44 protein-coding genes (2 of these 44 only partly in view) are annotated in these 57671 nt (G+C 64.0%); 14 read left to right on the top strand and 30 right to left on the bottom strand.

Going from position 1 to position 57671, the window contains the following annotated elements; all coding sequences use genetic code 11:
* From BM349_RS16965 to BM349_RS16945, 5 genes are all read left to right on the top strand, one after another.
* Positions 1-1671, top strand: partial view of a glycoside hydrolase family 30 protein gene (locus BM349_RS16965; RefSeq protein ID WP_254773969.1) — the 3' portion only. Its footprint begins 285 nt before the window's first position; only the last 1671 of its 1956 coding nucleotides appear in the window; the start codon falls outside the window, past its left edge; it ends in the stop codon at positions 1669-1671.
* Positions 1671-2615, top strand: coding sequence for an aldo/keto reductase (locus BM349_RS16960; RefSeq protein ID WP_091708608.1), 945 nt, complete (start codon positions 1671-1673; stop codon positions 2613-2615). Before BM349_RS16965 ends, BM349_RS16960 begins: the two co-directional genes overlap by 1 nt.
* A 331-nt stretch (positions 2616-2946) precedes the next feature.
* Complete coding sequence (locus tag BM349_RS16955; RefSeq protein ID WP_175525346.1) at positions 2947-4179, top strand: MFS transporter; 1233 nt, start codon at positions 2947-2949, stop codon at positions 4177-4179.
* Positions 4176-5087: a LysR family transcriptional regulator gene (locus tag BM349_RS18820; RefSeq protein ID WP_175525345.1), complete on the top strand. Its 912-nt coding sequence runs from the start codon at positions 4176-4178 to the stop codon at positions 5085-5087. The genes BM349_RS16955 and BM349_RS18820 overlap by 4 nt, the downstream gene beginning before the upstream one ends.
* 336 nt (positions 5088-5423) lie before the next feature.
* Positions 5424-6443 carry an asparaginase gene (locus BM349_RS16945; RefSeq protein ID WP_175525344.1) on the top strand — a complete coding sequence of 340 codons (1020 nt, stop codon included), beginning with the start codon at positions 5424-5426 and terminating at the stop codon, positions 6441-6443.
* A gap of 550 nt (positions 6444-6993) precedes the next feature.
* On the opposite strand, the gene BM349_RS16940 is transcribed toward BM349_RS16945, so the two are convergent.
* Entirely contained in the window at positions 6994-7380 is a 387-nt protein-coding gene (locus tag BM349_RS16940) for a G5 domain-containing protein (RefSeq protein ID WP_254774014.1), read from the bottom strand.
* 342 nt (positions 7381-7722) lie between these two features.
* Between BM349_RS16940 and BM349_RS18610 the strand changes: the two genes are divergently transcribed.
* A complete protein-coding gene (locus tag BM349_RS18610) occupies positions 7723-8112 on the top strand; it encodes a hypothetical protein (protein WP_139230959.1) in 390 nt (129 codons plus the stop codon).
* Between the two features lie 104 nt (positions 8113-8216).
* Here the strand turns inward: BM349_RS18610 and BM349_RS19115 are convergent, their stop codons facing one another.
* The 5 genes from BM349_RS19115 to BM349_RS16915 all read right to left on the bottom strand — a co-directional run bounded on the left by BM349_RS19115 (position 8217) and on the right by BM349_RS16915 (position 16090).
* Positions 8217-8570, bottom strand: a complete 354-nt coding sequence (locus BM349_RS19115) for a nuclear transport factor 2 family protein (protein WP_368086690.1) — start codon at positions 8568-8570, stop codon at positions 8217-8219.
* A 90-nt stretch (positions 8571-8660) separates the two neighbouring features.
* Positions 8661-9341 (bottom strand): GDSL-type esterase/lipase family protein, encoded by a 681-nt coding sequence (locus tag BM349_RS16930; protein ID WP_091708598.1) that lies wholly within the window; start codon positions 9339-9341, stop codon positions 8661-8663.
* A 22-nt stretch (positions 9342-9363) separates the two neighbouring features.
* Positions 9364-11787 carry a family 78 glycoside hydrolase catalytic domain gene (locus BM349_RS16925; protein ID WP_217645688.1) on the bottom strand — a complete coding sequence of 808 codons (2424 nt, stop codon included), beginning with the start codon at positions 11785-11787 and terminating at the stop codon, positions 9364-9366.
* 268 nt (positions 11788-12055) lie between these two features.
* The gene (locus tag BM349_RS16920) at positions 12056-14593 is read right to left on the bottom strand and encodes a glycoside hydrolase family 2 TIM barrel-domain containing protein (RefSeq protein ID WP_091708593.1); all 2538 of its coding nucleotides are present in this window, start codon (positions 14591-14593) and stop codon (positions 12056-12058) included.
* Between the two features lie 150 nt (positions 14594-14743).
* Positions 14744-16090 carry an MFS transporter gene (locus tag BM349_RS16915; protein ID WP_091708591.1) on the bottom strand — a complete coding sequence of 449 codons (1347 nt, stop codon included), beginning with the start codon at positions 16088-16090 and terminating at the stop codon, positions 14744-14746.
* Positions 16091-16175: 85 nt separating this feature from the next.
* Between BM349_RS16915 and BM349_RS16910 the strand changes: the two genes are divergently transcribed.
* Together BM349_RS16910 and BM349_RS19065 are read left to right on the top strand one after the other, a co-directional pair.
* Positions 16176-17186 carry a LacI family DNA-binding transcriptional regulator gene (locus BM349_RS16910; RefSeq protein WP_139230958.1) on the top strand — a complete coding sequence of 337 codons (1011 nt, stop codon included), beginning with the start codon at positions 16176-16178 and terminating at the stop codon, positions 17184-17186.
* Positions 17187-17652: 466 nt separating this feature from the next.
* The gene (locus BM349_RS19065) at positions 17653-18171 is read left to right on the top strand and encodes a helix-turn-helix domain-containing protein (RefSeq protein WP_091708587.1); all 519 of its coding nucleotides are present in this window, start codon (positions 17653-17655) and stop codon (positions 18169-18171) included.
* Between the two features lie 852 nt (positions 18172-19023).
* Here BM349_RS19065 and BM349_RS16900 read toward each other — a convergent pair.
* The 15 genes from BM349_RS16900 to BM349_RS16835 all read right to left on the bottom strand — a co-directional run bounded on the left by BM349_RS16900 (position 19024) and on the right by BM349_RS16835 (position 39931).
* A complete protein-coding gene (locus tag BM349_RS16900; protein ID WP_254773966.1) occupies positions 19024-21210 on the bottom strand; it encodes an alpha-L-rhamnosidase in 2187 nt (728 codons plus the stop codon).
* 501 nt (positions 21211-21711) lie between these two features.
* Positions 21712-22860 (bottom strand): serine hydrolase domain-containing protein, encoded by a 1149-nt coding sequence (locus BM349_RS19110; protein ID WP_091708583.1) that lies wholly within the window; start codon positions 22858-22860, stop codon positions 21712-21714.
* Positions 22861-22932: 72 nt separating this feature from the next.
* Positions 22933-24213, bottom strand: coding sequence for an ABC transporter substrate-binding protein (locus BM349_RS16890; RefSeq protein ID WP_175525343.1), 1281 nt, complete (start codon positions 24211-24213; stop codon positions 22933-22935).
* Between the two features lie 92 nt (positions 24214-24305).
* Complete coding sequence (locus BM349_RS16885; RefSeq protein WP_217645687.1) at positions 24306-25127, bottom strand: carbohydrate ABC transporter permease; 822 nt, start codon at positions 25125-25127, stop codon at positions 24306-24308.
* Positions 25124-26044: a carbohydrate ABC transporter permease gene (locus tag BM349_RS16880; RefSeq protein WP_091708577.1), complete on the bottom strand. Its 921-nt coding sequence runs from the start codon at positions 26042-26044 to the stop codon at positions 25124-25126. Before BM349_RS16880 ends, BM349_RS16885 begins: the two co-directional genes overlap by 4 nt.
* A gap of 109 nt (positions 26045-26153) precedes the next feature.
* Positions 26154-27185: a LacI family DNA-binding transcriptional regulator gene (locus BM349_RS16875; RefSeq protein ID WP_175525342.1), complete on the bottom strand. Its 1032-nt coding sequence runs from the start codon at positions 27183-27185 to the stop codon at positions 26154-26156.
* 689 nt (positions 27186-27874) lie between these two features.
* Positions 27875-29680: a family 78 glycoside hydrolase catalytic domain gene (locus BM349_RS16870; protein ID WP_254774013.1), complete on the bottom strand. Its 1806-nt coding sequence runs from the start codon at positions 29678-29680 to the stop codon at positions 27875-27877.
* Entirely contained in the window at positions 29656-30657 is a 1002-nt protein-coding gene (locus tag BM349_RS18990; RefSeq protein ID WP_254773965.1) for an alpha-L-rhamnosidase N-terminal domain-containing protein, read from the bottom strand. Before BM349_RS18990 ends, BM349_RS16870 begins: the two co-directional genes overlap by 25 nt.
* 55 nt (positions 30658-30712) lie before the next feature.
* Entirely contained in the window at positions 30713-33196 is a 2484-nt protein-coding gene (locus BM349_RS16865) for a beta-glucosidase family protein (protein ID WP_091708572.1), read from the bottom strand.
* 43 nt (positions 33197-33239) lie between these two features.
* Entirely contained in the window at positions 33240-34100 is an 861-nt protein-coding gene (locus BM349_RS16860; protein WP_091708570.1) for an ATP-binding cassette domain-containing protein, read from the bottom strand.
* Positions 34097-35947, bottom strand: a complete 1851-nt coding sequence (locus BM349_RS16855; protein WP_091708568.1) for a dipeptide/oligopeptide/nickel ABC transporter permease/ATP-binding protein — start codon at positions 35945-35947, stop codon at positions 34097-34099. The genes BM349_RS16860 and BM349_RS16855 overlap by 4 nt, the downstream gene beginning before the upstream one ends.
* Entirely contained in the window at positions 35944-36885 is a 942-nt protein-coding gene (locus BM349_RS16850; protein WP_091708566.1) for an ABC transporter permease, read from the bottom strand. Before BM349_RS16850 ends, BM349_RS16855 begins: the two co-directional genes overlap by 4 nt.
* A gap of 70 nt (positions 36886-36955) precedes the next feature.
* Complete coding sequence (locus BM349_RS16845) at positions 36956-38485, bottom strand: ABC transporter substrate-binding protein (protein ID WP_091708564.1); 1530 nt, start codon at positions 38483-38485, stop codon at positions 36956-36958.
* An 82-nt stretch (positions 38486-38567) separates the two neighbouring features.
* The gene (locus BM349_RS16840; RefSeq protein ID WP_091708561.1) at positions 38568-39464 is read right to left on the bottom strand and encodes a TolB family protein; all 897 of its coding nucleotides are present in this window, start codon (positions 39462-39464) and stop codon (positions 38568-38570) included.
* On the bottom strand, positions 39464-39931 hold the full coding sequence (locus BM349_RS16835; protein ID WP_091708558.1) for a heme-degrading domain-containing protein: 468 nt from the start codon (positions 39929-39931) through the stop codon (positions 39464-39466). Before BM349_RS16835 ends, BM349_RS16840 begins: the two co-directional genes overlap by 1 nt.
* 112 nt (positions 39932-40043) lie before the next feature.
* Here BM349_RS16835 and BM349_RS16830 point away from each other — a divergent pair, with 112 nt between their 5' ends.
* Positions 40044-41081: a Gfo/Idh/MocA family protein gene (locus BM349_RS16830; protein WP_091708556.1), complete on the top strand. Its 1038-nt coding sequence runs from the start codon at positions 40044-40046 to the stop codon at positions 41079-41081.
* Here BM349_RS16830 and BM349_RS16825 read toward each other — a convergent pair.
* Positions 41078-41671 (bottom strand): TetR/AcrR family transcriptional regulator, encoded by a 594-nt coding sequence (locus BM349_RS16825; protein ID WP_091708554.1) that lies wholly within the window; start codon positions 41669-41671, stop codon positions 41078-41080. The two genes, BM349_RS16830 and BM349_RS16825, sit on opposite strands and share 4 nt — an antisense overlap.
* Positions 41672-41812: 141 nt before the next feature.
* On the opposite strand from BM349_RS16825, the gene BM349_RS16820 reads away from it, so the two are divergent.
* Positions 41813-42445, top strand: a complete 633-nt coding sequence (locus tag BM349_RS16820; RefSeq protein WP_091708551.1) for a TetR/AcrR family transcriptional regulator — start codon at positions 41813-41815, stop codon at positions 42443-42445.
* A 59-nt stretch (positions 42446-42504) separates the two neighbouring features.
* Here the strand turns inward: BM349_RS16820 and BM349_RS16815 are convergent, their stop codons facing one another.
* Complete coding sequence (locus tag BM349_RS16815) at positions 42505-43137, bottom strand: TetR family transcriptional regulator (RefSeq protein ID WP_254773963.1); 633 nt, start codon at positions 43135-43137, stop codon at positions 42505-42507.
* A 198-nt stretch (positions 43138-43335) separates the two neighbouring features.
* On the opposite strand from BM349_RS16815, the gene BM349_RS16810 reads away from it, so the two are divergent.
* Positions 43336-44145: an SDR family NAD(P)-dependent oxidoreductase gene (locus BM349_RS16810; protein WP_254773962.1), complete on the top strand. Its 810-nt coding sequence runs from the start codon at positions 43336-43338 to the stop codon at positions 44143-44145.
* A gap of 1169 nt (positions 44146-45314) precedes the next feature.
* Here the strand turns inward: BM349_RS16810 and BM349_RS16805 are convergent.
* A complete protein-coding gene (locus BM349_RS16805; RefSeq protein WP_091708545.1) occupies positions 45315-45947 on the bottom strand; it encodes a TetR/AcrR family transcriptional regulator in 633 nt (210 codons plus the stop codon).
* Between the two features lie 140 nt (positions 45948-46087).
* On the opposite strand from BM349_RS16805, the gene BM349_RS16800 reads away from it, so the two are divergent.
* Positions 46088-47614 (top strand): ABC transporter substrate-binding protein, encoded by a 1527-nt coding sequence (locus BM349_RS16800; protein ID WP_091708542.1) that lies wholly within the window; start codon positions 46088-46090, stop codon positions 47612-47614.
* A gap of 117 nt (positions 47615-47731) precedes the next feature.
* Positions 47732-48664: an alpha/beta hydrolase fold domain-containing protein gene (locus tag BM349_RS16795; RefSeq protein WP_091708540.1), complete on the top strand. Its 933-nt coding sequence runs from the start codon at positions 47732-47734 to the stop codon at positions 48662-48664.
* A 598-nt stretch (positions 48665-49262) separates the two neighbouring features.
* Here BM349_RS16795 and BM349_RS16790 read toward each other — a convergent pair.
* The 6 genes from BM349_RS16790 to BM349_RS16765 form a co-directional block, all read right to left on the bottom strand.
* Positions 49263-50042 carry an IclR family transcriptional regulator gene (locus BM349_RS16790; RefSeq protein ID WP_091708537.1) on the bottom strand — a complete coding sequence of 260 codons (780 nt, stop codon included), beginning with the start codon at positions 50040-50042 and terminating at the stop codon, positions 49263-49265.
* Between the two features lie 28 nt (positions 50043-50070).
* Positions 50071-50820 (bottom strand): enoyl-CoA hydratase/isomerase family protein, encoded by a 750-nt coding sequence (locus BM349_RS16785; protein ID WP_091708535.1) that lies wholly within the window; start codon positions 50818-50820, stop codon positions 50071-50073.
* Positions 50817-52424, bottom strand: a complete 1608-nt coding sequence (locus BM349_RS16780; protein WP_091708533.1) for a class I adenylate-forming enzyme family protein — start codon at positions 52422-52424, stop codon at positions 50817-50819. Before BM349_RS16780 ends, BM349_RS16785 begins: the two co-directional genes overlap by 4 nt.
* Entirely contained in the window at positions 52421-53593 is a 1173-nt protein-coding gene (locus BM349_RS16775; protein ID WP_091708530.1) for an FAS1-like dehydratase domain-containing protein, read from the bottom strand. The genes BM349_RS16780 and BM349_RS16775 overlap by 4 nt, the downstream gene beginning before the upstream one ends.
* Positions 53594-53662: 69 nt before the next feature.
* Positions 53663-55147, bottom strand: a complete 1485-nt coding sequence (locus BM349_RS16770) for an aldehyde dehydrogenase family protein (RefSeq protein ID WP_091708528.1) — start codon at positions 55145-55147, stop codon at positions 53663-53665.
* Between the two features lie 136 nt (positions 55148-55283).
* Entirely contained in the window at positions 55284-56453 is a 1170-nt protein-coding gene (locus BM349_RS16765) for an iron-containing alcohol dehydrogenase family protein (RefSeq protein WP_091708526.1), read from the bottom strand.
* 140 nt (positions 56454-56593) lie between these two features.
* On the opposite strand from BM349_RS16765, the gene BM349_RS16760 reads away from it, so the two are divergent.
* Positions 56594-57671 carry the 5' portion of a thiolase family protein gene (locus BM349_RS16760; protein WP_091708524.1) on the top strand. Its footprint extends 125 nt past the window's final position, so the window shows 1078 of its 1203 coding nt (coding positions 1-1078); its start codon is at positions 56594-56596; its stop codon lies off the right edge, out of view.

Below are 57671 nucleotides of genomic sequence, written 5' to 3'. Positions count from 1 at the left end.
GAACTCCAGCAGTACGCGACAGACGATGCGAAAGTCGCTGACCTGGTCGCCAGCGCACAACAGCACGCCGCCGACGAACTCCGGCACGAGCTCACCCGCAAACTGGCCGGGCAGGTCGTTGAACCGGACGTGGGCTACGACACAGCCCGCCCCAAACGACTGCGCAAACTCATCAAATCTGACCTGAAACATCTCCGCCGACAGCACCGCACCCACGCAAGGACCCTCATGGCACCCTTACCCGCCTCGGACAATCGATCAGACCTGCCCGACACCCAGCCCGACACGAGCGCCAGCGCGCGATGGATCGCCACCACCCCGGACGCCCCCTGGCAGGAGCAGGAACGCATCGCTGTCACCGGAACGGTGGCGATGCCCGATGTGATCGGCAAGATCGATGACCCGAAACAGACCGTCGAAGGATTCGGGGCCAGCTTCAATGAACTCGGATGGACATCCCTCAGCATCCTCACCGATGCGCAGCGAGACGAGATCTTCCGCGAAGTGTTCGCGCCCGGGGTGGGCGCCGCGCTCAACCTGTGCCGCATGCCGATCGGTGCCAACGACTTCTCCCGCGACTGGTACTCCTACGACGAGACCGCCGATGACTTCTCGCTCGAGCACTTCGACATCAGCAACGACCTGGACACCCTCGTCCCGTTCATCCACGCCGCGCAGAAGCACCAACCTGACCTGCAGGTGTGGGCATCACCGTGGAGCCCGCCCACCTGGATGAAAACCAACCAGCATTATGCCGGCGCCCAACCCCACCCGTTCATGAGCGCCGCCACGAACGGGCTGCGCGAGGACCAGATCGGCCACGAAGGAACCGACATGTTCCGGGTCGAAGAGCCCTACCTGCGCGTCTACGCGGACTACTTCGGCCGGTTCATCGACGCCTACCGGCAACAGAACATCCCCATCTCCATGGTGATGCCGCAGAACGAGTTCAACTCCCCGCAAGTGTTCCCCAGCTGCACCTGGACACCCGGCGGTCTCGCACAGTTCCTGCACCACCTGGCACCGGTCATGCAAAACCGAGGCGTCGACATCTTCCTCGGAACCCTGGAACGCGGCGACGACCACCTCGTCCGCGACGTCCTCAACGACCCCGCCGCGGCTGCCGCCGTCACCGGGCTCGGCGTGCAATGGGAAGGCAAACGCGCCGCCGCCGCCCTACACGCCCTCTACCCGGCGCTACGGATTTACCAAACCGAGCAAGAATGCGGCGACGGCGCCAACGACTCGCGGCAAGCCCGCCACGCCTGGTCACTGATGAAACACTTCTTCGACAACGGCGCCAACGCGTACATGTACTGGAACATCTCCCTGCTGGAGGGAGGCCTGAGCCGGTGGGGATGGACACAGAACTCGCTCGTAACCGTCGACGCCGACAACGCCGCATACCGGTTCACGCCCGACTACTACGCCCTCAAACACGTCAGCGCGTTCGTCCAACCCGGTGCACGAGTCATCCACACCTGGAGCCTCGCCGGCTACGACAACCAACTCGTCTTCCTCAACCCTGACGGCAGCAGCATCATCGTCATCGAAAACGACACCACCGAAGTCCTGCCCGTCCACATCAGCATGGGTGACACGATGATCAGCCCCACCCTCAGCCCCCAGTCCCTCAACACCTTCATCCTGGGTGCAAGCGAAGGAAACTGATGAGCACCGAAGATCGCCTCCGCCACCGAACCCTCGGTCCGCATGGTCCCGCCGTCACCCCGGTCGCGCTGGGAACCAGCCCGCTCGGAGGCATGCCGCACATCTATGGGTACGACGTCGACGAGACAACCGCGATCGACACAGTCACAGCGTTTCTGGAATCCAGCCTCAATTTCATCGACACCTCAAACGACTACGGAGCCGGGGAAAGCGAACGACGGATCGGCGTTGCGCTGCGAGAAGCAATCACTCCACGCGACGATCTTGTCATCGCCACCAAGGCAGACCCCGCGCCGGGCAGCCGGGACTTCTCCGCCGAGCGCATCCGGACGTCCTTCAAAGAAAGCACCGCCCGACTAGGCGTCAACTACATCGACGTGTTCTACCTGCACGACCCGGAAAGATTCGCGTTCGAAAGCGTCACAGCGCCAGGCGGCGCGTTGGACGCTGCGATCGCGTTACGGGAATCAGGGCACGTCGGCATGATTGGTGTAGCCGGGGGCGACATCGATCAGATGCGCCGCTATATCGACACCGGCAAACTGGACGTCCTGCTCAACCACAGCCAGTTCAACCTGATCGACCGGACAGCGAGCAGCCTCATCGACCATGCCGTCGCGGCCGGGATTCCATTCATCAACGCCGCACCCTACGCCAGCGGCATCCTCGCAAAAGGCGCCGCAACCCAAGCTCGATACCGCTACCGACCGGCCGGTGCTGCCGTCACACGCGCAGTCGCCCACCTCGAGGACGCGGCCCGAAACCATGGTGTGCCGCTGGCCGCACTGGCGCTGCAGTTCTCAACCCGAGACCCGCGAATCGCATCCACCGTCGTCGGCGCCTCTTCGCCGTCGCGCGTAGCAGCCCTCATCAGCAACCAGCAGCTCGCCATCCCCGACGAACTCTGGAACGAAGTGATCGAACTTTCACTGGACGAGCAATGAGCCGCTCCTGAGCGAGTTGAACGTCGAGGTTGAGCCTGACCGGTGGCCAATTTGGGCTGAGCGGCTCGACCTCGAGTTCGTCGGGCCAGTCGGCCCGGCCGAGATCCAGTTGCCGACGATGTCGTGGCCTCGACCGTAGCTTGAGCATCGGACATCGACTAGACCATCCGATCGCAGACCCGAGGCAGTTGGGACGGTCGTCAATCTGCAACGCAGGCGAAAGTCCGCTGTAACACACGACTGCGAGGATGGTGCCGTGCCACCCCACGCCGCATCGACGTCAACCATTGCAACGCCACCCACACCGCGCTCTCCCCCATCTCCTCTCCGGGTGGCGCTCTCCGGTCACGTCATCGAATGGTTCGAGTTCGGCATTTACGGGGTCCTCGCCGCATACATAGCCCGTGCCATTTTCCCCTCCGATGATCCAGTCGTGGGACTCGCGCTGGCCTGGAGTGCGTACGCGGTGGCGTTCATCGTTCGGCCACTCGGCGGCATCTTGCTCGCTCGCGTCGGAGACACCTACGGTCGCGCGAGGTCACTGTTTGCAGGTGTGCTGCTGATGAGCATCGCGACGTTCTCCATGGGGGTCATCCCCGGCTGGGAGGCTGTCGGGATCGTCGCACCTATCGCGTTCACTGCCTTGCGCGGGCTGCAGGGGTTCGCCGTCGGCGGCGAGATGGCCAGCGCTGTGTCGTTTCTCCTGGAGAACTCAAGCCGGGATCGACTCGTTCGGAGCACTGGCATTCTCGCGGCTGGAACCTTCACCGCTACGCTCGTAGGCTCGGTGTTGGCCGCGGGTCTTTCACTTATCTTAGACGAGGACGCCATGTCGTCGTGGGGATGGCGCCTGCTGTTCCTGCTCTCGCTCCCTCTAGCAAACGTCGCCCTGCGCATACGTGGGGCGGCGATGAGCTCCGAGCCAGAAGTCGCAACGGCGCCCTCCACGCTGTCGTCGTCTCTGCGGACATCGCGTGGCGCCTTGGCCGGCGTATTCAGTATTGGACTCCTTTACAACGGCGGGCTAGCAGTCGCGCTCGGCGGATATCTCAATCACCTGCTGCTCTCGGGGTACAGCCGGCCCGAGGCCATAGCCGTCAACAGCGCGACCTACGCGTCGCTCGTCGGGGCGATCCTGGCCTGTCACCGCACGAGCACTCGGCTCGGGGTACGGCGCACGATCATCCTGTCGGTCGCGCTAATGCCAGTCGCGTTGACCTTCGCGATGTGGGCCGCACAGCTCGGACCCGGCGGAGCCTTCGCCGGCGGTGCCGTGCTCGCCGTCCCGCTGGGGCTGCTCGCGACGCCCGTGTACCTTCTTCTAGGCGAAGGATTTCCGCGTGCCGCCCGCCTTTCAAGCGGCGGGCTGGCCTTCAATCTGTCGACCGCGTTCGCTGGCACGATCCCCGCCGTCGTCCTTATGGCACATATGGCCGGGCTGTCGGGCGGGCTGCCGGTTGCGCTGGTGGTGATCACCGCCATCGCAGTGGTCGCCCTCGCGCTCTCACCCCGATGGCTGTCGCCCTCGCTGTCGGCGCACCGCTATGTTCGGGTGCCGTCGTGAGCATCTCGCGCCTGCAGTACTTCGTCGCTGTCGCGCAGGAGCGAAGCTTCGCCCGTGCGGCGGCCCGACTCCACATCAGCCGCCCTGCTCTCAGCCAGCAGATCCGGCGGCTCGAAGAGGAACTCGGGCAACAGCTGGTGGCCCGCACCTCTCACCGCGTTATGCTCACCGCCGCGGGGCGCGCCCTATTCCCGGAGGCCAGGGAGATAGTCGACGGCTACCGCCGACTCGGCGGCATCGTCGATGAAGCGGCTCGGGGCACGGCGACGCTCCTTCGCATTGGGGCGAACGCCTCGTCCATCATCGGCGTAATGCCGCAGCTGATCGCCGCGTTCCGGGGCGTCGAGGCGCACACCGCGGTCGTGATCGAGCAGCTGTGGGACGAGCAGCAGGTCGAAATGATCCGCGCCGGAGAACTCGATCTGGCGGTGTTCCGCAGCCGCGAGGCACCGGAGGACCTGGAGTGCTTCGCTTTTCCGCCCGATCGCCTGCACGTATGTCTCCCGTTAGCCCATCGCCTCGCAGGTCGCGAGGTCGTCGAGTGGTCGGAGCTCGCCGGCGAGCATCTGCTTGTACCTGATCGGGCGCGGGCGCGCATTGAGGTCGACACCGTGCTCAGCGCTTTCACCGTCAACGGGGTGCACCTGGACTACACCGTGATCAGCCACCAGGGCTACCACGGAGCCTCGTGGGTGCAGGCCGGATACGGCATCCTCGTGGTGCCGGGCTACGCGACCGCACTGCGCCAGGATGGGACGGTCTTCCGCCCATTGGCTCCTGCGCAACCCGCGATGCAGCTATGGATCGCCCGACGCCCGGAAGTCGCGAACCCCTCCGTGGACGCGTTCATTGAAATCGCGCGCTCGATCGAACCCGCACACGCGGCCACCAGCGAAGGCTCCGCTTAACCTCAAGTGTCGCAGGAGCATCGGACAGTTAATGTCGAACGCTTCTGAGGTAACACGACCGCAATCGGACGGGCAGACAGTGGATCTGGCCCAGGCACCCAGCCCGCGGAAATCCGTCGCCGCGGGCGGTCCCGCGTCCTCAGAGGAAGTTCCTGAATGCACCACTCTAGATTCACCAAACCGTCTCTCGCGTTCGCTATTGCCGTGACCGGCATAAGCGCGATCGCCCTCACCGGATGCTCCGGAGCCCCCGCCGCGGGCGCGCCGGAGCCAACAGCCACGGCCTCCGCCCCCACACCCGCGGGGACACCCTCCGCAGGCCTGCCCAACATCGTCGTGGTCGATGCGGGCGGAACGCTCACCTCCACCGCCGAGGACCGGATCAGCTACCAGCATTACTCGGACGACATCGAAGGAGGAGTCCTCACGATAGTCGAAGACCTCTACCCCGAACTGGCGGCCATCGCGAACGTAAGTGTCGTGCCGACGGCGTCGCTCGGCTGGTCGGCCGCCGTCACCGACGAGACGCTATACACCGTCTCCCGGGTGATCGACGAGCAACTTACCAACCCTGACGTCGACGGCGTCGTGGTCACCGGCGGCACAAACGTGCTGGAGGAAGACGCCTACTTCTTCGACCTCACGGTACAGTCCGACAAGCCCGTGGTCGTCACGGGGGCAATGCATCAATATGGCACTTTCACGTACGACGGTTACACGAACGTGTTCAGCTCGATCCGGCTCGCGGCTAGCGGCAAGACCACCTGCTATGGCACCGTTGTGCTGCTCAACGACCAATTCTTCGCGGCCCGCGATGTCACTAAGACCGACGGGTACCGGATGGACACGTTCGTGGGCGGTGCCTACGGCGCGCTCGGCGTCGTGAACGAATCGGTCATTCGAACGATGCGGGCCCCGGCGCGAGTAATTGACTGCGGTACCGAGAGGTGGGCGACGCCCTTCGACCTCTCCCACATCACGGCAGCCGACCTCGCATCCGTGGAGATCGTCGGCAGCTACGTCGACGCATCCAGCGCCACGATTAGCGGTTCCGCGGAGGGCGCCGACGGCCTTGTGACCGCCGGGCACGGCCCGGGGAGCGTTTCGTTGGCGCAATCGGAAGCGCTCGAGGCGATCGCCGACGATGTAGTGGTTGTGTCCGCAACCCGCACCTCAGGCGAAGGCACCTACAACACACCAGATGCCGACACGATCGGCGCGGGCGACCTGCTCCCGCAGAAGGCGCGCCTGCTCCTCCAGCTCGCGCTGACATTCACCGACGATCGTACACAGATCAAGGACTGGTTCACCTCGATCGGTGAGCGCCAGTTCGACTTTTCGAGCTCCGCAGGTTGAGTCGACCGCCGGGCGACATGCCGGCACTTTGCCAGCCGGCGGCCCGGTACGTCGGCGGATGTGCTCCAGACGGTCTCGAACATCTGTGATGTTTCCCGTCGGAGTGAGCGCGACTGCGCCCCGCACGCGAGAGACCGCGGCAATCCGAATGGACTGCCGCGGTCTTTCGCTTGTCAAGACGAGTTCATCAAGACTCGTGAAGCGGCAATTCGATTCATCGCCGGTCGGGGCACGCCACCCAAGAGGAGTGGCTCGGACGTCACTGATCCCCTTTGATGTTTGCCTGATCAGGTGCAGAGCTGATCATCGCGCCAAATCGGATCGCCGGCTGGTCGGCCGTCGGATGTAGATCAGGGCTGAATTGCGAGCTGGACGCTGAGGATGCGATCGTCACGCTCGCGGGCACCGGATCCGTAGCCGTCGGTGTTGCTGGTGAGGAACCAGCGGGTGCCGTCGAGAGGTTCGGTGACCAGGGTCGGGATCAGAGACTGCCGTTAGTCACGACGGCAATTCGGCTCGGTCACCGAGGTAGTCATCTATCGCCGAACTCTTAGGGGAACGGGCAGGGTGCGCCTAGTTGGGTTCGCAGGCGTATCCGTCGCCGTCTCGGTCCAGTTCGTAGATGTCGCTGCCCACCACTCGTGCGATCCCGTCGAAGTAGGCAGGTCCGTTCCCGCTTCCGCTGGCGCAGTCGACGTCGCTGGGGATCGGGACACAGGCGTCGGAGTAGTTCGAATCGCACCCCGGTGGTGCCGCTGGGGTGTTGGGGTTCGACGTAGGTTCCGACGCTGGCGATTTCGGTGACGGGTGCGATGATGACAGCATCGGTGACCAGTTCTCGGCTTGTCTCTTTCCCGTCCACCGTGGTCACCCGGTAGGTGAGTGTCCGTTGCCCGGGTTGTCCGACGGTCGTGATTTGGCTCTGTCCGGCAGGCATGGCGGCGTCATCGACGGTGGCCGGTGTGCTGGTGGGATGTGCGCCAGGCCCGATGACAGCTGCGTCACCGTCGGCGACTCCGCCTGTGGATTCGCCGGTCACGTTCGTGTCGGTGGTCGACGGTGACACGACCGAGACCAGCGCCGGCACGGTACGCATCATCGGTATCGACGCGCCAGAGACCGGCGAGTGCGGGTACGCCGAAAGCATCAGCGCTCGTCTCATCCCTCCTCGGCCCCGGCGACCCCAACGACTCTGACTCTTCCTGATGGCGAGACGGACGCGGACCAGTACGGCAGGATCCTGCGGTACGTCGACACCACGCAGGGTGTCGACGTCGCCTTGTCTCTGCTGACGGCAGGGCTTACCGTCGCCCGATACGACTCCACAGACGGTTACCCCGCGCACCCCCGCGAGTCGGGCTATCACGCCGCGCAGATCGCGACCCTCACCGCCAATGGAGCAGTGACCACAGTGGCCTGCCAAGTGACAGCCGACGCGACCGAGCAATATGGCCGAGCAGGAAGCAATGGAGGCTCCGGCCCCCCGCCCGCGGTGGACGAGTGGTGGAAGCAGTTCACGTCCCGCACCAACCCCAAGAACAACGCCAACGGACACCCAAGAATTCCGTTCTCACGCGACAACCCAGCGGAAGCCGCGATCTACGACTGGTTCGCCAACTGCACGGGAGACAACGGAGACGGCGTACGCAACGGACCCGCCAGCGAGTGATATAAGTTCCCCGACTCGAGGAGTTCACTCGAGGCGCCCTCTACGGGACGATGGTCACCAATCTCGCGCAGCCTGCGTGTTGAGGGGTCCCACTTGTACTGCCCTTACACTACGTCCGCACGGCCGCGTGCCAGTTCGCTCAGGTCACCACGAAGTCGCGATGGCGCGGGCGAGACCCATCCGGTGGGTGTGTGGGTGAAGGTGAGTGCAGTTGCAGCGGCCAGGTTCCGGTGGCTCCCCAGATCGTGGCGGTGGTGTGCGACGGGGCGGTGAGGGTGACGTCGTCGCCGCGGACGTGGGTGATCATGTCGACGTTGCGGATGGAGTGGTAGCGCATCCCGCCCGGTGGCGATGTGGTCCAGCCACTCAGCCTTGGGCTGTAGGTACCCGGTACTGTGCGTGAGGGTGAAGTCGTCGCTCACTAGAGCGCAGAGTGCGTCGACGTCGGCGCCGACAATCGCGTCGCACTGTTCGAGGATTTCGGGCCGACCCAGACGTAATGCCTCCCGGTCCAGACGGGTCTGCAGCGTTCGCAGGACAGCAGTTCGCTATCCGCTCATGGATCGATCTGTGCGGCGTTCGCCGAAGTTTGCTCTGCCGCGGATCGCACCTTCAAGAGCCCGATCACTCAACGGTCGTTGGACTGACAGCAGCGGCTCGAGCACTTCTGCCCACGCGCGATATCCCGCACCGGTCAGATGTAGCGAGTCAAGGGTGTAGCCCGGACGCAGTTCGTCGCCTGCCGACAGCGCGGGCCACAAGTCGATGAAGGTGACACCCTGGTCCTCGGCGATTCGCTTGTACTCCGCGTTTAGCTTGCGAATCCGCGGCGCTTGCTTTGCCCGTCGGGGCATGATGCTCTGGACGTACACCTCGGTGTGCGGGGTTGTGATCTGGGTTCGCTGGACGATGGTGCGGACGTTGTCGGTGATTTCGTCGTCCTTGTGACCGAAGCTGATGTCGTTGGTGCCGATGAGCAGGAAGACGCGACTTGGGTCCGCGCGCAGCGCGACATCGAGCCTTGCCAATACATTCGTGGTCTTGTCGCCATCGATGCCGCGATTGCGAAGCGGAACACCAGGGAACCATTCCTGCCACTGCCCCCCGGCGGTGATGCTGTCACCGAGGAAGACGGTCTCGCCCTCCACTGCCGGCAGCAGCGCGAACTGCGATGCCTTCATCTCGCGGCCAGGTCCGAGGAAGCGCTTCTCGACGAACTTTGCAAACATTGCTGTTCCTTTCTTGATCCGGCTAGACAGCGAATCTGTTTTCGAATGTGCCAGGCATCAAGGCCACAGTCGCTCCGGGTACACGCAGCTCGGCAGTCGTGTTCGCAGGAACGGTGACCCGCACGAGGAGCGATCCGTCACGAACCTCCCACGATGCCGTCACTGTGCCGTAGATGCTGTCGTAGGCGGCCCTGACGTAGGTTAGTGATCCCCCGGGGGTGGGCGAGATCACGAAGCGGTTCATGCGTTCGACCCGGATGCCGGCGACGGTGTCGAACAGCCACTGACTGACCGCGCCAGGCGAGTAGTGGTTGTGGCTCTCTCTGCCTTCCCAGTCCTCCCATACGGTGGTGGCGCCGGCCCTGACTTCGGCGAGCCAGCTCGGCGCATGTTCGTTTTCGAGCATGCGGTAGGCGACATCCGATCGGCCGATCTGGGTTAGAACCGGCAACAGGAATGGGGTGGAAAGAAATCCTGTGCCGACGCGGTAGTGGCTGTTCTCGACCGCACTCACGAGGCGCTGCCCCACCTTCTGCGCCACATGGCCATCGAGCAGGCCGAGGGCGAGGGGGCGTACGAGTTTCGCCTGGCGGTCGGTGTCGATCGATCCGTTGACGACGAACAAGTAGTTGTACGCCTTCTTCGCGCCGTCGGCGTACCGCGTGAAGACCGCGGCGTCGGCGGTTTCGCCGATCGCGTCGGCGATTTCGGCGAGGTGACGCATCGTATAGTGGAGGTACGCCGTCGCCTCTTCGGCGCGTGAGGGGTTCGATCGTCCGCCGACGGTATCGCGGAATTCCTCCGGCTCGAGCCATTCACCGAGGTGCATCCCCTTTTCGTAGACGAACTGGTTGAACGGGTTGGATGCGGCGTCCTTGCGCTTCTTGTGACCTGTTCGCCCCATCATGTAGTCGGCGTAGCGGCGCATCATGGGATAGAACTCGCGAAGGATGTCGGTGTCGCCGTACCGCTTCCAGTAGCGATACGGCACGAGCACAGCGGCGTCGGCCCAGCCGACCGACCCACCTGTAGCGTCGTACATCATGGCGACACCGTTGTATGGGACGACGGCAGGGATCTTGCCGGACTTCTGCTGCGCGTCCCTGAGGTCGCGGAGCCACTTGCGGTAGAAGGATGCGACGTCCATGAGGTAAGCGGCGGTGTCGAAGAACACTTGCGCATCCCCGGTCCACCCGAGACGCTCACGCGTCGGGCAGTCGGTGGGCACGTCGAGGAAGTTGCCCTTCATACTCCAGCGCGTGTTCTCGAGGAGCTTGTTGACGTCGGGATTTGAGCATTCGAACCTGCCGGTCTGCTCCATGTCGGAGTAGACGGCGATCGCGGTGAAGTCGCTCGGTTCGAATTCAACATCGGTCTCGATGAGTGCGTACCGGAAACCGAAGACGGCGAAGCTCGTGCGGTATCGGTTGACACCGTCGATGCAGGTGTAGGTGATCGCCTGTTCCGGAGTGGGCCGGAGCTCGCCGCGCAGCAAGTTCTCCTTCCCGCTCATAAGCAGCAATTCGCTCACACGGCCGAACTCCTTGACGGGCTTCTTGAGCTGGAAGTTCTCCTGGGTGAACTCGCCGTGCACGTCGAGGATCTCGCCAAGTCGCAGGTTGAGGGTCTGACCTTGCCGCGCGGGTACCGCGAATTCGATGAAACCAGCGAGGTTCTGGCCGAAGTCGAGCACCCGCGCGCCACTGGGGGTCGCAATCAGCGTCGGGGTCAGCTGCTCGTGCGCGCGGGCGGTGACGTTATCGGATGCCGTCGGGACGGGCCCCGGCTGGGTCAGGCGTGCCAGCCCCCCGTACGAAGGTGTCTGGTTGGCGTCGTAGATCTCGCCGTCCTGGAGGTCTGCGTAGCGGAGAGGACCGTCGTTGCTCCATTGCACGCTGTCGTCTGTTGCGAAGGTCTCCTCGAGCCCGTCTTCGTACGTGACCTCGAGTTGTGCGAGGAGCTTCGTCCTGCGCCCGAAGACGTTGGTCGTTCCGTACGCTCCGACGGATCCCCGGTACCAGCCGTCAGCGAGTCGCAGCTCGAGGGTGTTGTGCTCGCGGGTCAGGCCGGTGACATCGTAGGTCTGGTACTGCAGGCGGGTGCGGAAGTCGGTGCTGCCAGGCGCAAGCTCGACGTGGCCGATGCGCTGCCCGTTCAGGTGCGCGTCATAGATCCCGAGTGCTGTGATGTATAGCCGTGCCCGTGTAGCGACACCCCGGAGCGAAAAAGCCTTGCGGAAGCAGTCAACGGGATAGCGCACGTTGCGCTGTGGCGCGTAGTCCCCTGTGATCCACTGCGCGGTCCAGTCCATGGGCGCGACCAGACCGAGTTCGAACCACGACCATGTCGGATCGCCTTCGGTGTCGTTCTCGTCCCAGAGGGTGACGCTCCAGTCGACGCGGTCCCGGCTGATGAGTTGGTCGCCGTCGTACTGGAAGTTGGTCATCCGCGAAGACAACACCTTCCCACTGTCCCATACGGTGTCGCCATCGCGGATCGCGATCAACCGGTACGCGGTCTGGGTCAATCCCCCGTCGCAGTTCCACGAGAACCGCGGGCGAGTAATACCCAGCCCGAGAGGCGTATCGAGGTATTCGGTGCGCAGGCGGACCGCTCTCATCCGACACACCTGACGCGGATTTCAGACGGCACTCCGGCAATCCACTCCAGCCAATCAATGGATGGCCGCCACCCTAGACAGATAGTGGTGATGGTCATGCGTGCACGATTCGGTTTGCGGTCTGGTTGTGCAGGACGATCTCGGCTGACCCGTGTCGGCGCGACGTGACGTTCATTGAGACGTCCCCATTTCGTTCGGACCCCCGAATGATCGCGAGTGCACGGCCTCGGTACGTAGAGTGCTCGTGGTCGATGAAGGACTCCTCTGTCATAGGTGCCGCGCTGCCCAGACCGGCCAGGCTGCCGGCGCCGCTCACCGCGACAGCGATGACATCGGCGGCGTATGAGTCGACGGTTCCAAACTCGTCCGCCAATTCGGCCCACACATACGTTAGATCGTCGGGTCCGTCAAGTTCCGTGCTTTCAGCGCGCAATCGGAGCGAGAGCGGACCGGCGCTGCGAAGTGTGCCGCGCCCCGTCTCGACTCCGTTTTGGTACGCGATCGCCACGAGTTCGCCCGGCTCGTACTGCGTAGTGAATCGCGCGACGAAGTTCACGCGCGCCCCCGCGCGCTTGCGTCCCAGACACCGACCGTTCAGCCACAGTTCCACCTCTTCGTCGGCCGAGTACACCTGCACTTCGGCTTTTCCGGAGAGTCCTCGCCAGGACCAGCTGCAGATGGCGTCGGTGGATCGCCAAGGGCTCTTGTTGGCGCGTTCGTCGGTGACATCGAGTGGGCGAACGGAGATGCCCGGCGCATCCGCGGTATTCCAGACGGCGGCAGCGAGAAGAGCTGGGGCTCCAGGTAGTCCTGTGATGTCGAACGCGCCCGGTCCCGCGACCAAGGCCGGATAGGGCTTGTTGATGCTGCCCGACTGGGTGCCGTAGCTCCATATGCCGATGCCAGCCTCTCCAAGGTAATCCCACCCGGTCCACATGAAGTCACCAATGACACCCGGGATCCTTGTGACGCGCTTCCAGATCGCGGGAAGGTCGCCGGGCATCGATTCGCTTCCGACGATCACCCGGTCGGGGTATTTCTTGCGGTCGGCGCGGTACCGGCCATAGGCGTAGTTGTATCCGGCGACATCGACCGCGGCGAAGGCGTCGCGGCTCGCCTTGTCGGCTGCGGGAAGTCTGGAGACGAGGTTCATGATGCGGCCGAGCCTTGCGGTGACCATGTTCGCGACGGTGCTCGTCGCTTCCTTCTTGGAAGGCTTCTTCTCTCCCGTGTACTCCTCACGCTCGAACGCGGACGATCCGCGACTTGCCATGAGGTTAAGGAGGAGATTAACGGCGAGCGTGGTGGGCCGGGTGGGATCGTTGGCTGTGAAGTAGTCGTGGAGGCGGTGCGCGGCATCCACCCCATCCACGGTGGCGGTCTCGGCGATCTCGTTGCCGATGGAGTACATGATCACGGACGGGTGATTGCGATGGGTCGCGATCATCGCCGCGGCGTCCGCCTCCCACATCTCCTCGAAGCGATCTGCGCCGTCGTTTGGTGTTTTGTGCTTCATCCAAACGTCGGTGAGTTCGTCCATGACGTAGAGTCCGAGCTCGTCACAGGCGTCGAGGAATGCGCGCGAGAGCGGGTTGTGCGCGCTGCGGATGGCATTGAACCCCGCGTCCTTCAGGAGCCGGGCTCGCCGACGCTCCGATGCCGCGAAAGTCGCGGCGCCGAGGATGCCGCTGTCGTGGTGTACACACGCACCGCGGAGCAGCACGCTGGTCCCGTTGATGCGGAGGCCGTGACGAGAATCGACCTTAACCGTGCGCACGCCCGTGCGGATCCGACGCTCATCGACGGCTTCGCCGTCAACTGCCAACTCCACCCGGAGGTCGTACAGATGAGGCGACTCCGCCGACCACAAGCGTGGGTTCGCGATCGTCAGAGGAAGGATGATCATTCCATCGACTCGCATCGAGGTCGTGCGACGCGCGATGACTCTTTCTCCGTCTAGGAACTCAACGATCATGGTCGCGCCGAGGGGCACGTCGCCCTCCACGCGCACCGCCACATCGACAACGGCCTCCACGCCAATCTTTCGAGTCGTGGCCATGATCCCATCTCGCGGAATCTGCAATCGCCCGGAGGACTCGAGCCAGACCGGTCGGTAGATTCCGGAACCGGTGTACCAGCGGCTGTTTGGCACTCTCGAGTTGTCTACGTGGACGTCGATCGTCGCCGTTGCCCCGGGCCGGAGGCCCTCTAGTGCGACTGCGAACTCACGGTAGCCACTGTCGCAACGACCGACCTCGCGGCCATCGAGCAGCACGCGCGCATCGCCGTAGACACCCTCGAACACCAGCGAGTAGTCCCGGTCGTCGGCGTCTGCGGGCACGATCCATCGCTTCGTGTAGATGTAGACGCCGCCGGGAAAGTACCCGCCGTGGTTGCCCGTCTCCGCATCGGATGACCGGGTCTCGCGGATCATGGCGTCATGCGGGAGACGCACGTAAACCGCCACGGTCTCGTCTGCGCGTCGGAACGCCCAGCCGTCATTGAAGCTCGTCGTAGTCATGGTTCCCCGTCCTATGGGTGAAGTCAATGTCGGCACCGTGATTGCGGGCCGTCTCGCCGAGCCAGGCGAGGCTGGGTTTGGGGGTGCGGACGAAGTGTGCCGGCCCGGCATTAGCCTTCCCGAGCCGACCAGTCGCTGTTCACATGGTTGCCCGCGACCCGGTGGGGCGCCGTCGATGCACCCCAAAGAAAGGAGTCCGGAACGTTGCCATGGGAGACCCAGGTCCTCTGCTCGATGCCAATGGAACGCTGCCGCGATCGGCTACTTGGATCCGCGGACGAACACCATGATCACCGTGCCACCGACGAGGGTGCAGGCCGATGCGACAAGGAAGAGCACACCGTAGTTCTTGTCGGCACCGGTGACTCCGATCAGGAGCAGCGGGACCGCGATTATCGGCGCGAGGGCCTGCGCAATCGAGGTCGCGTAGTTGTTTATGCCGAGGAATCGTCCTGCCTCGGTGTCGCGCTCGGGGAGAACGTCGAGCACAATCGCTTGGTCGACCGCCGAGAAGATGCCCAGGCCGAGGCTCGTAACGAGGGATCCGGTGAACAGGAGGACCGCGTTGGATCCGCCGAATGCCATCACGATCGCGCCGGCGGTGAACCCGAACCCGGCGAGAAGGACGAAGATCCGGCGGCGCTTGAGCTTGTCGGAGAGGAATCCGCCGAGGAATGCACCGCCCGCGGTGGCCACGACGCCGAGGAGGGACAGGATGACGATGAGCCCACCGATGTCGGCGACCTGACCGCCCTCGGACAGGCGCGCGGCGAAGAACAGCGTCGTGAAGGTCGTCGCGAACGTAACGCCGAAGTTGAACAGCAGGCGGCCGAGCCAGTTCCAGCCGAAGTCCGAGTACCTCCGGGGGTTAAAGACGAGGTTCGCGATCACGGTGCCGACCCTGGGCCTCGGTCCGAACTCCATCTCGAGGCTGCTGGACTCTTTCACCAGCAACACCCACAGTCCGACCATGAGCAGGCCGATGAACCCGGGCACGAGGAACACAAGGAAATTGCTGCCGATGAACGCGCTGGCGACGCCCACGCCGAAGACTGACGCGATCATTTGCACCATCCCGCTCAGACCGGCGACCTTGCCTCGCTGCTCCTCGGGCAGCCGATCAGCCTGCGAGAAGAGTAGGGAGCCGAGTACGGTGCTCCAGCCGAGCTGGGTGATCATCCATCCTGCGATGACGAGAGCGATAGTCGGGGCCCATGCCAGGAAGGCGAGTCCGAGCACACCGAGGACCGCGCCGCCGATAGCGAACGGGCGTCGACGGCCGAAGCGCGAGCGGGTTCGGTCGCTCCACATACCTACCAGAGGTGTCGAGATCGCCGAAACGAATGCTCCGGCACCGACGACGTAACCGAGCACTTCGACATTCTCGGGCGCGAGTTCCTGAACCCGAAGCGCGAGCGAGATGCCAATCGGCGCAACCAAAGCGGCGAACGAGCCGAAAGTTGCCAGGATCAGGAACCAGATGTATCGGGCGCTGACTCTCGTGCGGATGATACCCGCCGGTGTCAGCTCATTAGTACGGATATCGAGCGCTGCATCGGCTGCTACGAGGGCGGGTGCGGGAACGACGGGTGGCGATTGATCGCTCATGTTAGGACTCCTTTGTCGAGGGCGGAACGATGCCGGCTCCGGCATTGTCACGTGTCAATTCGATTGAAGCAGTTCCAGTTATCACGTGTCAACTCCTGATATGCTCGTCCGGTTACTAGTCAGATCGAGAGGGGTACGCATGGTTGCGACGAGTGCGGACGTCGCGCGACTCGCGGGCGTTTCGCGAGCCACTGTCAGTCAGGTGCTCAACGGCCATGCCCATCGGTTCGCGACCGAAACGGCCCAGAAGGTTCTGCACGCGGCCCAGGAACTCGATTACGAGCCGTCCATCGCCGGTCGCACTCTGCGTCGCGGATCCAGCGACTTCGTGGTGGCGCTCATCCCGCACACCACGTTCGGAAGCAATCTCCAGGACCTGTTCGAGCGGATGACCCTGACACTCGCCGACCACGGCTATACGCTCGTGCTGCGCATGGCCGGCGTATCGCCGCGGTCGCTGGATCGTCTTGTCGTCGGGATGAGCCCGGCCGCAGTCTTCTCGCTCGCACCCTTGAGCGACGAGGACCGCGAAGTACTCAACAAGCGAGGAGTGTTGGCGATAGACCCGCCAAGCGTCACGGAGGTCGACCACAACCGCGCGATCGGGCAACTCCAGGCGCGCACACTCATCGACGCTGGTCATCGCCACATCGCCTATGCGCACCTTCGGGACGAGCGTCAGGATACATACGGACTCGCCCGAGAAGAGGGTGTGCGAGACGTCGCCCGCGTATATGGACTTGAACCAATCGGCGTCGCGCACGTCGCGCTCGATCTCAAGGAAGCAGTAGCTAGGCTCGACGAGCTCGGTCCCTTGCCACTCGCAATCGCCTGCTACAACGACGATGTCGCGATGACGTTTCTGTCGGTGGCTCGAGATCAGGGACTCGAGGTGCCGGGTGACCTCGCGGTCATCGGAATGGATCACACGAACGTGTCGCGAATCTCGGTGCCTCGCCTGACGACGATCGAGTACGACTTGGCGTCCGCGGCGGAGGGGGGCACGGCCAGCCTCCTCAGGGCGCTTGGTGCAGGGACAACTCGACCGGAAGCTGCTCCTGCAGCCCTGGAGCTGATCCCTGGCGAGACGGTCTAACGGATACCTCCCACGACAGAGCGCCCGATGTCGGCGCGGCCCCTCTTGTCGCCCAGGGCATCGTCTTCTGGTGCCACCGTTACATCACGTGGCGGTCAGCCATCCATCCCGTGGTCGACAAACGCCTCGGACAGCAACTCGGCTTTCAGCGGTTCTCGTGGTATTCCGCACGCGGATATCTGCGACCGGAGGCGGAGCTGGCGGAGATAACACCGGACGCGCCACCGCGTGACGAATCATGGTCGCCCGAAACTTCCGCGAAATGGACTACCCAAGCCATGACGACGTGGTCATGCGCGGTTCTCGCGCAAATTAGGCACCGTGGTTGCGGGATATTGGTCGGCGACGGGTCAATTTGACGCATTGGCGGCGGTTTGGTTCTAGTGACCATCGCAACGAGGACCGCTCGAAAGGGGGTCTCGCGTATCGTTTCGTCGTATTCGAAAAGGGGCCGGGCCGCCGGCCGATGACGGACAAGCGTCGGCAGTTCTTGGAGTTGCTCGGGCAGGGCTTGTGCGCTCGCAGCGCATGCAAGAAGCTCGGGATTTCGCGGTCGTCAGGTAATCGCTGGAAGAACCGTTGGTCGGAGCGGCAGAAGGGTGGCACGGTCAGGTTCGTGCCACCGCTGTATCCGCTCGCCGCCCGCACGATCTCACCTCGGTTCTTGTCCGAGACTGAGCGCATGCAGACCGCCGACCTCGCCAACCGGGGCATTGGCCCGACCGCCATCGGGTGGGCGCTCAGCCGGGCGCAGTCGACGATCAGCCGAGAACTGCGGCGCAACCTGCAGGAGTCTGGCCAGCACCGACCGTTCCACGCGCACGCTGCCGCAGCAACGCGGCGGCGCCGCCGTCGCTCGCTGAAGCTGTCCAAGGATGCGACGCGGTGCGTGTTCGTGCTCGCGAAGCTCAGAGGCGATGGAATCCGCAGCAGATCTCTCGGGTGCTCAGACTCGCCCATCCGCACGATCCGAGCGCCCGGGTGACGACGGAGACGGGCTATCAGGAGAGCGACCGCCCCGGATCAGGGATCATCCGCAGGCCGGAACTCTCCACTGCGCACCTGGCGCCATCACCGGCGCGGGCAAGCCGTCAGGTCCGCAGAAGGGGCCAGTTCGAGTGGCCGATGCGCTCCGTCCACGACCGCTGCTTCGACCCAACCGACAGATCGACCGCCGGTCACTGGAAAGGGGACCTCATCGTCGGACCGCACAACCGCTCCGCGATCGGCACGCTCGTCGAGGCCAGACCCCGGTTCGTAAAGCTTCTTCACCTGCGCGCGCACAAGTCGACGGAACTACTCCACGCACTCGTGAGGACACTTTACGAGCTCCCACCGCCCGTGCGGCGGATGGGGTCATGGGACCGAGGCACCGAGATGGCCCGACCTCGAGATCACCCAGGCGACGGAACCAGGATCAACTCTGCGACGCGGCCTCGCCGCCGGGCAGCGAGTGTCCGGCGAGAAACACGAATGCGGTCCTCAGCCAGTACTTTCCGAAATCGACGGACACGTCCGTCCACAGCACACGGGAATCGCCCGCGTCGAGAATGAGCTCAGCCGGCGGCCACAAATCGCCCGCGGCGTTCCAACCCCAACCAACCTCTTCGCGACCCTGCTAGCCTCCAGAAGTCACCCTGGTTGCGATGGCTGCTGGGGCATCGCAATAGCCTCATTTTCCACCGTCGCCGACAACAGACACCATCAGATCTGCGCTCTGGCGATCATGGAGTAACCGACAATCATTCACGCAGGTACTTCGCGGCGAGTCCGCATGCCATATGGGCGCCGACCAACCGGTTACCAATTGTTCGAACACGCTTCCGTTCTCCACAGATCAGCCATCTGGTGGTTGGGCATCGGCTGCGCTCGCGTTGGGTGATTCAGTGTCTGGCACCTCCCAGTGATGTACGCCGTGGCCGACAAATTCCACACCCGACTGCCCGGGTAGCTCGACAATCGCCGAGGCGCCGACCGGAACAGTCATGGTGAATGCGATCACCCCCGAAGCACGCTCCCACCGGACTGCCGCTTCCCCGTATGGCGTAACATGGCGCGCTTCCGCAAACTTGAGTTGGTTTGGCGGGATCGGCTTGAAAAGGAGCCGGCGATAGCCGCGGTCAGCTGCTCTCAGGCCAGCCACGCTCCCGTGCATCCAATCACCGACAGCCCCTAAAGCGTAGTGGTTGAAGGAAGTCATCTCGCCCGGGTTGATAGTGCCGTCGGGAAGCATGCTGTCCCAGCGTTCCCATACGGTTGTCCCGCCCATCGTCACCGCATATAGCCATGAAGGATTCGCCGTCTGAAACAGGAGCCGGTGCGCGACGTCGGCGTTGCCGGTGGCGGTCAGTGCGTCGCAGATGAGTGGCGTTCCGACGAACCCAGTAATTATGCGATAGTCACTTTCCTTCACGAGCTCCGCAAGCCGCCGGCCAGCACCTTCCCTGCTTTCTTCATCTGGCGCCAAGGCCCATGCGATTAGCAGAGCGTATTCCGTGGCAGAGTCGGAGTCCATGCGTCCACCTGGTCGGATGAAATGCTTCGCGAAGGCGTCGCACACATCGCGGGTAAGGGTGGAGTACTGTTCGGCCTCCTTCGTCAGCCCGAGAAGTGTGGCAGCGGCTGCAAGAATGCCCGCTGAGTGCGCGAAGCATGCTGTGGCAATGACCGCCGGGTTTGCTTTCGCACGGTAAGGATCGTCAGGCGGCGCGGTGGGATCCAGCCAATCACCATACTGAAAGCCACCGTCCCAGATGCGCTCTGATCCCGCGATCGTCTCGATCTTGTCGACCCACGCCTTCATGCTCGAGAACTGGCGCTCGAGGATCGCAAGGTCGCCAAACCGTTTGTAGATGAGCCATGGAACAATCGTCGCCGCGTCCCCCCAGGCGGCCGCAGGCACGAGCATGGGCTCTGTTGTGGGGATATAAGGCACGATATGGGGAACTGTGCCATCGGGCAACTGCTCGATAGCGAGGTCGCTAAGCCAAGAGGACATGAATCCGGCGATATCGTACAGAAAGGCTGCGGTGGGCGCGAACACCTGGACATCCCCCGTCCATCCCAATCGCTCGTCCCGTTGCGGGCAGTCCATTGGTATGTCAATGAAGTTTCCCCGCATGCTCCAAACGACGTTCTCATGGAAGCGGTTGAGCATCGGACTCGACGAGGCGAACCAACCTGTTCGCACCAGGTCGGACCCAAGAACGACTGCTACAACATCACCAGCGTCGATGTCTGCCAGCCCGCTCACCTCCGCGTAACGGAACCCGTGAAACGTCAACGACGGTTCAAGTGTCAGGGCTTCAACTCCATCGGGAATGATGTAGACATCCGTAGCGCGGGCTCCGCGAAGAGGTCTAGTTCCAAGTTCGCCGTTCTCGAGAACTTCGGCATGGCGGATGCGCACTGCTCCGCCTGTTGTGCGTCCCCGCGTCTGAACCCGAACCCACCCGACCAGATTCTGTCCAAAGTCCACGATGGTTTGGCCGCTGGGCGAGGTCCAAATCTTAGTCGCCGGAACGACCGCGGTTCGCCGGACCGGTGGCCCTTCTGCCGCAACGAGCCGCCCCAGGTCGCCAGCAATGATCTCTACGACGGTATGCTGCGCGACAGTGGAGCACGTCTGTGTGAGGTCAGTTGTCTGGCCGTCATAAAGGTCGTCGTGGACGATATGGGAGTCACTCGCTGCCCAGGTGGCGTCAGAAGCACATATCCGCATTTCACCGTCGGTGGTGGTGACCTCCAGCTGAGCAAGCACCGCGAGTCGATCACCGTAGTGTGACTTCTTGCCGTTGAAGCCCAAATGGCCTCGAAACCAGCCATTCCCAAGCAAGATGTCCAGCCGGTTGTCCCCTTCATGAACTAGAGAGGTCACGTCGTACGCCTGGTATCGCAGCCTCTTGTCATATGACGTCCATCCCGGGGCGAGTTCCTGATCACCGACGCGGCGTCCGTTTAGGTGGGCGACGTAAATCCCGTGGGCAGTAATGTACAGCCGAGCCCGTGCAACCTTGCCTTTCACGCACAGGGTTCCGTGGACAATTGGAGCTGGCGCATCCAGCCCCCCGGCTTCAACCGGACTTATGAATCGTGCCCGCCAATCGGCCTCGCTGAAAAGTCCAGCTTCGACAGTGGCTGCTTCGCTCCAGGGTGTCCATTCTGAGTCTCGCACTCGAACCCGAACGACTGCAGATTCGCGCGACTGAAGTGGCGGACCGGGCCAAGGCACGAGAACCTGTTCCGCCGACGAAACGCGGTAACTAGAAGTATATTCAGCGCGCGTGACTTCGATCTCGTATTCGCGCTGAGAGAATCTGCGAGGTGCACGGCTCAGTTTCCACGATATTCGCGGTGACGCAGTGCCGATTCCGAGCACTAAACCGACGTCTGTCCGATGCTCGAATCGTAGATCGGTCGGCGCAGCGGTGGTAGTCAATTGGTCCTCGGGGTGAGATTCGGTTCGTTCGGATGATTGACGTGTATTCGGACGTGCCGGATGAGTTAGGGCTGTCGACAGTCCACCTCAGGTGCACACAGCTCGTATCGATGACAGAAGTTGGCCTGTGACATCGTTACCGGTCAGTTCGTTGCGGAGGTATGCCACCGATACACCTAGTTCAGGGTCTGCAAAACCAAGTTGTCCGCCCGCTCCCGCGTGGCCAAACGACGACGGACTCAGCATCTGCGCTGCTTCTGAGACCAACTCGACACCGGCCCCCCATCGCTGCAGCTTTGTCGAGGGAAGGCGCAGAGCCCACGAGCCCTCACTCCTGGGAGCAGTCATCTTGCTAACCGCGCTCGGGGTCAGCGTCCTGATCCCGGATGTCTGAACGACAGTCGAAGACCAGACCTTTGCGATGCCGGATGCGGTTCCAATCGCGCCCGCCGCGAGCAGTCCAAGGGACCGCACTTCTCTCAAGTTGAAACCATCGTTCGAATTCACGAGGTTGGCGGGCAGAAGGCCCTTCAGGCTGGAACTTGCAAGTATTCGAGGATCGGTCGAAGGGTCCGCATCGAGGTGCCAATCCGGCAGCGGCACGAAATATGCCGCGCTGTCAATGATCGCTCGCGTGGGATGGAACGTGATGTTTGAGCGGAGTGGCGATGCGACGTGGCTCTGGAATAGTGACCTCAGGGAGGATCCAGTCGCCCGAAACACGAGCTCGTTCATGATTGGTCCCAGGGTGAGGGCATGGTACGCATGCCCGGAGCCGGGGGGCCATAGGGGTTCCTGCGCGGCAATATGTTGAGCCCAAACCCTATTGTCTGCGACGAGGGCGAGTGATGGCTTCTCGGCCGGCGCAGATACCCCGGCGCGGTGCGCAAGAACATCGCCGACAGCGATGAGCCCCTTGCCTCCCGGAGAGAACTCGGGCCAAATCGTGCCAATGGGTTCGTCGAGGTCTAGCAACGATTGGTCGACAAGCTGTCCAATGACGATTGCCCCGAGTCCCTTGGAGATTGAGAAGATCACACTGGGCGTGTCAACTTGCCAGGTAGTCAATGTCCTATGGTCGGCCATGCCCGCACTGATCGACACGACCTCTTCCCCGTGCCGCCAGATTGACAGAGCCGCACCGCCTCGGAGCGGATTAGAAACGCCGGCGCAGAAGGCGTCGACCACGGCACCGTACCCGGGTTTTGAATAGCTTGTCTGGGACAGCGTGAGCATATGCACCGTACCGTTTCTAACGTTCCCCGATTACCCGGAGGGCGCCTCGAGGCGCCCTCCGGGCCGGACCGGTTACTTACCCGCGAAGGCCTCGTCCATCCGGTCGAGAACTTCGTCGATCGTCGCCTGACCGATGAGGTGGGCCTCCACCTCGTCTTGGTGGACAACTTGGACATTCGGATTCGGCCAGTCGTTTCCCGGGAACTCTACGAATCGCCCAGTCGCGATCGCTTCGCCGAATCCAGCCAATTCTGCGGGCGCTTGAAAACTGCTGTTGGGAATCGCTGGGACGACGCTGAGCGCGGTGGCGAACGCGTTGATGTTCTCGGGCTCGGCGATGAAATCGATGAACGCTTGCGCAGCGGCGGGGTTCTTTGCCTTTGACGCCGCGACGAAGACGTAGCCAGGTGCGGCCGGGTAATACGTCTCGGACGCATCGTTGGTGGCGGGCAGAGCAGCGATAGTGAACGCACTCTCGGGTGCAGACGCCTGGATGGTCGGCAGTGCGAGGCCTACGTCCACCACGCTGAGCGCGTTCCCCGCGGCAACCTCCGCAAAGCCCTGGTCGCGTGTGCGCCCGGCGAAGCCTTGGCCAAAGCAGCCCGCATCGTTCATCGCGGAGTACTTCTCCACTGAGTCACGCCAAGGCGAGTCGGCGAACGTGGCTTCTCCGTCGACCTGCTGTTGTGTAAACGTCGGGTCGGGACCGTAGACGAGCGTCGCTGTGAGGGCGAGATCGATCATCTGAGGGCCAGCTGGGTCGTTAAGCGCCTGAGAGTACGCGTATACGCCCGCCTTTGCGGCAGCCTCGCAAAACGGAATCACCTCATCCCAAGTCTCGGGCACAGACAGCGTCAGCTCGTCAAGCTTGGTCTGGTTATAAATCGCAGCGAGCGACTGCACGGCTGTCGGATAGGCAAAGGTCTTGCCATCCAGCGCGACATCGTTTGCCCAGGTCTCCGGCACCTCAGACGCCCAGGACGAACTAGAGAGGTCCAACAGATGATTCTGTGAAGCGAGCGTTCCCACACTCATCACATTTGTGCCAGCAGGTCCCGGGAGCGCCAGAAACACGTCGGCAACCGTTCCCGCCTGCACCTGAGTGGGTACCACGCTGATGACATCTGCCGTACCGACGTAGCTGGCTTCAACGTCCACGTCTGGATACTTGGTCTCAAAACCCTCGATCAGGGTCTCCAGCGCATCCCTGTAATTGGAGTCGTACAGAACGGTGAGTTTGCCGGAGATTTCCGAGTCCGATGTGGACGTCGGCGAGGGAGACGTACAACCAGCAACAAGGAGCGCTGGCAGTGCCAGACCTGCGACGGCAATCCATCGAGGCTTATTGATCATGATTCCTCCGTTGGAGATCGGATATTGCATTGGGTGTTGGTGCCGTACGCCGCTCGGCGAGCGGTGGACGATTACTGGTCGTATTCAGCGCATTAGCCTTTAAGGCCGCCCGCGAAGCCTTGAATCACATAGCGCTGAAATACCAGGTAGAGGAGCAGAATTGGAGCCATCGAGATGACCAATCCAGCGAAAACCAAGGGCCACTGGGTCGTATATTGGCCGACGAACTGGTACAGCGCGACTGGAATCGTAGCTGCCTGCGATCCGGTTAGGTATAGCAGAGGTGTTAGGAAGTCATTCCATGTTGTCACGGCGTTCAAGATCACAAGAGTTCCTAAAACTGGACGCAGCAACGGCACAACGATATGCGCGAACGCCCGAAAATCGCTGCAACCGTCGATTCTCGCGGCCTCCTCATACTCGGTTCCCAACGAACGCAAAAACGTCGCAATGAGAAAGATCGAGAATGGCATCAATAGCCCCGAGTAAAAGAGGATTAGCGAGCCAATGCTCCCCAATAGCCCAAGATCACGCATTGTGAAGTACAGCGGGATAAGCGCCACCTGAAAGGGAAGCAACAGACCAACGAGAAAGAAGGAGAACGTTGCCGACGAGAGGCGTGCGGTCGACCGCGCCAGTGGATACGCGGCCATGGTCGCGAAGATGACTACGAGGAAGCCGGACACGGTGGTGACGATCAAACTGTTCAAGATCGCCGGTCCGAGTGACGAGCGCTCCCATGCCTCGATGAAGTTCGCCGCCGTCGGATGGCTCGTCGGGATCAGCGCAGACGAAAGATCGGTGGTCGGTCTGATAGCGAGATTTATCAGAATGTATACCGGGAATATGAAGATCAGCGCGCTGATGTAGGCAAACAAGTGGCCAGGAATTGAACGACTGAATGAACGCATCATGCCCCCTTCTGGGATCGAAGGACGCGGAACTGGACGCTCGAGAAGATGGCCACTGCAATCGCCAACAACACGGCCAGAGCCGAGGCTTGTCCGTACTCGCCCAACATACTGAATTGCTTGTAAATCAGAGTCGAAATAGTCTCGGTTGACCCTGCTGGCCCACCCTGTGTGGTGGCGTAAATCTGATCGAAGATCTTCAACCCGCCGATGAGGCTAAGCATGAGGTTGATCGTGATCGCGGGAGCCAGGTAGGCCCGAGTCACATACCAGAATTTGGCCACACTTCCGGCGCCGTCGAGGGCCGCAGCCTCGAGCACTTCCGCAGGCACGGCCTGCAGTCCGGCGAGGTATATCACCATTGCGCTGCCGGTGAACTGCCAGACCACGACGAGGATGACCACCCAGATGGCCAACTGGGGATCGCCCAGCCAAACCTGTTGGAAACTGCCGAGCCCGATGGCGACGAGAATGTCGTTGACCGCGCCGATCCCAGGCGGTCCGAAAATGTACTTGAACAGAAAGCCGCACACAAGTGGAGAGACGATCACGGGCGCAAATATGAGAGTGCGGAGAACGTGTCGCCCGAAGATCTTTCCATCAAGCACCAGGGCGAGAAGCAACCCCGCCGCATTCATTAGCAGCATCGTCGCGAGAGCGATGATCAGAGTCTGCAGCACCGCGCCGCCAGCATCGCCACGGAAGATCGCGATGTAATTGTCCAGCCCATTAAAGGTGCGCTGGAGGCTAAACGCGCTCCAGTCGGTGAAGGACAAGATGGTTCCCTGAATCGACGGCACTATCACGACCACTACGTAGGTCATTGCAGCGGGCAGGACCAGCCACCACAACGAACGACCAACTCCCCGCGTCCTGCGCAGTGGTGCGGCTCCGTGCGGAGTGCGCGAACGAGTCGACATTGACCATCCTTCTGTGTCTGTGAAGCACAGCGTATAACGTTCTACGTTGCAGGTCCAACCTGTTTAGGCCTCGAATCGGTAACGATCAGTCGATCAGTCGAGTGGGTGCTCAAGCCACAGCTGTTGTTGAACGCGCGAGGAACGTCGGCACGATCAGTTGGTGGGAGGATTTGTTACGCCCTGCAATCCGCGACAACAACAGCTGCGCGGCAACGCGTCCCATCTCGAAGCCCGCCTGGTCGACAGTTGTCAGCGACACGAGCCCCAATGCCGACATGGGTGAGTTGTCGTAACCAACCACTGACATGGACTCAGGCACAGACACTTGACGGTCCCCGAGCTCGCTCATGATCCCGAACGCAGTTACGTCGGCACCCGCAAAGACGGCGGTTGGACGCGGATGCAACTCGAGCAGGGAGCGCGCTGATTCGCGGCCGCCCTCCAAACTCCAGCGCCCATCGATGACGCGCAGGTTTCTACTAAGTCCCGCTGCGGTCATCGCAGCCAGAAAGCCCTCGAGCCTAACTGATTCAGGAAGATGCTCATCGACAACGAGTTTCCGGTTTGAGACCATCGCAATTGATCGGTGCCCTAGTCGTGTGAGGTACTCCACGACCTGACGGGCGCCATCCGCATCGTCCGAGGCCACGGAATCAAGCCGCGAACTATCGCTGTGGCGTCCGATGAGGACAGTTGGGATCTCGCTGGCATCTTCCTCCAGCTGCGGGTCCGCGGCGCGAGGCACGACCAGTACCGCACCGTCCATCTGGTAGTCGACGAACCCATCCAACACCCGCTTCTGGGATTCGACAGTCACTCCGGCCGGGCCAATCAGAAGCTCATACCCCGCCGGCTCGAGCACCTGCATCAGCCCGGCCGTGAGCACAGCGAAGAAAGGGTTCTCGATGTCGGGCAACATAAGGCCGACCGTGAAGGTGCTGCCCCGCATACCTCGGGCCGCCCGGTGCGGCCTGTAGCCCAGCTCCCGCATGGACTCTCGGACCCGATGGTGCATCGAATCGCTTGTCCCATATGCGTTGCGAAGGACCTTCGACGCGGCGGCGACCGACACGCCCGCATGGCGCGCCACGTCAACGATCGTGACACGCGTACCGCGTTTCCCTTGATCCTCGCTTGGCACTTCTACAGTTTGGCATCTACCCGTCGGGATGGAGGCCATGGCGGACGGGCTAGACCACGCGGGATCCGCACGGCGAACGAACCCCGCCGCAACTACCAGTCGTACGCACCCATCGTCTGATATCTCGAGAACGGGATGGCGTAGTCCAATCACGGGCCTCAACAGCACGCGGATTCGACGGCACCCGGTCGCGCCGATGCCCCCCCCCCCCCCCCCCCCCCCCCCCCCCCCCCCCCCCCCCCCCCCCCCCCCCCCCCCCCCCCCCCCCCCCCCCCCCCCCCCCCCCCCCCCCCCCGGTTAGGTCTGTGATGTCCGTGGCCGAATGGTCATCAATAGCCAGTCCGCAGCTCCGATGTTCTGAAGCGGACGGATCGAGCAGGAATTAGTCCGTGCCAATCGACGTCAAGGCATCGGGCTCGACGATTGATAAGTGCCAAACGACGACGTGGGAGTCTGCTCCTCCCTTTGTCGCGTACCCCCTTGCAGCCGGGCCCAGGACGCCCGGTCGCGCCCGGGTTCCGCCTCGAGGCCTACCGGCACCGCGCAGCAAAGACGCTCTCCTTCCACGCTCCCTAAACCGATCGCACTCTCGGTCTGCACATGGTGCCCAGGCGCGAGCAGCGCTCGTATCTACAACGGCCGGTGTGATGGAGGAGCGCGCTTCCGACCGTCACCCCCCTGGCCGAGCATCACTCTCCCTCGACAGATCGAAGTGCCTCTTCCACGGCGTCATACACCTCGGCCGGTGCGAACAATAGCGATTGTCGGATGCTGCGGCCTTCGAGCCACTCTGTCTGAGTTCTGAATGCATCAGCTCGGCCGGGGTCGATTCTTGTTAGTGAGCCGAGCACCGCCGCGTACGCGGCACTGTTGTCAATGATCGCGGCGGTAGACGACTCCAGCGACAGTTTCCCGAACACGGCTCGATGAGGTGCGTCGAACGTAAAGCTATGGCGCCCGGCGCCGACCGTGAACTCGGACTGCCCAGGCAGTGACACGATCGCGGAGGTATTAGCAGGCACTACCGCCGACACCGATATGTATCCATCGGTTCTCTTCCACGACACTCGCGCATCCCCATACGGTGTGCGATGACTTGCCTCCGCCCAGTCGAGTCCTGCGATCGGACGCGGCGCGACGAGTAGTCGTCGGTACCCCGGGTCGGCGGGCGCGAGGCCGGCAATAGTGCGATGCATCCAATCCGCAACCGCGCCAAGTGCATAGTGATTGAACGACGTCATTTCGCCTGGATTCACGGTCCCGTCCTCGAGCATCGAGTCCCATCGCTCCCAGACGGTAGTCGCCCCCATCGTGACGGGGTACAACCACGAGGGGCAGTCGGTCTGCATGAGGAGCCGCCCCGCAGCAGCGAGATGACCACCGTCGGTAAGTGCATCTGCAACGAGCGGGGTTCCGAGAAATCCGGTACCGATCCGATACCCGTCGCGGCGAACGAGAATTGCGAGCCGATCCGCGAGCTTCGCGCGTACGGTCGGATCGGTCACGAGACCGAAGCGGAGCGCGAGCGCGTAGGCGGTCGGCGCGTCGGAGAGCATGCGTCCGGCCGGCGTGACGTATTCGTCGCGGAACGCCGCGCGTGACCGTTCGGCCAGGGCGGCGTAGTGTGCCGCGTCCAACTTCTCGCCAAGGACCGCCGCGGCATCCGCGACGATTTGGAGGGACCGTGCCAGGTAGGCAGTGGCCACGACGTCCGAGTCAGTCTTGGCCTTGTCGGGGCGGTCCGGCGGGGAGGAAGGGTCGAGCCAATCGCCGAGCTGGAGCGTACCCGCCCAGAGAGCGGAGTCACCGTTCTCGTCCAGCACGGCATCAACCCAGGCCCGCATGCTTTCGTATTGGTCCCGCAATAGGCCGAAATCGCCGTACCGCTGGTAGAGCACCCAGGGGACCACGGTGGCCGCGTCGCCCCAACCCGCGATGGCACCAATGAACGGTCCCTCAAGCGTTGCCGGAACGACGACCGGTACGACACCGTCGAGGTGATCCTGCTCGCGGGCGAGGTCACGCAACCATGACGCGAGGAATGCCTCGGAATCGAACAGGAAGCTCGCGGTGGGAGCGAACACCTGGACGTCGCCAGTCCAGCCGAGGCGCTCGTCTCGCTGTGGGCAGTCAGTCGGGATGCTGAGAAAATTGCCGCGCATGCCCCAGACCACGTTCTCGTGCAGCCGGTTCAGCAAGGGGTCCGATGAGGCGAAGCGGCCGGTGCGAGTGAGGTCACTGTGCACGACCACCGCCGTCACCGCCGCGGGGTCGAACGCTCCGGGCCAGCCTTCGACAGTGGCATACCGGAAGCCGTGAAATGTGAAGACCGGCTCCCACACGACAGGTCCGGCGCCGTTGAGAACCACGCTGTCGGTGGCTTCGGCCGCCCGCAGGGGTCGGGTGGCGAGTTCGCCGTCTTCCAGAACCTCGGCGTGGCGCAAAACTATGTGTGCGCCCGCTTCGCCATTCACACGGAGGCGCAGCCATCCCACCAGATTCTGCCCGAAGTCAAGGATCGTCTTTCCGGACGGCGAGGTGGTGACTTTCGCGACGGGAAGTTCCTGGAGGCGTCGGACGGGCGGGGCAATGCGCGCTTCGGGGATGGGCATGCTGCGCCGCCGACTCGGACGGGCTTCCACATGTGGTCGTCGAAGTCGGCGCGGGACCAGTCGGGCTCAGTCCGACGAAGATCGTGATGCTCGCCGGCGTAGATGCCGCTGCGTCTAATCGGTCCATCACCCGTGGCCCGCCATGTCCCGTCGGTCGGGACGATCTGGACGGCGCCCGACTCCAGCTCGAGTTCGATGTGGCCGGACAAGCTGGGTTGCTCGCCGTAAATCCGCTTCTGCTGCCCGTGGAACCCATACTTCTCCGTGAACCATGCGCCGGCGAGCCTCGCACCGATCGCGTTGGAGCCTGGACGGATGTGCGCGGTGATGTCGATGGTTTCGTGGACGAGTCGGTCAAGGTAAGCCGTCCATCCGGGGGCGAGGATTCCCGCGTCGACCGGTTGGCCGTTGAGTTCGAAGTCGGCGACGCCGAATGCGGTGAAGAACAGGCGTGCACGACGCACCGGTGCATCGACGAGGAAGGTTGTTCGCAACACGGCAGGCTGCGCTTCGTCGCTCGTGTTCGCAAGGCCGATCGGCACGCCGGGCCATGAATCGGTGAACGCGGCCTCGATCCGCAGGCTCTCGCTCCAGTCCGTGCTCGCCCCCTCCGTGGAGGTGGCGCGCACAGCGACACGGCGTATTTCGCGTTCGGCGAGCGGCCTGAATGGCCAGTCTACGAGCACGCTATCGGGGCCGTCCAGCCGCACGTCGCGACCATCGCTGCGCAACTCCGCGAAGGCTTGAACCCAGCCGGGCTCGGTGCTCTCGACAGTCCACGTCAGCCTCGGCATCGAGGTGGCGACAGCGGACGTGTCGTCCCGCAGCTCGGCACGAAAACGCGCGATGGCGGCGGTCACCGGCGGCCACACGTGTTCGAACGAGTCCGGTGTGCGGAGGACCGAGCAGGCGGGTTCATGACGGGTTCCCGAGTTCGACGTCGAGGCTGAGCGGAAGGCTGGTCGCCGACGTTCCCACCCGCAACGTGTACACGCCCTTCTCGTATTGCCATCTCTCAGACCAGTAGGCCAGCAGTCGTGTCGGCACGGTGACGTCGACCGTCGAGATCCCTCCCGCGGTGACCCGTACGGGCGCGAAGCCCACGAGCCAGCGGACCGGGCGCTCGACGGTTGACTGCGGCATCTCGGCGAAGACTAGGACGACCTGTTTGCCGTCACGATCCCCGCGGTTTGTCAACTCCACCGTGACCTCGATGGTCGCGCCCAGTGCCGCCGACGGCGGCGCTGACGCGCCGACCAGGTCAATGCTGGTGTACCCGAGACCGTGACCGAACCAATAGGAGGGTGTCGCTTCGGCACGCAACCACGCTCGGTAACCGATGTGAATGCCCTCGTCGTAGGCGAGCTGGCCGTCGATCGGTGCGGTGGTTAGCACTGGGACGTCGGCCTGCATGGCGGGCCACGTGGTCGGCAACCGTCCGCCGGGTTCAGCGATCCCGAGCAGCACGTCCGCGATCGCGTGCCCGGCTTGCTGGCCGCCGAACCATCCGACCAGCACCGCGGCGACGTCGTTGCGCCACGGCATCAGGACCGGGGAGCCGGCGTTGACCAGGACGACCGTGCGGGGGTTTGCCGCGGCGACGGCGCGCACGAGGTCGTCCTGCCTGCCAGGCAGCGCGAGTGTGTCGCGGTCGAAGCCCTCGGATTCGACGCGTGCGTTGGTGCCGACGACCACGAGCGCGACGTCGGCGCTGCGGGCGGCTTCTGCAGCGTCGGCGATGAGCTGGTCCTCGTCGAACATGTGCGGGCGAGTGCCGACGTTCAGGGCGAGCGCCGCGGCGAACACATCTCCTCGCGTAGGTGACTCGTACACGAAACGCACGCTGATCGGTGTCCCGGCGACGAGATCGACTGCGGTGACGCAGGTCGCGGGTGAGAGGAAGGCTGCGCCGAGGTCGTCGCCCTCGGCCTCTGCGACGACGTCGATTGTGAGTTCGTCATCGATCCAGAATCGGCCGTGCCCGGTTGCGGCGAATCCGATGTCGATCCGTTCGGTTCGTGCAGGCGTAAAGGTGAAGGAGACCTCGACCTCGCGTGTCAGAGCGATGGGCGCCGTACCGCCGAACCAGACCAGTTCGGTCGCGCGGCGGTCTTCGTGGTAGATCTCTGTGCCCGCCGTGTCGCGGAAACTTACGCGAGCACCTGGTGCACCGGTTACCGGGTTGGTCATCCGCTCCACCGGGATGCCGGCAAGGCCGGTCTGGTTGATCGCTCCCACTGAATACACCACCTCGGCCCCGGGCAGCGCAGCGCGCAAGCCTTCGAGCGGCGACACCGTGTGTTCGGGAACGACGGTCGCGCTTCCGCCGCCCTGAGTGCGAATCGCATCGGCGTTGTTGCCGAGCACTGCGACACGTTTAAGGGCGGCGCCATTCCACGGAAGCTCGCCTCGGTTTTCCAGGAGCACCGTGCCATCCACCGCCGCCATGCGGGCGAACGCGGCGCCGTCCTCCGTGTGAACGAGCGGGGCTGGCGTGTGGTGTCCGAGTGCGCCAACGCGCTGTGCGAGCCGCAGCACACGACGTACTTTGCGATCGACGGAGTCTTGGCTGACGGTACCGATCTGCACGGCACTCACGAGCGCCGCGCCCCAGGGTCCGTCGGGTCCGGGCATGACGAGGTCTTGGGATGCGGTCGCCGAAGCGAGGGAGCGTACTGCGGTCCAGTCGCTGACGACGACGCCGTCGAATCCCCACTCGCTGTTGAGAGGAGTCTCCAGAAGCTCGCTCTCGGTGGCGGTCACTCCGTTGATCGAGTTGTACGCGCTCATTACCAGCCAAGCGCGCGACTCAACGATCGCCTTCTCGAACGCCAGGAGATAGAGCTCGCGCAGGGCCCGCCCGCTCACCTGCACGTCCACGGTGAAGCGGTCGGTTTCCGAGTCGTTCGCGACGTAATGTTTGGGGGTCGCCGCGACCCCGTTGTCCTGTAGACCGCTGACGTAGGCGGCGGCGAGCTCGCCGGTCAGTACGGGGTCCTCGCTAAACGCCTCGAAATGGCGGCCGCCCAAGGGTGAGCGGTGCAGGTTGACGGTCGGACCTAGGACGACATTCACGCCCTTGCGACGGGCCTCGAAGGCGGCGACCGCGCCGTAGCGGTACGCCATGGCGGGATCAAACGTGGCCGACAGGGCCGACGCGGACGGTAAGTTCAGCGACGGGGAGCGTTCGTCCCACACCGTTCCCCGCACACCAGATGGACCGTCGGAGAGGATCATGCTGCGCAGCCCGATCCGCTCGACAGGATGCGTGCTCCAGAAATCCTGTCCGGTGAGGATCTGCACCTTCTCCTCAAGCGAGAGCGTCTCCAGGGCGTCTTCGACCTCACGTTCGAGGTCACGGTGAGAATCGAGGTCACGGTGAGAAGTGGTTTCCGTCATGTGTCTCTTCCTGATGTCATCGGCAACGTCGTGGATGCGTCGCTCAGACCGCGTCGAGCCGGAGCGCCATCTCGTCCTGGCTGTCCAACAAACGGTCCCGGTCTGCGCGACGCTGCTCCTGCAACACTGGATCGGGCACGGGGGCAGCGAGCAGCAGTCGTCGGGTGTAGGGATGCTCCGGGTCGGAGGTGACCTCGTCGCCCGGGCCGTATTCGACGATCTCGCCTCGGTACATCACGGCGACCCGATGGCTGAGATGGCGGACGACCGCAAGATCGTGCGACACGAACAGGTACGCCACGCCGGTGGCGTCTTGAATGTCTTTGAACAGTTCGAGAACGCGCGCCTGGGTGGAAAGATCAAGGGCCGACACCGGTTCGTCGCAGACGATCACCCGGGGGTCCAACGCCAGCGCCCGCGCGATCGCGATGCGCTGGCGCTGACCGCCGCTGAACTCCCGCGGCAACCGTCCCGCGGCATTCGATGGCAATCCGACCTGGTCCAGCAGAGTCCGCACGCGGAGGGATGCGTCCGCCGCCGAGACCTTCTTCACACGCAGCGGCTCGGTCAGTGACTGCTCGATGGTGAGGGAGGGGTTCAGCGACGAGTATGGGTCTTGGAATACGACCTGGATCTCGTCCGAGAGTTTGCGTCGACTCCGGCGTGAGAGGTTGCCGATCTCCGCACCCCGGTACCGGATGCTGCCGCCGGTCACAGGTGCGAGTCCGAGGACAGCGCGACCGAGGGTCGTTTTGCCGGAGCCGGATTCACCGACCAGCCCGACGCACTCACCGGGCATGATGTCCAGTGATACGCCTTTCAGCGCGTGGAACGGCGGACGACGCCACCCTTTGGCCGGGTAGGCGACGTGGACGTCGTCGATGACGAGAAGGGGTTCGGTCACGCTCCGGAACCTTCCGTGATCGTGTGCCGGTCAGCGGCATGCTCGAGCGCGCCACGAGCGGCGCCGTCCTCGAGGATCGCGGCGAACAGTGACTTCGTGTAGGGGTGTCGTGGGCCGGCGAAGATGGACCGGACGGGTCCGGTCTCCACGATCAATCCGTTGCGCATCACCGACACCCGGTCGCACAGATCGGCAACCACCCCGAAGTTGTGGGTCACGAGCAGGATGCTCACGCCCAGTTCCTTCTGCAGCCCGCGGAGCAAGCCAAGGATCTCGGCCTGCACTGTCACATCGAGAGCGGTTGTCGGTTCGTCGGCGATCACCAGATCGGGTTCGCACGAGACCGCGCCCGCGATAAGGACCCGCTGCGCCATGCCGCCGGATACCTCGTGCGGGTACGCGGCGAAGGTCCGCGCAGGGTTCGGGATGCCCACCCGTGCCAGCAATTCCAGCGCCCGCTTCTTCGCTTCGGAGCGAGGGATTCTCAGCGCGATTACCATCGGCTCTACCAGTTGGCTTCCGATCGTGAAGGCCGGGTCCAGGTTTGACATGGGCTCCTGCGGGATGTAGGAGATGCGGCGGCCGCGGACCTTGCGCATTTCCGCGTCGCTGAGGGAGGCGAGATCCGTGCCGTCGAAGACCACGCTCCCGGCGACGATGCGTCCCCCGTCCGGCAGCAGCCGCAGGACCGACCACGCTGTCTGAGTCTTGCCCGACCCGGATTCCCCTATCAGCCCGTGCACCTCGCCGGCGCGGATGACCAAAGACACGCCATTAACGACCTGCGTCACACTCCCATTCGGTTGGTCATATCCGACCACCAGCGATTCGATCTCGAGCAGTTTCCGCCCCGGATTGATCTCTGCCTCCGCGTGCACGACAACATCTGCGGGCATATCCGTCGGTCGGGGAACGCGGCCCGAACGGACGGTGCGTGCCTTGCCTTTGCTACGCCGCTTCGTTCGGGCGGATCCGCTGCGCTCGAGCTCGTCGCGCAGCGCGTTCGCGAACAGGGCAAGCGCGACGGACGTGACAGCGATCGCGACGCTCGGCCAGACCAGGAGCAGCGGATTCCTGTACATGCGCGCGAAGGCGTCGTTGAGCATGTTGCCCCAGGTGGGCAGTGACAGATCCCCCAGGCCCAGGAAGTCCAGACCCGCCTGGATCGCGATTGCGATCCCCATCACGAACGCGAACTGGATGATGATGGGCGCGCGTACCACCGTAAGGATGTGCCGGCCGATGATACTCACGTCTCCGACACCCGACACCCGCGCTGCGTCCACAAAGAGCTCGCTGCGGACATTCACGACCGCGGTGTATACCAGCCGGTAGAAGGCGGGTGCGAGCAGGACGCCGAAGACGATCATCGCCAGCCAGAGCGAGGGGCCGAGCACGGCGCGTGCGGCGAGCAGGACCACAATGCCCGGCAGCGCCATGATCGCGGCCACCAGCCACGAGGACGTCGATTCGAACCACTTTCCGTAGTAGCCGGCGATCAGGCCGCCGATTACGCCGATCACCGCTGCGACGGTCGTTCCCAGGAGGGCCGCCGCCAGGCTGTACCGGGTTCCGTACAACAGGCGTGCGAGCAGGTCCCGCCCGGCACCGTCGGTGCCGAGGGGATGATCAGGTCCCGGCGGGGCAAGGAGATTTTGGATGTCAGCGAGATTCGGGTCTTGCGGCGTGATCAGCGGCGCCAGGATCGCGGCCAGCACGATGAGCGTGAGCACGATCAGCGCGGATAGCGCGGCGCCGTTGCGCAGAATCCTGCGGATCAGGTGTGAGCGGGCAGCCCGTTCCTCGGCGGCAGTGCTGGGCATGATGTTTGTGACGGCTTCGGTCATGACACGCGCACCTTCGGGTTGAGGAAGCCCTGGATCAGGTCGATGAGCAGGTTCACGATGACGACCAGTGCGCCGACCGCGACAACCAGCCCCATCACCAGCGGAACATCGCCCTGCGACGTCGCGGACACCGAGATCTGACCGAGTCCGGGGATTGCGAAAATCTGTTCGACGATGACCGCGCCGCCGACCAGTCCGATGAACTGCACCGCAAGCACGGCGAGCGCAGGCCCGCCGGCGTTGCGCAGCACGTGCTTATAGATGATGCGGTTGTCGGATAGTCCGCGACTGCGCAGTGTGCGGACCCAGTCTTGACGCATCGCGTCTATCACCGAGCCCCTGACCTGTTGCGCGATCGCGGCGATCGCACCAATGGAGAGAGCGATCACCGGGAGAGTCACTGAGCTGAGCCATCCGGGAAACGAGGCGCTGATCTGCACGTACCCGGTGGGATTGAACCAGCCCAGGTTGAGCGCGAAGACATTGACAAGGAAGATGGCGATGAGAAAACCGGGGATCGCGAATCCGAGGACTGCGACGACCTGGACGAGCCTGTCCGGCCAGCCGCGCTGGCGCGCGGCCCACACCCCGAGGAGTGTCGCGATGAGCCCGCTGAGAATGGTCGCTCCAATCACGATGGAAAGGGTGACCGCAAGCCGGGAAAAGATGGCCTGGCTGACGGGCTGGCTGGTGAACCAGGAGCTGCCGAAGTCCCCGGTTACCGCGTGCGTGAGCCAGTCCATGTAGCGGGTGACGACGGGTTGGTCGACGCCAAGTTGCTCGTTCTTGAGGGCGACGGTCTCGGTGGAGGCCCCCGGTCCCAGAATGCGGCGGCCGACATCGCCCGCGCCCAGGTTCAGGAGCAGGAACGCGACACTGGAGATCGCGAACAGGAGGATGACCCCGCTCGCAAGGCGGCGGAGAGTGAATTGGAGCAACGTCGGTCCCTACGTCCACGGGTAGTGGGCGCCGGGCCGGTAGAGGGGCCCGGCCCGGCACCCTGGTGAATCAGTTCTTCGGCTTGATGTTCCACAGGTATGGGTAGGAGTTGCCTACCTGCACAGTGAGCTCGGTGTTGGAATCGCTCACGAAGTTCAGCGCGGGTCGGAACCAGGGTGCGAACCAGGCCTGATCGACGATGTACTCGTTCAGTGCCTTGCCCGCTGCCTCGGCGTCCTCCTCAGTGCCGGTCTGCAGCTCGGCGATGTAGTCCTGCACAGTCGGGTCATCGGTGTGGAAGGGATTCCACGGCGCGTTCTTGTCGATCTCAAACTGCGACAGTTGCCAGTCGGTGGGATCGAGTTGTAGGCCCATCAAAGCGACAGCGTACTTCCCGCCGACGATGGCAGTGATGTAGTCGTTGACCTGGAGCTCCTCGAACGTGACCCGGACGCCGACATCGGCAAGCTGCTGTTGGATGAGGGCGAAGTTCGACGGGCCGAACGCTGCCGCGGTGGGCATTACGAGATCGAAACCGTCGCCATAACCCGCCTCTGCGAGAAGCTCTTTCGCCTTCTCGGGGTCGTAGGAGTACGTCTCATCGAGGGCGGGATCGAAGCTAGTGGAGCTCGTCGGAAACACCTGCTCAGTGACCGTCCCTTGGCCGGCTGTGAACGCCTGCAACATGGCGTCGCGATCGAATGCGTAGTTGATGGCTTGCCGCACCTTCGGGTCACCTAGGGCGGGATTCAGCGTGCCATCCCGATCAGCCAGTATCAGACCCCACCAGTTGTTCTCGATGGGACTGAGCGTGTAGCCGGCTGCGGTGATCTGGTCCAACGAGGTGTTGTCGATCGTCGTGGACGCGTTCAGCTGACCACCCTGAATCGCGTTGAGCAGCGACGTGTTATCGGCGTAGTAGTTCATGACAACTTTGTCGTAGTGCTGGTCGTCCGGGTTCCAGTAGTCCGGGTTCTGGTCGAACACGTAACTGCTTCCGACCACCGTCTCGTCCACGTTGAGCGTGTACGGGCCGGATCCGACCGGCACGGTCTCCACGTCCGCGTTCTCGAACGCGGCGGGGCTCTCCTGCAGGCCCGCGTTCTGGGTGAGGTAGGTGAGCAACGCCGGGTCGGGTGCTGTGAGGGTCAGCTCGACATGCGTGTCGTCGATCGCGGTCGCATCGGCCAGGTTCACAAGGAACGACGCGTTCGGCGAAGTACCGTCGCGAAAACGGAGAAGGTTCTGCGCGGCCGCGTCGGCATTGAACGGAGTTCCGTCAGTGAACTTCACATCGTCCCTTAGTGTGAGGGAGAGGACGGTGTTGTCTTCGTTGTACGACCATTCCGTCGCCAGATTGGGCTGGATGGTGCCGTCGGGGGAGGCTCTAAGAAGCGAGTCGTACACGGCCTGCATGTACGGCGACTGATTGGCCCAGTTGGCTCCCTGCGCCGAGAAGCTCGAGACCGGCGTGATAAGCCCGAGCGTCAGGGTTCCGCCTGAGCGGTCGGCGGGATCTGCCTCACTACCGGCTGCGCAACCGGTGAGGGCGAGTACGGCCGCCGTCGCGATGACAACCGCCTTCTTCCAGTGGAACATCTTCGTCCTTTCAAGCTATGCAACCCGTCCTCGGGCCATCTGCAAAGGACCATAGCACGAAACCCGAGGAACTCCACTGGTTTCAAATGTCACGAAACGGATACGCAACGTAGGCGAGGTTTCGGTTGTCGGATGCCCAGCTGTTGACGTTGATCGTCCCTTGCCCGCCGAAGAGCTCGACGAGCGTCCGCGGCGAGGACCAATCACCGTCGCGTACCAGGCGCAGTTCGACGAACTGATCGGCGGGATGCCCGACCGTGCCGGCTGGGTAACTCAGGTAGACGATCCCCCTGCCGTCCGGGGAGTGGTGCGGAAACCAGTTGACGCGTTCGTCAAAGGTCAGCTGCTCAAGGGCGCCGCTGCCATCGACCCGCAGACGCGCGATCTGAGCGTGGCCAGGCTCGTTCGAAAACGCCTCGGTGTTCAGATAGATCCATTCGCCGTCGGGGGAGTATTCGCTGCCGTCCGACGACCACGTGTCCGAGGTCAGCTGACGAGTTCCGGTGCCGTCGACGGCAACGGTGTAGACCGTGCCGTGACCCCAGGTTCCGTCGGCGCCCGGCTGGATGCCGGTATACGTGAGTGTCGTGGCGTCTGGGCTCACGCCATGCAGGAAGTGCATCCGCCCGCCGTCAGGGGGTGTGATACGCCGTACTGCGCCGCCCGCAGTCGAGGCTGCATAGATCTGCCAGTCGTTCGCAGAGAGGAAGATCTCGCCTGTCTTCGGCGACAGCACGTGGTCGTTGTTCAGGTCGGGAATCCCCTCGAGCGGGATGAGCTCGGGCACAGCCCCCGGTTCCGGCGTGAGCCGCCATAACCGCCCATCCCCGTTGAGCATGAGGTCGTTGTCCGCCGTCCAGTTAGGCGCCTCGAAGAGCATCTGCGAGGTCTCGTGGACCACGCGGGACTCACCAGTGCTGATGTCGATGACGATGATCTGGCAGACCTGGCCCGCGGCAAGGTCGCGCACGTATCGCATCAGCCGGCCTCCAGAAGGTCGCGCATACCCGCAACGACGAGGGCGTGATCATCGTCCGACGAAAGGCCGGCTGCTGTGACCGCGGCAACCACCCCTGTACCGGCCACGCGGACTGGCACCGAGCCGCCGGTGAGCGCAAACGCGGGGAACCGCAGCCAGCCCATCCCTGCTGCATCGATCCCGGCATCCGAGAATCGCTCAGCGACGAGAGCGCTGCTGCACTCCATACGGAAGACCGTGCGAGCTTTCGCGCCGATCCACGTCTCCTGGTCCGGGGTGGTACCCGCGAGCGTAGCCCTGAACAAAGTGAAGCCGGGGCGGCGTATGTCGATCGCCACACCGTGTCCGGCGGCGATCGCGGCCGCAGTGATGATATTGCCGAGGCGCCAGGCGTCAGCGTGGTCGAAGGACGCGAACACCAGCTCATCGTGTTGCGCCTCGAGTTCGGCGATTCTTTCGGCGGTCATAAGTTCCGTTTCGTTCGCAGTCGCGTCCGCATGGTGACGCAGCACACTGTGAACTTATCACTGGTCAGTTCTGGTGTAACCTCCCCCTAACGTGACCGCAAAGGAGCCCGTGATGATCCCCTCCGCCTTTCCGCAACCCGAGATCTTCTTCCCCGGTCAAGGCGAGCCCACCCTGCGCTGGGGGATCGTCGCCCCGGGTGGGATCGCGAAGTATTTCGCCGGTGCGGTGAACCGGGTCACTCAGCAGACGCTGGCCGCGGTGGCATCACGAGACCTGTCTCGGGCGGAGGCGTTCGCGGCCGAGCACGGAATCGAGCGCGCGTATGGGTCCTACCTCGAGCTCTTCGAGGACCCCGCAGTCGATGTGGTCTACATTGCAGCCCCGCAGAGCGAGCACCTCCACCTGGGGCTTGCGGCGATTGCGGCGAATAAGAACGTGCTCATCGAGAAGCCCCTGGCGACGAGCGGGGCGGACGCCCGCGCCCTCGTCTCTGCAGCACGCGCCGCCGGCGTCCTGCTGATGGAGGCGATGTGGAGCCGGTACCAGCCGCAGGCATCCGTGGTGCGAACTCTCGTCGCTGACGGCACCATCGGAGAGGTGGCCGGGATTGCCGCCGACCACGGTCAAGCGATCCCGATCGACCACGACAGCCGCCTTTACCGACGTGACCTCGGCGGCGGGGCGCTGCTTGACCTGGGCATCTACCCGATCCAGTTCGATTCGATGATCCTCGGCGCACCCACCTCGATCACCGCCGTGGGTGCGATGACCGCGACCGGCGTGGACGCATATGCCACGGTGGTCCTCGGCCACACCAACACGGTCCAATCGACGCTGACCACCTCGATGATCGCGCGCACTCCGAACACGGCGGTCATCGCCGGCACCGAGGGCCGGGTCGAGTTGGCAGGTCCCTTCCACATCCCAACCACGATCACCCTGTTCGACAACGATTTCTTCGGCCCGCGCCAGACATGGGAGGACCCGACCGGTGTGCGACTCATGGACGGTCTCGCCTGGGAAGCCACCGCACTGGCGCGCTACGTCGGCGAAGGCCGCACCGAGTCACCGCTGCACACGCTTGACGAGACCGTCTCGATCCTCGAAACGATCGACGAGGCCCTTCGACAACTAAGCTCGCAGCCCTAGCGGATCGGACGGGTGCGCAGGCCGGCGATCGCCGCCTCCAGATCCCGCGGCGCATCGATCGTCGGATCGACCAGGCCCTGTAGTTGCAATCCGTCAGCGAGCGCGATGAGTTTGCGTGACTCCATGTCGGCGTCGAGCGCGGAATCGATGAGGCCGGCGCTCTGCTCGAAGCTGATCGCGTCGCGGAGCAACTCGCGAACCGTGCGGAACCGCTCGACGAAGAATGCGTGGGCGGTGTGATCCGGATGCACCGCCTCAGCGGCGAGCGTCAGGTAGAGGTGCACGATACCGGGGATGCGTTGGTTGTAGCGGATTGCATCGGCGTACAGATCAAGTGTGCGGTCCGACGGCACCGGGCCGCCCCCAAAGACCTCGATGGTGTTTTGGTCCCACTTCTCTATCACCTTCTGCAGCAACTCCTCACGACTGTCGAAGTAGTACAGAATGTGAGCTGGCTCAACACCCAGCGCCCGGCCGATTCCCCGCAACGACGTGTTGCGATATCCATCAGCACCGAGCCTCTCCATTGCGGTGGCCAGAATTTGCTGACGTCGAGCCTTACCCTTCGCCGAGGTCCCCATGCGCGCCATGGCCACGATCCTACGGCGCAGGATCGGACGTGCAGGAGATGGCGACCACGTTGAAAGCGAGCGTCTCTACAGGTCACACCGGAGTGTGCTCGCAGTTATGCTGAAAGCCACACCTGACCACGACACTCCGGGAACGAGGACATGACCACAGCGACTCCCACGCGACGCCGCGGCACGGGAAAGCCGCGCGGCGTGTATGCCAAAACGGAGGAGAAGCGCCGGGCGATTCTCGACGCAGCCCTGGAGGTGTTTGCCCAGTCTGGGTATCGCTCCAGCTCGGTCCGAGAAGTGGCCGAGCGCGTTGGCATCAGCGAGACGGGCCTTCTGCACCACTTCTCGAACAAGAGCGCGTTGCTTGCCGCTGTTCTCGAGTTGCGCGACGATCGATCGCGGGATTTCTTTCCTCTAGGCGCCGATGTCCGCGGTCGTTCCACCATCGAAGGCATCCTCGAACTGGTTGACTACAATGCCTCTCAGCCCGGGGTTGTGGAGCTCTATTGCACCCTCTCCGCAGAGAGCACCTCCACCGATCATCCGGCCCACCAATACTTCATCGAACGCTACCAGTGGTCGCGCCAACTGATGGCCGACGCATTCACCGTCATACAGGCCGAAGGAGACCTGCGACCAGACGTCACACCAGCGAGTGCGGCCGCGCGCACCATCGCGACGATGGACGGTCTGCAGGTGCAATGGCTGCTCGAGCCGGACGCGATCGACATGGCCGCGGAGCTTCGCAACTTCTTTCGCAGCGTCGTCAGCTACGAGCTGTAGCGCTTCGCGCTGTCGGCGACCGATTGCAGACAGACGGTAACTGATCCGCGCGCCCGTCGTCAGCGACGCGGGAGTCCGAGACTCGCACCCACGTCGCCCGTCGTCCCGGACCGCGCGGCACTCCCCGTCGCGTTCAGCGCCCGAATCTTGCCGGCTCTCGGGCTCACCACCAGCATGGCAGCATCGAGAACGTCGCGGAGATCGGGTTCGGCGTTGTCGGCTGCCCACGCTTTCGTGGCCGCATCAAGACACCCCAGCGCCGCTGCGACAAGGGCTTGGGGTCGAGGATCGGTCGGGTCCGCCGGTCGGATCCCCAATCGCCGGGCGACCTCGGGGACGAGGAGAGCCTGCCAGTGCAGGGTCTTCTCGTAGTGTCGGGCCTCCAGTGACGGGGTCTCCGTCATCATCTTCGTGATCGCTCGCGCCGCCACAGGGTTGTGCGAGAACCCGACGACAAGGGGTTCCATGGCGCTCCGCAGGGCGCTCCATGGATCCTCGTCCCCGGGGCGTTCAACGAGCGCGGAGAACAACTGTTCGCCGAGGTCCACAAGCCCACCGGTCACGACGTCTTCCTTGGTCGGGAAGTAGCGGAAGAAGCTGCTCCGCGAGATCCCTGCCGTGGAGATGATCTGCTCGACAGTCGTCTGTTCGAACCCCTGCGCAGCAAACAGGCGAAACGCGATCTCTGCCACCTCGGCCTGCACGGCGCGTCGCGCCCGGTCGCGCAGGGTCGTGCGTCGTTCCGCGCTGGTTCCGTCTCCGACATTCGCCTCGCTCACACCCGAATCCTATCGCAGTGCCTCTCCTGATACTTAGTTCCACTTATGGTGTAGAGTACCAACCTAGCTAGCGGACGACTAAGGAGCAGGAAGTTGACACAGAAGACGATCGTGATCACCGGGGCGAGCGACGGGATCGGAGCGGCCGCAGCGCGCGCCCTCACCACGAGTGGACACCACGTCGTTCTCGTGGGGCGATCGGCCACAAAGACGGCTGAAATAGCCGCCGACCTCGGCACGCCCTACTTCCTTGCCGATTTCAGCGATCTCTCGCAGGTCCGCCACCTGGCCGCGGAAATTGCCGCGGCCTGCCCGCGCATCGACGTGCTCGCCAACAACGCGGGCGGCATCTTCGGCGACCGGCAGCTCACCGTCGACGGGCTCGAGAAGACGATGCAAGTCAACCATTTCGCGCCGTTCCTACTAACCAACCTGCTCATCGACACCCTTCTCGACAGCAGGGCCACAGTGATCAACACTTCGAGCCTCGCGTCCCGCGCAGCGGACATCGACGTGGACGACCTCACCTTCGATCGTCGATACTCGGCCAACCGCGCGTATGGCGCCTCCAAGCTGGCCAACGTACTCTTCACGAAAGAACTCCAGCGTCGCTACGGCGATCGCGGCCTCTCCTCGGCAGCCTTCCACCCCGGGATTATCGCATCCAATTTCGCCTCCGAGACAAACACCCTGTGGCGCTACCTGTACCACAGCCCGCTCCGGCGTGTCACCGGCATGCTCACTTCCGAGGAGGGTGCCCGAGATCTGATCTGGCTCGCCGAGACGACCCCGGGCGCCGAATGGACTCCCGGCGGATACTACGACAAGCACAAGATCGGGAGAACCAGCCCCCTCGCCGACGACCAAGACCTCGCCCGTGAACTCTGGGACCGAAGCGCCGAACTCATTGGCCTGCTTTGAGGACCAAGTGACCCGTGGTTGACTTCAAGAGGACGAGGAGTAGCTGCAGGTCGATGCCTACATCTCAAGACCCCCGACGTACCAGCGGCTCTGCTGATCGGCCGAATCTTCTCAGGACGCGTGAAGCGCGATTTGCTCCACCAACCCCCCTCACGCCAGGTCATCGCGGGAGAGATCTCGCCCATCTCGTTCTGCAGCGCATCACGGACCCGATCACGAACCCGGTCTTCGTGCTGCCAACTGGTCGACCTTGCTGCTGATCTGCCGGGCCCCTGGTTCCGTCGACCAGGCCGATGGCCATGGTGTTAACGCCCGCGTAGATGAAAGTGCCGGGGCATTCGGACAACTGCTTTGAGAGGTCGGACGGTTCACCATCTGCTTGTAATTCTTGTTCAGGTTGTGGGCCTGTCGACGATAGTAAGCTCCCTACTCTGGCGCGGCTGACGATTTTAGGGGCGTTCGTCGGCTCCGCAGGGTTGTAGGGCGGCCAGACGGGACGGTTGAGGAAGTTCGCGAACTCGCCGTTATAAGCCTGGGTTCGCGAAAACGGTACCGTTACATAGTCCACGCAGAGCAGTCGCTGCCGCCGTTGCTCCGGCCGGTCTCGCGTTGGGGCCGCTCCAAATTGCGTGCGACGTGCGTGATCGTCGCGGTCTCTCCAACATTGGGTTCGGCGGAGACGATTCCGCCGACCGTCCGTGCGACTTGCATGGGTTGAGCATCAGCCGCCGCTGGGATCGCGGCGAACTCTGTCGCGAGCAGACCGGTCCGCGCATTATCAAACGCTTGCGCCCTTCCCTGCACCGTCCGATTTCCGCGCGTCATCGCCTTCACTCGTCACGGTGGCGGTCGGGGCCAGTCGAACAGCTTGCTAACGAACGCACTCCATCTTTCGCGAGTCAGCGACGGGATCATGTCAGCCGCTCCCAGACCACATCGTCGCCGTCCAGCCGCTGCCACCATCCTCGTCGTGGGCGGAGTCTTCGTGACGCTGGTGGATCCCTTTCGACCTCCCGCGCACTCACCGCCCGGTTCTCAGGTTGCCGGGTGTCGCCCCCTACGACCGTTTATCCGGTCCGCCAAAGTAGGCGACATCCGTTCGCTTTATCCTGGCGGTCGTTTCGCGAGGAACGGCGAGTTCATGCGTGGGTCATTGTCGCTGCTCGCAGTCACAGGTCGAGGCGGGTGATCAGGCGGAGGAAAACGCGTAGTCGTTCTGCCATGTCGAGGACGGTCCGGTCGAGCAGCCATTGCACTTGCAGTCCGTCCATCAGCGCCATCGTCGCGTCGGCCGCCCACTCTGGCGTGACGCCGTCGGCGAGCTTGCCTTCGGCATCCAGTTGCTGGAGTGCGAGTCCCAAGATCGAGCGGACGGTCTCATATCTGCGGACGAAGTAGGCATGGACGGGATGGTCCTCGGAAGTGGCTTCCGCAGCGAGCGTCGTGTAGAGCTCGATGACTCCGGGCTGAGAGGCGTTGAAGCGGACGAGGGCGATCAGGCCGCGAATGGATTCTTCGCCGATCATGCGGTCCAGAGGGGCCAGGTCATAGGACTGCTTGTCGCGGTACACGAGGACGGCCTCGAGCAGTCCCGACTTTGTTCCGAAGTGGTGCAGGAGCGCCGGCTCAGTGAGCCCGACTTTGATGGCGACATCGCGAAGAGACCCAGAACGAAAGCCCCCGTCAGCAAACACCTCCAGCGCCGCGTCGATGATGGCGGCGCGGGTGGCCTCCGTCTTGGCGTAGCGGCCGCGGGGCTTTCCGACCGGCCCCGCAGCCGCCGGTGCTGTGTCCGCTGTCATGTCTCCTCCATCGCCGTGCGCCCCACAATATCCGTTGCAAACCTGGGTCTAAACTGAAAACTTAATGGTCATTAAGCTTTCGTGCTAGTCTCTCACAGCAATGCGGCCCATCGAGGGGTTGCCCGTAGGAAGGACCGACGATGCTCCGATGGAAGATCACAGCAACCGCGGCGCTCGTCGCCGCACTCGCGCTCACCGGCTGCGCAGCAGGTGGCGGCACGGGTGGAGATGACGCGACAGCCGCATCACTCACCCTCGGCGCGGTGACAGCACCCACCACTTTGGAGGCCTCCCAAGCCGCCTGGGGTGACCAGGCTCCGTTCATCCAGGCCGTCTATGACACCTTGCTCCTCGCGACTCCGGAAGGAACGATCGAACCCTTTCTCGCCACGGAGTGGTCCTATAACGAGGACAACACCGAGCTGAGGCTGACGATCCGTGACGACGTGGACTTCACGGACGGCACCCACCTGACCGCTGACATCGTGAAGCAGAACCTCGAGCGATTCAAGGCCGGCACTTCGACCGACGCGAGCTACCTCGCCAACGTCTCCACCGTGGCCGCCCCGGACGACACCACGGTCGTCCTGACCCTGTCGGCACCCGATCCCGCACTTCTGAACTACCTGACCCGCACCGCCGGCCTGGTCGCAAGCCCCGCGATGTTCGAGGATCCGGACGCGGCGACCAACCCGATCGGATCCGGCCCGTACATTCTGGACACGGCCGCGACAGTCACCGGAACGACCTACGTGTATACGAAGAACCCGGACTACTGGAACCCCGACCTGCAGCACTATGACAACCTCACGATCAGCGTGCTGTCGGACCCGACCGCCGCGCTGAATGCGATCAAGGCCGGCGAAGTCGACACGATGCGACTGCTCAGCAACGATGCGCTCGGCGAGATAGAGGGAGCAGGCTGGACGGTCTACGGGCTGGAGACCGAGTTTGCTGGCTTCCTGCTGCTGGACCGCGCCGGCACCATGAATCCCGCCCTCGGCGACGTCCGCGTCCGGCAGGCAATCAATCACGCCATCGACCGCGAGGGACTGCTCACCGCACTCCAGGGCGGACTGGGCACCGTAACAGAGCAGGTGTTCCCCACCACCTCTGCGGCATACGACCCGGCGCTCGATGAGACGTACGATTACGACCCGGATGCTGCCAAGATGCTTCTCGCGGACGCCGGGTATGCCGATGGGCTGACGATCCAGATGCCCAGCAACGCGGTCTTTGGCAACACCACCTACGTCCTTCTCGAGCAGCAGTTGGCCGATGTCGGCATAACCGTCGAGAACGTCGATGTCCAGCTCGGCAACTTCGCCGCCGACCTGCTCGCCCCGAAGTACGCGGCCAGCTACATGACGCTCGAGCAGAACCCCGACTGGCAGCTCATCCAGTTCATGCTCTCTCCGACCGCACTGTTCAACCCATTCCGCTACGAGGACCCACAGGTGAACGAGTGGATCCAGACGATCCAGTTCGGCGACGAGGCAGCACAGGATGATGCAGTGAAAGAGCTGAATGCGTACGTCGTAGACCAAGCCTGGTTCGCGCCGTTCTACCGCGCGCAGAACAGCTTCGTCGCGAACGCCGACACGATCGTCGAGCGGGTGCCGACCAACGTCTACCCCGCGATCTACGACATCCAGCCCGCCGGATAGACCACCGACGTCCGCGTCGCAGTCTGCTGAACTGTGAGGCGGCCCACCCGGGTGCCGCGATCGCCACTGCATCGATCGCGGCACTCCTCCTCTCGCAGTCCCGACAACGGAGCACGAATGACCGAATCTGCTGGCACGCACCTGGACGAATCGAAAAAGGACTTTCTCGCTCTAGTTGAGCCGCTGATCGTCGGGTGGAACGCCGAGACCGCTGAGATGCCGCACGCGCTGCTCGTGCAGCACTACACCGAGCTCGCCCAGATCTCCTTCCACGACGTCACCATCGATGGGCCTCACGGACCCATTCCGGCACGCGTCTATACCCCGGTGTCCGCTCCGCTGAGCACGTTCATGTGGATCCATGGCGGCGCGTTCGTGACCGGTGACCTGAACATGCCCGAGGCGCACTGGGTCAGCCTCAGCCTCGCCGCAGCCGGACACCGGATCGTCTCGGTCGACTACCACAAAGCGCTGGGCGGCACCCACTACCCCGTCCCCATGGACGATGTTCACGCCGCGTGGAAATGGGTGCACACCCAAGGGTGGAATGGTCCGTTACGGTTCGGCGGTGGCAGTGCCGGCGGAGCATACGCCGCCGCGCTGTCCGTGCGCCTCCGCGATGAAGGCGCACTCCAGCCGGATGCTGTGCTACTGGTATACCCGATCGTCCACCCGCAGCTTCCCGAGATGACAGACGAAATGAATGCCGCGACCGCCGGGCTGCCTGTGCGGGACAGCTTCAATCCGCGCATCATCGAAGGGATGATGTTCAATTACGCCGGCGAAACCGACGCGTTGTCTGACCCGCACGCCTTCGCTGGCGTCGCGGATTCGACCGGCCTGCCGCCGACGTTCATCATCAACTCCGAACACGATGTGCTACGCGCCTCCGGCGAGCGGTACGCACACCAGCTCAAGGATGCCGGCGTCGATGTGGCATGGGTAACCGAGATGGGATCGGACCATGGACAGCTCAATAGGCCCCTCGACCCGGCCGGCATCTCCTCCCTGACCCGTATCATCCGCTGGTTAGAAAGCCTTCAGGGCTGATCTCCGTCGATGCCGGAGGATGGTCGCTCGAGCTACGGACGTCGCCAAGGGCTGGGCACTATAGGTATAGTAAGCAATCCGACGGTGTACGGGAAAAACGCCACCCGCAACAGCACGGGCCATGGTCCCTCCACGCCCCAGATCGTCGCGCACGTGTGTGAGATCGCCCAATCGGAATCACCCTGTCTCTGCCGACATTCGAGGCGATCTGGGCGTTGCCGATCGAGTGATACACCACGCGATCGTTCGCGGTGTCATCGAGCCACTCCTCACGGCGCTGCCGAATATCAGTCATGTAAGTAAGCGTGAAGTCGCGCGTCGGAAACCCCGCCGCTTCGAACGCCAGCATCGAACATCGGCTGACGCCGGGTACGGCAATTCTCGATGATCGAGGCGTCGTACGGCGGGCACGGCATCAGCCGGCAATCCTCATGATGCGATCCAGATTCGCGCGCACAGCTGCGGGCTCCTCGACGCACATCTCATTATTGATGTGCGCCAAATTATCGAATCCCAGATCGGGTGCGAGTGACGCGAATGCAGGCCCAGGTTCCGCTGGGAGGGGGCCTTCGTCGGCCATGGCATCACGGGAGAGCTCCTAGATTGCCTCGCGCGACTTGGTCGTCCGTCGCGCCCACTGCTCCACATATTGGCGGAGGGTTGCACGCAGCTCAGCCTCGCGGGGTAACATGTCGAAGCTTTCGCCGACCATAGTCACTTCGGCGACTACTTCGCCTGAGGCGTTTGAAAGAGTTGTGGCCAGTGCAAACCGCGCACCCCCATGGAGCGTATTCCTGGCGACTCCACTGTCCTTGATTGACTTGAACTCGGACAGAAACTGGTCAACAAGTGCTGCGTCCTCGGGCGGGCGACGCCTGAGAAACGAGTTGCGCTGGGCCTCGGGCATGGCTACGAGCAGCACCTTCCCTCCGGCTGTCTCAAGAAGCGAACGTCTGATATTGGTGCGTGCCGCGTAGCCGGTCAAGGTATCCGACCCAGACTCGGCCACGTATATCAGGTTGTCGCCCGCTTGGACACCGAGGAACACGGTGAGGCCGGTTGCGCGGTGGAGTTCTGCGAGATCAGTCTCGGTCACCAGGCCCGCGCGGATATGCCCGCTTGCGAGCGTGAGGCCATACACGGCCGGGCCGAGATAGAACCTGTGATTGTCCTCAAACAGCCACCCCTTCGCGAGCAGTCCGCGGATGAAACCGTGGACCGAGCTGCGCGGAGCATCCAGCGCTCGAGCGAGATCGGCGAACCCCAGTCCTGGGTTGTAGACGACCTCCTCGAGTATTCTCGTGACCCGGTCGATCGTCCGATGTGTCTGTGGGCCGCGTTCCTCTTCGACGGTCTGCTCCTCACTCACAGTGCTCATTCAACATCATCACTCCTCGATCGTCTCATTAGCCGGTGAAATGCGGGTCGCGTTTGGCGATTGCGGCAGCGACACCCTCCGCGAAGTCGGCGGATCCCAGGAGCGCCGTTTGAGCTGTCGCTTCGAGATCGAGTGCGGCAGAGATGTCGGCCACGAGCTCGCGTCGCAGTGTGGAGCGTATGGCGAGCAGCGACAGCGGCGCGGACTGCGCGATCTCGTCGGCGAATGCCTGTGCGGCAGCGCGCAGGTCATCGGCGGGGACCATACGGTCCACGAGGCCGATGGCGAGCGCATCCTCACCGACGACGGCTCGACCCGTGTAGAGCAGCTCCGATGCTCGCTGTGCGCCGATGAGCCTGGGCATGGTCACGGAGAGGCCGAAACCCTGGTGAAAGCCGAGCCTCGCGAAGTTGGCCGACAGTCGGGACTCAGGCGTCGCCACTCTGAAGTCGGCGGCGAGCGCGAGTCCCAGGCCTCCGCCCACGGCGGCTCCTTGCACTGCTGCGACGATCGGCTTGCGGGCCGTGAAGATCGCGAAGGCCTCGCGGTACACGTCTCTAAGCTCTTGCGCGTCGACGCCTCGAAGGTCGGCACCGGCACAGAAGTGTCGTCCTTCCGCGCATAGCACGATCGCCCGCACGTTGGGCTCGGTGTCGAGCTGCAGGAGTGCGTCCGCGATGTCGGCGAGCAGCGAGCGATCGAAGAAGTTCGCCGGTGGCTTGTGGATCTCGACGGTGGCCGTGTGATCGACCCGCTCGATCGTCACTTGCTCTGTCATCGGGTCACCGACTTTTCTTGCTCGAGCCGCTCACGGACAGTGCGCACGATGAGAGGCTTGTCGACCTTGCCCGCGTGGTTCGTCTCGAGCGGCTCGGAGCGGATTTCCCAGCGTGTGGGGATCGAGAATGACGCGATCACTCCCCGGAGGTCCGACTGCAGCTGCGCGGTGTCGATTCCGGCCGGTGCGACGATCACTGCGGCAACCTCCTCGCCGAACTCGGCATCTGGCACTCCGAACACGACCGCCTCTTTGACGCCGTCCTGAGCGACGAGCGCCTCTTCGACGGCAGCCGGGGCGATGTTCTCGCCGCCGCGGATGATCATGTCCTTCGAGCGACCGGTAATCCAGAGGTAGCCCTCCAAGTCGATCGTGCCGAGATCTCCGGTGTGCAGCCAGCCGGCGGCATCGATGGGGCTCGTTGATGCCGAGGCGATGTAGCGCGTCATCTGCGTGGGGCTGCGCACCAGGATCTCGCCGTCTTCGCCTGCTCCACGCTTGCGAATCGAGATCTCGACGCACGGCAGGGCACGGCCGGTGGTGCCGGGACGAAGGACCGTGTCGTTGCCCGACGCGGCGACGGCCTGGCCGCCGTTCTCGGTGAGCCCGTAACCGGTTGCGACGCGGGGGTTGACGCCCGGCAGGCCGCCGCGCAGTCGCTCGAGGAATTCCGCCGTGACGGGAGCGCCGCCCACGGTCACCGCACGCAACGACGTGACGTCGCGCACCTGGACATCGGGATGCTCGAGAAGACGCGTCACCATCGTGGGCACCGCGCTCCACCGTCGCACTCGCCACTCCTCGATGAGGCGCAGCGCCTCGCCCGCGTCGAAGCGTCCCGCCGGCATGACCAGCGTGTCACCTACGACGACGGAGCGTAGCAGAGTCTGCACTCCGCCGATGTGGAACATGGGTCCAGTGTGGAGCGCCGGCTCGCCGTCCTCATCGCTGACCTGATGCGGCAGGCGCTTCGTGATGTGCAAGAGCATCTGGAGCCCCGAGAGCAGCGATCGGTGCGACAGTTCGACCGCCTTCGGCTGCCCCTCCGTTCCGGAGGTGAAGATCACGACGCACGGATCGCCCTCGGCGGGCTCCCGGTCCGAAGAGCCGTCGGCGACGGCGGGCGTCTCTCCTTCGGAGAACCCACCTGCCCAGTCCGCGTGCGGGAACCGGTCGAGGCTCGGCGAGGTGATGCGCGGGTGCACGACGACCAGCGCCGGATCGAGCGAGGTCAGCGCGTAGTCCAGCTCGGCAGCGCTCCACCATGCGTTGGCGAGCACCGGAACCGCGCCCACGAGCGTGATCGCCCAGTAGTTCACGATCCACTCCGGCGAGTTCCACCCGAGCAGGAACACACGGTCGCCGGGCGCGGCACCTCGGCTTCTCAGATGCACCGCGGCGCGCTTGGCATTCCTATGCAGATCGGCGAAGGTGATGACCCGATCGCCTTGGACGATGTGGGGGCGGTCCCCCCACCGGGCGGCAAGGTCGAGGAGCGACTCGAGATGTCGCGGCCGCTCGGCGTACATCCGGAAGCTTGACTCACCGGCCGGCTCCTCGATGATCTCTGTGCCCCATTGAGGGAGGGTCAGCGCGCCGGTCATGCGTCGGGCCGCTGCTTCCGGGGAAGGCGGACGACCGCGCTCCCGGGCATGACGTTCTGCTCGCGCTGATTCCAGGCCCACGTCTCGAGCTCGACGACGGCATCGCCGTCATCGTCGATGTGCTTGGCAATCACCCGCCCACCCAGACGGACGACGTCCGACAGGTACACGTGCGAGCGGTACTGCCCGTGGATCGATTTGACGAAGCCGTCGTCGCCCATCCAGTTGGTGATCGCATGGATCCCCCAGCATGTGCGCTGGATGCCGACGTCGTACGCCATCTGCGCGCCCTGGAGGCGGGCCGCATAGTCGCTGTAGTGGACGGAGTACACGGGTTCGAGCGCGAACGTGTTCGGGTCGCGGTATGCCCACTTCGGGTGCTTGCGGTAGCGGCGCAGCGCCACCGAGTGCGCGGCGAGTCGCGGAATGGGCGCGGCGCCGGCGGCGACGAACGCGATCTCATCCGTCAGGCCGATCGGTCCCTTGGTGATGACGTCCAGCTCATCGCCGACCTGCACATCGTCCCAGTACCGCGGCTCGGCGCCCCGGGGCTCCTCCGCGAGGATGTCCTCTTCGATCGCGACGAGCTGCTCGGGTGTCCACGGATGCGGCAACTCGATCGCCCGGGATGCGTTGCGCTCCTGCATCTCGCCGCGTTCGAATCGCATGCGCGAACAGATGAAGGTCGCGACGAGCTCATCGTCCTGGTTGCGGTACTCCTGACGCAGATAGTCCTTGATGCGCCGGCCGCCGAAGCTGCTCTCGGTCGGACCGTCGAAGCCGTCGAAGAACACACGCGCCGTGATCTTGTCGCCGACGCGGATCGGACCGTGGAACGTGATGTTCGTCTCGGCGTGGAAGCCTCCCAGCCCGCGCCAGCCGACCTGTACCGACCCGAGGCAGCAGAAGATGAAGCTCGGGGGCGCGATGATACCGCCGTAGCTGGTGGACTCGGCGTACTCCTCGTCGGTCCACAGCGGATTGTCGTCTCCAATTCCTTCTGCGAACCGCAAGATCGCCAGGCGAGTGGCGTACTCGTTGTTGACTGACGACGCCGTGCGCAGTTCGGTGCCTGTGAGGGCATTCATCTCGGCAAGCATCTCGTCGGTGAAACTTGCTCGGGCGAGTTCGGAGGTGATCCCGGCGTCGACCTTTTCTTTCGAAGGCATGTGTTCCTCATTCATTCTCAGGTGATGGTGCGTGTTCGGGCGGGCGGCCGAGGCTCGTCTCGGCTCGTGTCAGAGCGTGGCCACCACGGACTTGGTCTCGAGGTAGTTGGCGAGGGCCTCTTCGCCGCTCTCGCGCCCCCAGCCCGACTGGCGGTACCCACCGGCGGGCATGTACACGCCGCCGGCGCGGTGGACGTTGATTCCCACTCGGCCCGCGCGCAGGCGCCGCGCTATCGAATGTGCGACCGCGCCGTCGCGGCTCCATACGCTTGAGGCGAGACCGTACGACGAGTCGTTCGCGAGGGCGACCGCTTCATCGACGTCGGAGAATCTCATGACGCCCAGCACGGGGCCGAAGATCTCTTCGCGCATGACGGCCATGCTCTGGTCTACGTTGGCCAGCACCGTCGGTTCGAAGAAGTAGCCTCGATCGCCGATTCGGTTCCCACCGCTAACGACGGTGGCTCCATCGCTGCGGCCGCTCGCTATGTAGCCGGACACGCGGTCCAGCTGCTTCTGCGAGATGAGGGGTCCGATGTCGACTCCTTCGTCTCCGCCATAGCCGACAGCGAGAGCCCGGCCCTGTCGGGCGACGCCCTCGACGACCTCGTCGTAGACGCTGTCGTGCACGAAGAGCCGGGTTCCTGCCGCGCAGACCTGACCGGTGTTCCAGAACACCGCACCGGCCACGCCAGGGATGACAGCGTCGAGATCAGCGTCGCCCATCACGATGACCGGCGACTTGCCGCCCAGCTCGAGCGAGAGCTTCTTCATGTTCCCGGTCGCGGCATGCACGATCGTGCGACCGACCTCGGTCGAGCCGGTGAAGGCCACGGTGTCGACATCGGGGTGTTCGGCCAGTCCTTGGCCCACCGTCTCGCCGTATCCGGTGACGACGTTCACGACGCCGCTCGGAACACCGGCCTCCATCAGGATCTGCCCGAGCACAAGCGCCGTGAGTGGAGTCTCGCGCGCGGGCTTGAGGATGCACGAGCAGCCGGCGGCCAGTGCCGGCGCCAGCTTCTTCGCCGCAGAGATGAGCGGTGCGTTCCACGGGACGATGAGGGCAGCGACGCCGATCGGCTCGCGCAGCGTGTAGCCCTGGATCCGGCGATCCGCTCCGCCGAGATCGATCGTCCTGCCCTGGATCTTGTCTGCCCAGCCCGCGTAGTAGCGGAACTGCGCCGCGGCCTCGAGCACCATGGTCCGCGCTTGGGGCACGGGGATCCCCATGTTGCGGCTCTCGAGGATGCCGAGTTCGTCGGCGCGGGCGCTGAGGGCGTCTGCGGCACGCCAGAGGATCGCCCCCCGCTGAGCGTTGGACAAGCCCATCCATCGGGACTTGTCGAACGATTCGCGTGCTGCCGCGACGGCGGCATCCACATCATCGGATGTCGCGCGAGCGACGTGAGCGATCACTTCTCCAGTACCCGGATCGAAGGTGGGGAATGTCCCGCCATCGGAGGCCGCCACCCAGATGCCGCCGATCACCAGATCCATCGTGGCGACGTGCTCGCTGGCGTTTGTGAGCAGTCGGTCAATCGTCAGTGTCATCGGACCTTTCCTTCTGTAGTCGTGCAGTCATGAAATGGTGTGACGAAGATGTCGGCCCGTCGGCGGTGGGAGCGTCTCTTGCGGACGCTACCGGAGTCGCTTCGCGGGCTGTCGGGCCGGAAGGCCGATTCCTCGATCACCACGCCTCCTCGAGCAATGCGCGCAAGCCGTCGGCGTCGATGGGCTTGGGCACTCGTGTGAGCGACCAGTCATCGTGGGCGTGCGCGATGATCGTTGGGAAGTCCGCCTTCTCGATCCCGATCTCGCGAAGCGTCGTCGGCGCATCGATGTCGGCGAGGAATGCCTCCAAGAGGCCCGGCACGTCATGCGCCGAGACGCGCTCGCGCGAAACGACACCGCCGACCTTCGCGAGCTGCCCGGACGTGACGTCCATGTTGAATCGGGCGACGTGCGGGAGCAGCAGCGCCTCGACGTTCCCGTTCGAGGTCGTCGACACGGGGCCGATCGCGTGCGAGAGCGGCTGCGAGATGCCGGTGCCGACGAAGTCGCTCGCGTGACCTGCCATGAGGGCGGCGATCATGAGGCGAACGCGGGACGAGCCGGTATCCCCCTCATCACCGGCGACTATGCAGGGCAGCGTCGTGACGATCTCGCGGATCGCCTGAGCGAAGTAGGCCTCGGCCAGCGGATCGCTTCGAGCCGACTGGACGCCGTCGACCGACATCGAGAGCGCGTTGAGGCTCGCCGAGACGACGAGCGCCGACGGTGCCGTCTCGGCCAGACGCTCATCGAAGATCACGACGCTCGCGCGGGCCTTCGGATCGAACAGTGCGAGCCGTTCCCCGGTCTCGGTGTCACGCACCGCGGCGCCGGCCTTCGCGTACGCGGTCGTGGGGGTCGTCGCCAGGATGAACTGCGGGAGCTTGGGTGCCGCGAGCCGCGGGCTCACGAGTCGCCCGTCGGCCCCGCGGGTCGTCGCGAGCTCGCGAACCGGCACCGCTTCGGCGACAAGGATGGATGCCGCCCGTGCCGTGACGATGGCGGACCCGCCCCCGAGCGCAATGACCGCGTCGGCCGAGGCGTCTTCGATCACGCGAGCCGCCTCTTCGACGCTCGTCACGGGACTGTGCTCGCGAGCAGCGGAGAAGACACCGGCAAGACGCGTGCCCAGTGCCTCGCGAACCGACGACATGGTGGCGTCATCGGCCGACATCGACCGACCGCACACCAGCACGACGCTCTCGGCGCGGACACGGTCGAGTTCGACGGCGATCTGCCCGAGAGCGCCGGGACCCCACACGGAGCGCATCGAGGGTGTCGCATGGCACACGAACTCGAACGTCACTGTCGATCTCCCTCGTCTTCAAGGTGCAGCCGGAAATCTTTGATGCTGCATTCGCATTGCTGAACATGTTAGCGTATTTACGAACCGCCGCAACCGTGGAGCAAGGATCCTTCGGTCCGGCTCGTGACAAGGGAGTTCGCGTGGCACAACTGAATGAGGTCTTCTTCGTCGATGGTGTGCGTAGCCCGTTCGGGCGTGCCGGCGAGAAGGGTCAGTATTGGAGTACCCGTGCCGATGATCTCGCCGTGAAGGCGACCATCGGGCTGATCGAGCGGAACCCGCAGGTTCCCACGGATCGCATCGATGATGTGGCGATCGCGGCGACGTCGCAGACGGGTGATCAGGGTTTGACTCTCGGTCGTTCGGTGGCGATCCTCGCGGGTTTGCCGCAGTCGGTGCCGGGGTTCGCGATCGAGCGGATGTGTGCGGGCGCGATGACGAGCGTGACGACGATGGCCGGCTCGATCGGGGTCGGCATGTACGACCTCGCCCTCGCGGGTGGCGTCGAGCACATGGGACACCACCCCATCGGCGGCAACGCCGACCCGAACCCTCGCTTCGTGGCGGAGCGGATGGTCGACCCGGGGGCGTTGAACATGGGTGTCACGGCGGAGCGGATCTTCGACCGGTTCCCGCACCTGACGAAGGAGCGGTCGGATCGCTACGGGATGCTGTCGCAGCAGAAGGTGCAGGCAGCCTACGACGCGGGCAAGATCCAGCCCGACCTCGTCCCGGTCGCGATCAAGGGTGCCGACGGTGCGTGGGGTCTGGCGACCGAGGATGAGGGTCGCCGCCCGCAGACCACGATGGCCGACCTCGCGGCGCTGAAGACTCCGTTCCGCCCGCACGGTCGTGTCACGGCCGGGACGTCGTCTCCACTGACCGATGGTGCGACGATGTCGCTGCTGGCCAGTGGCGGCGCGGTGAAGGAGTTCGGGCTCGCCCCGAAGATGCGTCTCGTCTCGTTCGCGTTCGCGGGGGTGCAGCCCGAGATCATGGGCATCGGACCGATCCCCTCGACCGAGAGAGCGCTCCGCAAGGCCGGTCTCACGATCGATGACATCGGGCTGTTCGAGCTGAACGAGGCGTTCGCGATCCAGGTCATCTCGCTCCTGGATCACTTCGGCATCGCCGACGACGACCCACGCGTCAACCAATGGGGTGGCGCGATCGCGTTCGGCCATCCCCTCGCCGCATCCGGGGTGCGGCTCATGATCC

Source organism: Microbacterium sp. cf046 (genome assembly GCF_900114345.1).
Taxonomy (GTDB): Bacteria; Actinomycetota; Actinomycetes; order Actinomycetales; family Microbacteriaceae; genus Microbacterium.
Note: the sequence above shows the minus strand (reverse complement) of the source record. Positions and strands in the feature narration are given on the sequence as shown.

What these genes read in the sequence shown, in the direction of transcription:
- BM349_RS16960 (WP_091708608.1), top strand. Translation starts at nt 1,671, where the DNA reads ATGAGCACCGAAGATCGCCTCCGCCACCGAACCCTCGGTCCGCATGGT.
- BM349_RS16940 (WP_254774014.1), bottom strand. Translation starts at nt 7,380, where the DNA reads ATGCCTGCCGGACAGAGCCAAATCACGACCGTCGGACAACCCGGGCAA.
- BM349_RS16930 (WP_091708598.1), bottom strand. Translation starts at nt 9,341, where the DNA reads ATGTTTGCAAAGTTCGTCGAGAAGCGCTTCCTCGGACCTGGCCGCGAG.
- BM349_RS16925 (WP_217645688.1), bottom strand. Translation starts at nt 11,787, where the DNA reads ATGACCAACTTCCAGTACGACGGCGACCAACTCATCAGCCGGGACCGC.
- BM349_RS16920 (WP_091708593.1), bottom strand. Translation starts at nt 14,593, where the DNA reads ATGCCGGGCCGGCACACTTCGTCCGCACCCCCAAACCCAGCCTCGCCT.
- BM349_RS16915 (WP_091708591.1), bottom strand. Translation starts at nt 16,090, where the DNA reads ATGAGCGATCAATCGCCACCCGTCGTTCCCGCACCCGCCCTCGTAGCA.
- BM349_RS19065 (WP_091708587.1), top strand. Translation starts at nt 17,653, where the DNA reads ATGACGGACAAGCGTCGGCAGTTCTTGGAGTTGCTCGGGCAGGGCTTG.
- BM349_RS19110 (WP_091708583.1), bottom strand. Translation starts at nt 22,860, where the DNA reads ATGCTCACGCTGTCCCAGACAAGCTATTCAAAACCCGGGTACGGTGCC.
- BM349_RS16890 (WP_175525343.1), bottom strand. Translation starts at nt 24,213, where the DNA reads ATGATCAATAAGCCTCGATGGATTGCCGTCGCAGGTCTGGCACTGCCA.
- BM349_RS16885 (WP_217645687.1), bottom strand. Translation starts at nt 25,127, where the DNA reads ATGATGCGTTCATTCAGTCGTTCAATTCCTGGCCACTTGTTTGCCTAC.
- BM349_RS16880 (WP_091708577.1), bottom strand. Translation starts at nt 26,044, where the DNA reads ATGTCGACTCGTTCGCGCACTCCGCACGGAGCCGCACCACTGCGCAGG.
- BM349_RS16865 (WP_091708572.1), bottom strand. Translation starts at nt 33,196, where the DNA reads ATGACGGAAACCACTTCTCACCGTGACCTCGATTCTCACCGTGACCTC.
- BM349_RS16855 (WP_091708568.1), bottom strand. Translation starts at nt 35,947, where the DNA reads ATGACCGAAGCCGTCACAAACATCATGCCCAGCACTGCCGCCGAGGAA.
- BM349_RS16845 (WP_091708564.1), bottom strand. Translation starts at nt 38,485, where the DNA reads ATGTTCCACTGGAAGAAGGCGGTTGTCATCGCGACGGCGGCCGTACTC.
- BM349_RS16840 (WP_091708561.1), bottom strand. Translation starts at nt 39,464, where the DNA reads ATGCGATACGTGCGCGACCTTGCCGCGGGCCAGGTCTGCCAGATCATC.
- BM349_RS16835 (WP_091708558.1), bottom strand. Translation starts at nt 39,931, where the DNA reads ATGACCGCCGAAAGAATCGCCGAACTCGAGGCGCAACACGATGAGCTG.
- BM349_RS16830 (WP_091708556.1), top strand. Translation starts at nt 40,044, where the DNA reads ATGATCCCCTCCGCCTTTCCGCAACCCGAGATCTTCTTCCCCGGTCAA.
- BM349_RS16825 (WP_091708554.1), bottom strand. Translation starts at nt 41,671, where the DNA reads ATGGCGCGCATGGGGACCTCGGCGAAGGGTAAGGCTCGACGTCAGCAA.
- BM349_RS16820 (WP_091708551.1), top strand. Translation starts at nt 41,813, where the DNA reads ATGACCACAGCGACTCCCACGCGACGCCGCGGCACGGGAAAGCCGCGC.
- BM349_RS16805 (WP_091708545.1), bottom strand. Translation starts at nt 45,947, where the DNA reads ATGACAGCGGACACAGCACCGGCGGCTGCGGGGCCGGTCGGAAAGCCC.
- BM349_RS16800 (WP_091708542.1), top strand. Translation starts at nt 46,088, where the DNA reads ATGCTCCGATGGAAGATCACAGCAACCGCGGCGCTCGTCGCCGCACTC.
- BM349_RS16795 (WP_091708540.1), top strand. Translation starts at nt 47,732, where the DNA reads ATGACCGAATCTGCTGGCACGCACCTGGACGAATCGAAAAAGGACTTT.
- BM349_RS16790 (WP_091708537.1), bottom strand. Translation starts at nt 50,042, where the DNA reads ATGAGCACTGTGAGTGAGGAGCAGACCGTCGAAGAGGAACGCGGCCCA.
- BM349_RS16785 (WP_091708535.1), bottom strand. Translation starts at nt 50,820, where the DNA reads ATGACAGAGCAAGTGACGATCGAGCGGGTCGATCACACGGCCACCGTC.
- BM349_RS16780 (WP_091708533.1), bottom strand. Translation starts at nt 52,424, where the DNA reads ATGACCGGCGCGCTGACCCTCCCTCAATGGGGCACAGAGATCATCGAG.
- BM349_RS16775 (WP_091708530.1), bottom strand. Translation starts at nt 53,593, where the DNA reads ATGCCTTCGAAAGAAAAGGTCGACGCCGGGATCACCTCCGAACTCGCC.
- BM349_RS16770 (WP_091708528.1), bottom strand. Translation starts at nt 55,147, where the DNA reads ATGACACTGACGATTGACCGACTGCTCACAAACGCCAGCGAGCACGTC.